The sequence below is a fragment of the Aestuariimicrobium sp. T2.26MG-19.2B genome (assembly GCF_950101875.1).
Classification (GTDB): Bacteria; Actinomycetota; Actinomycetes; order Propionibacteriales; family Propionibacteriaceae; genus Aestuariimicrobium; species Aestuariimicrobium kwangyangense.
In genome coordinates this window covers 336,898-393,218 of the sequence record NZ_CATNLW010000002.1, presented here as the reverse complement: position 1 = coordinate 393,218, position 56,321 = coordinate 336,898, and the positions used below count along the sequence as shown (strand labels likewise).

Annotated in this window: 54 protein-coding genes, 1 tRNA gene and 1 pseudogene (2 of these 56 only partly in view); 41 read left to right on the top strand and 15 right to left on the bottom strand. The window is 68.4% G+C overall.

Annotated elements, in window-relative coordinates; translation table 11 throughout:
- The 4 genes from QQZ11_RS11680 to QQZ11_RS11665 all read left to right on the top strand — a co-directional run.
- A protein-coding gene (locus QQZ11_RS11680) for a FadR/GntR family transcriptional regulator (protein ID WP_284550532.1) crosses the window boundary here: on the top strand, window positions 1-444 show its 3' portion. It extends 258 nt beyond the left edge of the window; only the last 444 of its 702 coding nucleotides appear in the window; the start codon falls outside the window, past its left edge; its stop codon occupies window positions 442-444.
- Window positions 445-528: 84 nt separating this feature from the next.
- Window positions 529-1,065, top strand: a complete 537-nt coding sequence (gene efp, locus QQZ11_RS11675; protein WP_040438193.1) for an elongation factor P — start codon at window positions 529-531, stop codon at window positions 1,063-1,065.
- Window positions 1,062-1,574, top strand: coding sequence for a transcription antitermination factor NusB (nusB, locus tag QQZ11_RS11670; protein ID WP_284550531.1), 513 nt, complete (start codon window positions 1,062-1,064; stop codon window positions 1,572-1,574). The genes efp and nusB overlap by 4 nt, the downstream gene beginning before the upstream one ends.
- Window positions 1,571-2,644 carry an ADP-ribosylglycohydrolase family protein gene (locus QQZ11_RS11665; RefSeq protein ID WP_284550530.1) on the top strand — a complete coding sequence of 358 codons (1,074 nt, stop codon included), beginning with the start codon at window positions 1,571-1,573 and terminating at the stop codon, window positions 2,642-2,644. The genes nusB and QQZ11_RS11665 overlap by 4 nt, the downstream gene beginning before the upstream one ends.
- Window positions 2,645-2,647: 3 nt before the next feature.
- Here QQZ11_RS11665 and QQZ11_RS11660 read toward each other — a convergent pair whose 3' ends face one another.
- Window positions 2,648-4,120, bottom strand: a complete 1,473-nt coding sequence (locus QQZ11_RS11660) for a hypothetical protein (RefSeq protein ID WP_284550529.1) — start codon at window positions 4,118-4,120, stop codon at window positions 2,648-2,650.
- A 143-nt stretch (window positions 4,121-4,263) separates the two neighbouring features.
- Here QQZ11_RS11660 and QQZ11_RS11655 point away from each other — a divergent pair, with 143 nt between their 5' ends.
- Window positions 4,264-5,097, top strand: a complete 834-nt coding sequence (locus QQZ11_RS11655; protein ID WP_284550528.1) for a class I SAM-dependent methyltransferase — start codon at window positions 4,264-4,266, stop codon at window positions 5,095-5,097.
- On the opposite strand, the gene QQZ11_RS11650 is transcribed toward QQZ11_RS11655, so the two are convergent.
- Complete coding sequence (locus QQZ11_RS11650) at window positions 5,067-6,806, bottom strand: heparinase II/III domain-containing protein (protein ID WP_284550527.1); 1,740 nt, start codon at window positions 6,804-6,806, stop codon at window positions 5,067-5,069. The two genes, QQZ11_RS11655 and QQZ11_RS11650, sit on opposite strands and share 31 nt — an antisense overlap.
- Before the next feature lie 117 nt (window positions 6,807-6,923).
- Here QQZ11_RS11650 and carA point away from each other — a divergent pair, with 117 nt between their 5' ends.
- The 12 genes from carA to rpe all read left to right on the top strand — a co-directional run bounded on the left by carA (window position 6,924) and on the right by rpe (window position 21,056).
- Window positions 6,924-8,036, top strand: coding sequence for a glutamine-hydrolyzing carbamoyl-phosphate synthase small subunit (gene carA, locus QQZ11_RS11645; protein ID WP_284550526.1), 1,113 nt, complete (start codon window positions 6,924-6,926; stop codon window positions 8,034-8,036).
- A complete protein-coding gene (gene carB / locus QQZ11_RS11640) occupies window positions 8,037-11,369 on the top strand; it encodes a carbamoyl-phosphate synthase large subunit (protein WP_284550525.1) in 3,333 nt (1,110 codons plus the stop codon).
- Entirely contained in the window at window positions 11,356-12,453 is a 1,098-nt protein-coding gene (locus QQZ11_RS11635) for a quinone-dependent dihydroorotate dehydrogenase (RefSeq protein WP_284550524.1), read from the top strand. Before carB ends, QQZ11_RS11635 begins: the two co-directional genes overlap by 14 nt.
- Entirely contained in the window at window positions 12,450-13,262 is an 813-nt protein-coding gene (gene pyrF, locus QQZ11_RS11630; RefSeq protein ID WP_284550523.1) for an orotidine-5'-phosphate decarboxylase, read from the top strand. Before QQZ11_RS11635 ends, pyrF begins: the two co-directional genes overlap by 4 nt.
- An 88-nt stretch (window positions 13,263-13,350) precedes the next feature.
- The gene (gene mihF / locus QQZ11_RS11625; protein ID WP_022910275.1) at window positions 13,351-13,662 is read left to right on the top strand and encodes an integration host factor, actinobacterial type; all 312 of its coding nucleotides are present in this window, start codon (window positions 13,351-13,353) and stop codon (window positions 13,660-13,662) included.
- Between the two features lie 42 nt (window positions 13,663-13,704).
- The gene (gene gmk, locus QQZ11_RS11620) at window positions 13,705-14,301 is read left to right on the top strand and encodes a guanylate kinase (RefSeq protein ID WP_051139724.1); all 597 of its coding nucleotides are present in this window, start codon (window positions 13,705-13,707) and stop codon (window positions 14,299-14,301) included.
- A gap of 9 nt (window positions 14,302-14,310) precedes the next feature.
- Window positions 14,311-14,655, top strand: a complete 345-nt coding sequence (gene rpoZ, locus QQZ11_RS11615) for a DNA-directed RNA polymerase subunit omega (protein WP_026377984.1) — start codon at window positions 14,311-14,313, stop codon at window positions 14,653-14,655.
- Window positions 14,656-14,799: 144 nt separating this feature from the next.
- Window positions 14,800-15,990 (top strand): methionine adenosyltransferase, encoded by a 1,191-nt coding sequence (gene metK, locus QQZ11_RS11610; protein WP_284550522.1) that lies wholly within the window; start codon window positions 14,800-14,802, stop codon window positions 15,988-15,990.
- A gap of 33 nt (window positions 15,991-16,023) precedes the next feature.
- Window positions 16,024-18,054: a primosomal protein N' gene (locus QQZ11_RS11605; RefSeq protein ID WP_284550521.1), complete on the top strand. Its 2,031-nt coding sequence runs from the start codon at window positions 16,024-16,026 to the stop codon at window positions 18,052-18,054.
- 6 nt (window positions 18,055-18,060) lie between these two features.
- A complete protein-coding gene (gene fmt, locus QQZ11_RS11600; protein ID WP_342395084.1) occupies window positions 18,061-19,002 on the top strand; it encodes a methionyl-tRNA formyltransferase in 942 nt (313 codons plus the stop codon).
- Window positions 18,999-20,372 carry an RsmB/NOP family class I SAM-dependent RNA methyltransferase gene (locus tag QQZ11_RS11595; RefSeq protein WP_284550520.1) on the top strand — a complete coding sequence of 458 codons (1,374 nt, stop codon included), beginning with the start codon at window positions 18,999-19,001 and terminating at the stop codon, window positions 20,370-20,372. Before fmt ends, QQZ11_RS11595 begins: the two co-directional genes overlap by 4 nt.
- Before the next feature lie 9 nt (window positions 20,373-20,381).
- Window positions 20,382-21,056 (top strand): ribulose-phosphate 3-epimerase, encoded by a 675-nt coding sequence (rpe, locus tag QQZ11_RS11590; protein ID WP_284550519.1) that lies wholly within the window; start codon window positions 20,382-20,384, stop codon window positions 21,054-21,056.
- 62 nt (window positions 21,057-21,118) lie between these two features.
- Here the strand turns inward: rpe and QQZ11_RS11585 are convergent, their stop codons facing one another.
- Window positions 21,119-21,991: a PAC2 family protein gene (locus QQZ11_RS11585; protein WP_022910268.1), complete on the bottom strand. Its 873-nt coding sequence runs from the start codon at window positions 21,989-21,991 to the stop codon at window positions 21,119-21,121.
- A 75-nt stretch (window positions 21,992-22,066) separates the two neighbouring features.
- On the opposite strand from QQZ11_RS11585, the gene metH reads away from it, so the two are divergent.
- The 5 genes and pseudogenes from metH to arc all read left to right on the top strand — a co-directional run bounded on the left by metH (window position 22,067) and on the right by arc (window position 30,572).
- Window positions 22,067-25,570: a methionine synthase gene (gene metH, locus QQZ11_RS11580; RefSeq protein WP_284550518.1), complete on the top strand. Its 3,504-nt coding sequence runs from the start codon at window positions 22,067-22,069 to the stop codon at window positions 25,568-25,570.
- A 15-nt stretch (window positions 25,571-25,585) separates the two neighbouring features.
- Window positions 25,586-26,281: a hypothetical protein gene (locus tag QQZ11_RS11575; protein ID WP_284550517.1), complete on the top strand. Its 696-nt coding sequence runs from the start codon at window positions 25,586-25,588 to the stop codon at window positions 26,279-26,281.
- Window positions 26,236-27,291, top strand: coding sequence for a hypothetical protein (locus QQZ11_RS11570; protein WP_284550516.1), 1,056 nt, complete (start codon window positions 26,236-26,238; stop codon window positions 27,289-27,291). The genes QQZ11_RS11575 and QQZ11_RS11570 overlap by 46 nt, the downstream gene beginning before the upstream one ends.
- 58 nt (window positions 27,292-27,349) lie before the next feature.
- Window positions 27,350-28,992, top strand: a pseudogene (locus QQZ11_RS13690) (HAD-IA family hydrolase).
- Window positions 28,992-30,572: a proteasome ATPase gene (gene arc, locus QQZ11_RS11555; RefSeq protein ID WP_284550515.1), complete on the top strand. Its 1,581-nt coding sequence runs from the start codon at window positions 28,992-28,994 to the stop codon at window positions 30,570-30,572. The pseudogene QQZ11_RS13690 and the gene arc overlap by 1 nt, the downstream one beginning before the upstream one ends.
- On the opposite strand, the gene QQZ11_RS11550 is transcribed toward arc, so the two are convergent.
- On the bottom strand, window positions 30,541-30,903 hold the full coding sequence (locus QQZ11_RS11550) for a DUF3054 domain-containing protein (protein WP_022910264.1): 363 nt from the start codon (window positions 30,901-30,903) through the stop codon (window positions 30,541-30,543). The genes arc and QQZ11_RS11550 overlap by 32 nt on opposite strands.
- A 37-nt stretch (window positions 30,904-30,940) precedes the next feature.
- On the opposite strand from QQZ11_RS11550, the gene dop reads away from it, so the two are divergent.
- The 7 genes from dop (at window position 30,941) to QQZ11_RS11515 (ending at window position 37,029) form a co-directional block, all read left to right on the top strand.
- Window positions 30,941-32,437 (top strand): depupylase/deamidase Dop, encoded by a 1,497-nt coding sequence (dop, locus tag QQZ11_RS11545; RefSeq protein WP_284550514.1) that lies wholly within the window; start codon window positions 30,941-30,943, stop codon window positions 32,435-32,437.
- Window positions 32,434-32,661 (top strand): ubiquitin-like protein Pup, encoded by a 228-nt coding sequence (locus tag QQZ11_RS11540; RefSeq protein ID WP_022910262.1) that lies wholly within the window; start codon window positions 32,434-32,436, stop codon window positions 32,659-32,661. Before dop ends, QQZ11_RS11540 begins: the two co-directional genes overlap by 4 nt.
- On the top strand, window positions 32,658-33,728 hold the full coding sequence (locus tag QQZ11_RS11535) for a prephenate dehydrogenase (protein WP_284550513.1): 1,071 nt from the start codon (window positions 32,658-32,660) through the stop codon (window positions 33,726-33,728). The genes QQZ11_RS11540 and QQZ11_RS11535 overlap by 4 nt, the downstream gene beginning before the upstream one ends.
- 109 nt (window positions 33,729-33,837) lie before the next feature.
- Window positions 33,838-34,560, top strand: a complete 723-nt coding sequence (cmk, locus tag QQZ11_RS11530) for a (d)CMP kinase (RefSeq protein ID WP_284550512.1) — start codon at window positions 33,838-33,840, stop codon at window positions 34,558-34,560.
- An 11-nt stretch (window positions 34,561-34,571) separates the two neighbouring features.
- Entirely contained in the window at window positions 34,572-35,291 is a 720-nt protein-coding gene (locus QQZ11_RS11525) for a lysophospholipid acyltransferase family protein (RefSeq protein ID WP_284550511.1), read from the top strand.
- 38 nt (window positions 35,292-35,329) lie between these two features.
- Entirely contained in the window at window positions 35,330-36,829 is a 1,500-nt protein-coding gene (gene der, locus QQZ11_RS11520) for a ribosome biogenesis GTPase Der (RefSeq protein WP_284550510.1), read from the top strand.
- Window positions 36,830-36,955: 126 nt separating this feature from the next.
- Window positions 36,956-37,029 (top strand) — tRNA-Pro (locus QQZ11_RS11515).
- A 149-nt stretch (window positions 37,030-37,178) separates the two neighbouring features.
- Here the strand turns inward: QQZ11_RS11515 and QQZ11_RS11510 are convergent.
- Entirely contained in the window at window positions 37,179-38,003 is an 825-nt protein-coding gene (locus QQZ11_RS11510) for an oxidoreductase (protein WP_284550509.1), read from the bottom strand.
- A gap of 157 nt (window positions 38,004-38,160) precedes the next feature.
- Between QQZ11_RS11510 and QQZ11_RS11505 the strand changes: the two genes are divergently transcribed.
- On the top strand, window positions 38,161-39,141 hold the full coding sequence (locus tag QQZ11_RS11505; protein ID WP_284550508.1) for an aldo/keto reductase: 981 nt from the start codon (window positions 38,161-38,163) through the stop codon (window positions 39,139-39,141).
- A 25-nt stretch (window positions 39,142-39,166) separates the two neighbouring features.
- On the opposite strand, the gene QQZ11_RS11500 is transcribed toward QQZ11_RS11505, so the two are convergent.
- Complete coding sequence (locus QQZ11_RS11500; RefSeq protein ID WP_284550507.1) at window positions 39,167-40,024, bottom strand: helix-turn-helix transcriptional regulator; 858 nt, start codon at window positions 40,022-40,024, stop codon at window positions 39,167-39,169.
- A gap of 135 nt (window positions 40,025-40,159) precedes the next feature.
- On the opposite strand from QQZ11_RS11500, the gene QQZ11_RS11495 reads away from it, so the two are divergent.
- From QQZ11_RS11495 to QQZ11_RS11480, 4 genes are all read left to right on the top strand, one after another.
- Window positions 40,160-41,011, top strand: a complete 852-nt coding sequence (locus QQZ11_RS11495) for an aldo/keto reductase (protein ID WP_022910254.1) — start codon at window positions 40,160-40,162, stop codon at window positions 41,009-41,011.
- 13 nt (window positions 41,012-41,024) lie between these two features.
- A complete protein-coding gene (locus tag QQZ11_RS11490) occupies window positions 41,025-42,002 on the top strand; it encodes an aldo/keto reductase (protein ID WP_284550506.1) in 978 nt (325 codons plus the stop codon).
- Window positions 42,003-42,160: 158 nt separating this feature from the next.
- A complete protein-coding gene (eda, locus tag QQZ11_RS11485) occupies window positions 42,161-42,790 on the top strand; it encodes a bifunctional 4-hydroxy-2-oxoglutarate aldolase/2-dehydro-3-deoxy-phosphogluconate aldolase (protein WP_284550505.1) in 630 nt (209 codons plus the stop codon).
- A 13-nt stretch (window positions 42,791-42,803) separates the two neighbouring features.
- The gene (locus tag QQZ11_RS11480) at window positions 42,804-43,907 is read left to right on the top strand and encodes a sugar kinase (RefSeq protein WP_284550504.1); all 1,104 of its coding nucleotides are present in this window, start codon (window positions 42,804-42,806) and stop codon (window positions 43,905-43,907) included.
- A gap of 9 nt (window positions 43,908-43,916) precedes the next feature.
- Here the strand turns inward: QQZ11_RS11480 and QQZ11_RS13685 are convergent, their stop codons facing one another.
- The gene (locus QQZ11_RS13685) at window positions 43,917-44,819 is read right to left on the bottom strand and encodes a GmrSD restriction endonuclease domain-containing protein (RefSeq protein WP_446698850.1); all 903 of its coding nucleotides are present in this window, start codon (window positions 44,817-44,819) and stop codon (window positions 43,917-43,919) included.
- A gap of 49 nt (window positions 44,820-44,868) precedes the next feature.
- Here QQZ11_RS13685 and QQZ11_RS11465 point away from each other — a divergent pair, with 49 nt between their 5' ends.
- Window positions 44,869-45,276, top strand: coding sequence for a hypothetical protein (locus tag QQZ11_RS11465; RefSeq protein WP_284550789.1), 408 nt, complete (start codon window positions 44,869-44,871; stop codon window positions 45,274-45,276).
- 128 nt (window positions 45,277-45,404) lie between these two features.
- Here the strand turns inward: QQZ11_RS11465 and QQZ11_RS11460 are convergent, their stop codons facing one another.
- Together QQZ11_RS11460 and QQZ11_RS11455 are read right to left on the bottom strand one after the other, a co-directional pair.
- The gene (locus QQZ11_RS11460; RefSeq protein WP_284550503.1) at window positions 45,405-45,881 is read right to left on the bottom strand and encodes a hypothetical protein; all 477 of its coding nucleotides are present in this window, start codon (window positions 45,879-45,881) and stop codon (window positions 45,405-45,407) included.
- Between the two features lie 232 nt (window positions 45,882-46,113).
- Window positions 46,114-46,728 (bottom strand): hypothetical protein, encoded by a 615-nt coding sequence (locus QQZ11_RS11455; RefSeq protein ID WP_284550502.1) that lies wholly within the window; start codon window positions 46,726-46,728, stop codon window positions 46,114-46,116.
- Between the two features lie 618 nt (window positions 46,729-47,346).
- Here QQZ11_RS11455 and QQZ11_RS11450 point away from each other — a divergent pair.
- Window positions 47,347-48,174 carry an ABC transporter ATP-binding protein gene (locus QQZ11_RS11450; protein WP_284550501.1) on the top strand — a complete coding sequence of 276 codons (828 nt, stop codon included), beginning with the start codon at window positions 47,347-47,349 and terminating at the stop codon, window positions 48,172-48,174.
- 1 nt (window position 48,175) lies between these two features.
- Window positions 48,176-50,776 carry an ABC transporter permease gene (locus QQZ11_RS11445; RefSeq protein WP_284550500.1) on the top strand — a complete coding sequence of 867 codons (2,601 nt, stop codon included), beginning with the start codon at window positions 48,176-48,178 and terminating at the stop codon, window positions 50,774-50,776.
- A gap of 52 nt (window positions 50,777-50,828) precedes the next feature.
- Here the strand turns inward: QQZ11_RS11445 and QQZ11_RS11440 are convergent, their stop codons facing one another.
- The 4 genes from QQZ11_RS11440 to QQZ11_RS11425 are packed head-to-tail and all read right to left on the bottom strand — an operon-like array spanning window position 50,829 to window position 52,689.
- Window positions 50,829-51,536 (bottom strand): Crp/Fnr family transcriptional regulator, encoded by a 708-nt coding sequence (locus QQZ11_RS11440; RefSeq protein ID WP_284550499.1) that lies wholly within the window; start codon window positions 51,534-51,536, stop codon window positions 50,829-50,831.
- A gap of 51 nt (window positions 51,537-51,587) precedes the next feature.
- A complete protein-coding gene (locus QQZ11_RS11435) occupies window positions 51,588-51,809 on the bottom strand; it encodes a hypothetical protein (RefSeq protein ID WP_284550498.1) in 222 nt (73 codons plus the stop codon).
- A complete protein-coding gene (locus tag QQZ11_RS11430; RefSeq protein WP_245558894.1) occupies window positions 51,806-52,441 on the bottom strand; it encodes an RNA polymerase sigma factor in 636 nt (211 codons plus the stop codon). Before QQZ11_RS11430 ends, QQZ11_RS11435 begins: the two co-directional genes overlap by 4 nt.
- Before the next feature lie 14 nt (window positions 52,442-52,455).
- Window positions 52,456-52,689 (bottom strand): hypothetical protein, encoded by a 234-nt coding sequence (locus QQZ11_RS11425; RefSeq protein ID WP_284550497.1) that lies wholly within the window; start codon window positions 52,687-52,689, stop codon window positions 52,456-52,458.
- Window positions 52,690-52,834: 145 nt separating this feature from the next.
- Here QQZ11_RS11425 and QQZ11_RS11420 point away from each other — a divergent pair, with 145 nt between their 5' ends.
- From QQZ11_RS11420 to lepB, 3 genes are all read left to right on the top strand, one after another.
- Window positions 52,835-53,287 carry a DoxX family membrane protein gene (locus QQZ11_RS11420; RefSeq protein WP_284550496.1) on the top strand — a complete coding sequence of 151 codons (453 nt, stop codon included), beginning with the start codon at window positions 52,835-52,837 and terminating at the stop codon, window positions 53,285-53,287.
- A 70-nt stretch (window positions 53,288-53,357) separates the two neighbouring features.
- Window positions 53,358-53,927, top strand: a complete 570-nt coding sequence (locus QQZ11_RS11415; protein WP_284550495.1) for a DUF6448 family protein — start codon at window positions 53,358-53,360, stop codon at window positions 53,925-53,927.
- Complete coding sequence (gene lepB, locus QQZ11_RS11410; RefSeq protein WP_284550494.1) at window positions 53,920-54,357, top strand: signal peptidase I; 438 nt, start codon at window positions 53,920-53,922, stop codon at window positions 54,355-54,357. Before QQZ11_RS11415 ends, lepB begins: the two co-directional genes overlap by 8 nt.
- On the opposite strand, the gene QQZ11_RS11405 is transcribed toward lepB, so the two are convergent.
- Both QQZ11_RS11405 and QQZ11_RS11400 read right to left on the bottom strand, forming a co-directional pair.
- Complete coding sequence (locus tag QQZ11_RS11405; RefSeq protein WP_284550493.1) at window positions 54,354-54,530, bottom strand: hypothetical protein; 177 nt, start codon at window positions 54,528-54,530, stop codon at window positions 54,354-54,356. The genes lepB and QQZ11_RS11405 overlap by 4 nt on opposite strands.
- A gap of 47 nt (window positions 54,531-54,577) precedes the next feature.
- Window positions 54,578-54,964, bottom strand: coding sequence for a YciI family protein (locus QQZ11_RS11400; RefSeq protein ID WP_284550492.1), 387 nt, complete (start codon window positions 54,962-54,964; stop codon window positions 54,578-54,580).
- 174 nt (window positions 54,965-55,138) lie between these two features.
- On the opposite strand from QQZ11_RS11400, the gene QQZ11_RS11395 reads away from it, so the two are divergent.
- Window positions 55,139-56,321 carry the 5' portion of an FAD-dependent oxidoreductase gene (locus QQZ11_RS11395; RefSeq protein ID WP_284550491.1) on the top strand. It continues 194 nt past the right edge of the window, so only the first 1,183 of its 1,377 coding nucleotides appear in the window; it begins with the start codon at window positions 55,139-55,141; its stop codon lies beyond the right edge, outside the window.

Sequence of the window (56,321 nt, the reverse complement as noted above, 5' to 3'; positions counted from 1 at the left end):
GACGCCACCGTGCTGCAGTACATGCAGCTGAGGCGGCTGCTCGAGCCCGAGGTGACGGCGCTGGCCGCCCAGACGATGACCGCGGACGAGGCCCGTGCCCTCGGAGACCTGTTGGACGAGCTGCCGTCTGATCCCGACATCGAGTCACTGGTTGCCAACGACGCCGCCTTCCACTCCCGGATCGCCGAGGCTGCGGACAATCCGTTGATCAGTTCGCTGTTGCACGCCGTCTCGGGACGAACCCAACGCGCCCGGGTCTGGAGGGGGCTGACCCAGTCGGGGGCGGTGCACCGGACGATCGACGAGCACCGCGCGATCCAGCAGGCGATCGCCCGGGGTGACAGTCAGGCGGCCAGGGCATGGGCCACCGTGCACATCTGCGGGGTGGAGGACTGGCTGCGGGCCTCGCTGGTCGATTCTGCCGCGGAGGGTGCGCGCGGCTAGAATCTTCCGCGGTGCGGGCCCTGGTGCCCGCTGACAACTTCGAAAGGCGATGACGTGGCTTCAACCAACGATCTGAAGAACGGCATGGTGCTCGACCTCGATGGTCAGCTCTGGCAGGTGCTGTGGTTCCAGCACCACAAGCCGGGCAAGGGCAACACCGTCGTCCGCACCAAGCTGAAGCACGTGCTGTCGGGCAAGGTCGTCGACAAGACCTTCAACTCCGACACCAAGGTCGACACCGCGACGGTCGATCGTCGCGACATGCAGTACCTGTACCACGATGGCGACGCGTTCGTCTTCATGGACACCACCACCTATGACCAGGTGGCCATTCCCGACGCGACCGTCGGCGAGGCCAGCGACTACATGCTCGAGAACCAGATGGCCACCGTGGCACTGCACGAGGGCAACCCCCTCTACATCGACCTGCCCGCCTCGGTCGAGCTCGAGATCACCTACACCGAGCCCGGCCTGCAGGGCGATCGTTCGACCGGTGGCACCAAGCCCGCCACCCTCGAGACCGGCAAGCAGATCCAGGTGCCGCTGTTCATCACCACCGGCGAGAAGGTCAAGGTGGACACCCGTGACGGTTCCTACCTGGGCCGCATCACCGACAAGTGACCGGTACCGGGGGCCGTCCGCACTTCTCGGCGCGGACGAAGGCGCGCAAAGCCGCCCTTGACGTGCTGTTCGAGGCCGACCTGCGTGGCGAGCCGGCGCTGGCCATCCTGCACGACCACGTGCTGCTGGCCGACCCGCCGTTGCGGGAGTACACGGCCGAACTCGTCGAGGGCGTGATGGCGAACCTCCGTTCCATCGACGCGCGGCTCAGTCAGGCGCTGGACGAGGGATGGTCGCTGCCGCGCATGCCGCGGGTCGACCGTGCACTGGCCCGGATCGCCGTCTATGAGATCGACCACGGCGGCATCGACCACCGGGTCGCCATCGCGGAGGCCCTCGTGCTGGCCGGCGAGTTGTCGACCGACGAGTCACCCAGCTTTCTCAACGGGGTGCTGTCGGGTGTCGTCCGGGCACCCATGATGGACGAGGACCAGGTCGCCCAGGTGCATGCCGAAGTGGTGGCCGAGGCCGAGCACACCGGCGAACCCACGACCGACGAGTTGGAATGACCCCCAGCCGCTCCGACCTGGAGACCTACCGATCACGCGTTCGGGGTTCCCTGCTCGGAGGGGCCATCGGGGACGCCCTGGGTGGGCCGGTGGAGTTCTGGAAGACCGAGAAGATCCTCGCCAGATGCGGCGAGGGTGGAGTGCGGGAGTACGTCCCGTGGCGGGTCGACGGACGAGACGGCCACGGCTGGGTCACCGACGACACGCAGATGACGTTGTTCGCGGTCGAGGGCATGATCCGGTGGCTCGACACCCAGGACATGGCCGGCCCCGACGGGGAGTCTGATGGCTGGCTGGCCCAAGAGGGGTGGCTGTACTCACGGCGCGCACCCGGGAACACCTGCCTGACGGCCCTGCGATCGGCCCGGGCCGGTGCTCGTCGACCCAGGCAGTTCGGTGCCGCGGCCGACAACGACTCCAAGGGGTGCGGGGGAGTGATGCGCAGCGCCCCGTTGGGGTTGCTGCCGCCGTGGGGGTGGGCGGGGCTCGACTTCTGCTACTCCGGGGCCGCCGAGGCTGCCGGTCACACCCACGGCCATCCCACGGGTCAGATCGCATCCGGCGCCTTGGCGGTGCTGGTGGGCGCCATCGTCCGCGGTCAGGGTCTGCGTGAGGCGACCCGGACCATGATCGAGGTTCTGCGGGAGCGCGACAGCAACGGCGAGACGCTGCGAGCGGTGCAGGCGGCGATCGATCTGGGCGAGTCCGTCGGGGGAGTGGCTTCGACGACCACGATGGAGTCGCTGGGGGGCGGCTGGATCGCCGAGGAGGCGTTGGCCATGGCGCTGCACGCAGCGCTGGTGTTCCCGGAGCCCGACCAGATGCTCGCCCTGGCCTACGCGGTGACCCACTCGGGGGACAGCGATTCGACCGGCGCCATCTGCGGCAACATCCTGGGCGCCCTGCACGGGGAGACGGCGTTGCCACCCTCGCTCGTCTTCGAGGTCGAGGGCCGGGGGACGATCCTCGAACTGGCCGACGACTTCGTCCTCGAGTTCACGGGTGGGGAGCACCTGCACGGGGACTGGGGTCCGCACACCCGGTGGACGGACCGCTATCCGGGCTGGTGAGGCTCAGGCGACGTCGGGCAGTGCGATGAAGTCCTCGTGGTCGAGCACCACAGTGCAGGACGGCGTCACCAGATAGCGATGGTTCCGTGGTGAGGTCCACAGGAAGCATCCCGGAATGGGTTGATCCAGCTTCCAGCCACCGCGGGTCTTCGCGCGATGGGCTCGTCGATCGAGCGGTCCGAGATTGTTGGTTGCCGTTTGACCCGGGGGACCATTCCTCGCGAACGACAACGTGTGGTCGACGTCGCAGGATTCGCTCTGCTTCTTGCTGAAGGGAAAGACCGAAAGCGGATTCCTGACCTGAATCGCTTCGCGCAAATGGGTTGGCACTTCGTAGCTGTCGGAGGGCCGCAGGGAGTCGACCGTGAGAACCGGACGAAGAGCGATCCGGGTGTGACCGACGAGATCGGCCAACCACGACACGAGTTGGGGCCCCAGCGCCTCGACCCTGACGAGGGCATCGGGCTCGATGTCGGCGTCGCGCAGGGTGGCATCGGACAGATGCACCCGGATCTCAGCCTTGGGGAGCAGCCGGTCGGGGTGGACCGTGATGGTGCCGCACGTGTGTCCGCGCTGCCCCAGCGCTGGGCAATCAAGGTCGAGCCCGCCCTCGTCGACCAGGGCGGGCAGTTCGTCCAGGAGCGAGGCCTGGATCAGTTGCAGGGCTCGGGCAGGTGTACCCAGGACGCCGAGGGCCTTGGCCCGCCGCACCTCGAGGGTGTCGCTGTCGCCGGCCCGCTTGAAGATCTCTGCCAGCCGGTCCACCTGGGCGTCGAGGCCGATGGCGTCGGCGGCATCGAGCGTGGCCATGAGGCCAGTGGTGTGACCGTTCTCTGACGAGGTGAACTCGACGCGCCGCCTGGCCCGGTCTCGATCACGCTCATCGTTGGCCTCGTCCGACCGCAGTTGGCGGACCAGCGCACGGGCGTGGGCCTCGAGCCGGGTCGGGCTCATTCCAGCAGCGCGGGGCGAGAGCTCTGAGTCGAGCCAGGCTGCTTGTTCGGCGTCAAGCCCCCGGACGAGATCGGCCAGTGTGCGGGCCTGCCACACCTCGAGACGATCCGCCTTGAGCAACGCCCAGATGCCCGGCAGGCGGTACTTCGCCGCAAGGGCGTCGCGCATCAGGGCCCACGCGGCGTCGGGAGTGAGGCGCAGGCGAGGACCCAGTTCGAGGGAGGCGAACTCCGCGACCAGAGGGGTTCCGTCGCCGGCCATGCGCGACAGTCGTTCTCCGTGCATCACGGGCGCCATGCCCGAGGCGGCGCGGGCGCCCTCGCGGATCATGGCCTCGCGGCCGGACAGTTCGGCGTACTCGGCGGCCAACTGGAACTCAGCGAGAGTGGCACGACGGCGAAGGGCGCGCATCTTCGTGATCTCCTCGAGAGCATCGGAGGCACTGGACGAGAAGACGGCATCGGGGCGCGAGACATCGGGCAGCTGGTGCCACCAGTCGCGGGTCGACGTCGATTCGTACATGTGTATCATTCTACGTCACCCGACTGACAATTCCAGAGTGCTGCAGAGCATTTCTCCGGGATTCCGAGGAGTACCCACAAACGTCTTCAGCACTGTGCGTCAGGGACCCGTGACAAGCCTTCCGCCCGGTGCCACCATGACTCATGACCTCCGAACACGTGGCCGCCGTCGCGAAGGTCTTCGACAGCCTTGCCGGGGACTACGACCGCATGGGCTTCGACTTCTTCGTCCCGCTGGCGCAGGGGCTGGTCGACGCTCTCGACCCACGACCCGGAGAAGTCTGTGCCGATCTCGGCTGTGGGCCGGGCACCGCCTCGGTGCTGCTCGCCCGCCGCGTCGTCCCCGACGGGAAGGTGGTCGGTCTCGACGTCAGCGCCGCCATGATCGATCGCGCCAGATCCGAGTGCGGCGCCGGTGAGGCCAGCCACGACACGCTCACCTTCGTGCAGGGCGATGCCCAGCAACCCGACCTTCCTGAGCGCAGTCACGACCTCGTCGCCTCGGCCCTCGTCCTGTTCTTCCTGCCCGACCCGCAAGCCGCTCTCTCCCACTGGGTGCGACTGTTGAAACCCGGCGGACGACTAGGCGTCTCCACCTTCGGCCCGGCCGGCGAAGGATGGAACGCCTTGAGCGCCCTGCTCCACCGGTGGATGCCGGCTGCCGACCCGAAAGCTGCCGAGGTGTCGTCCCTGTTCGGGAGCGACGAGCAACTCGAGCGAGCACTCCAACACGCCGGCGCCACCACGGTCTCGACCAGCCACCGACGTATCTCGCTGCCCTTCGACGGAGTGCCCGCCTGGGAACGGTTCAGTCGGTCCGTCGGGCAACGGGCGGCCTGGATGCGGCTCAGCCGTGACGACCTCAGCGAGGTTCGGTCAGCGGCGGAGCAGGTGTTGGCCCAGCACGGCCCCGACGCCTACTGGCAGGACGTCCGCTACACCATCGGTCACCGACCACCTGCATCCACCGACAACTGACAGGTCCACACCAGCGAACCGTCGATGTCGGCTGTCACTTGGGCGATCCACAGGGTCCGTGGTGCCCCGTGGTGCGATCGCGTGTCGAGCCGACGCACCTCCACCCGTCCGGTCGACAGCGCCGCGGTCAGCGTCCCTTGGGACGCCTGCCAGCGCAACCCACGCGCCAGCACCTCCGGTTCGAACTCACTGATCAAATGCCATTCGACGGTGCTCCCGTCCGCCACGACGGTGTCGGTCGAGGTGACGCTGGCCCCGGCATGCGCCCACTCCACCCGCCGCTCGACCCGCCCCTGATTTCGGAGCCCATCGGGCAGGGCACTGGAGAGGTCGAGTGAGATCCAACCCCGTTCGAGCCCCAGTTCGTGGCCCGTGACGACGGCTCGTGCCTCGGTGCCAAGTCGTTGTTGTCGTCCGTCGACCAGCGGGGCGTTGTGGGCGAAGCTCGAGGGTTCGAAGAAGCCGTAGCGGGTCTCGTCCGCGAAATATTCGCGGGTGTAGACCCCCGACCCCGGGTCGAGCAGCACCTGTTCTGACCCCACCCACACGCTCAGCTGCCCGAGATCGCGCTGGTTGTGGGACTCCCCGTTGTCGCCGGCCTTCACCGCCAACGCCCGGTCGTCGTTCGAGACCACCAGCCACCCGGTGTCGTCCAACAGGTCGACGTGCGGACGACCCGGCGTCTCGGGCGGCAGCCACACCGGTGCCCGAGATATCGACAGCCAACGCGCGCAGGGGTCCTGTCCGATCACCTCGACCGGAACCGTGGGCAGTTCGATGCCGCGGCCGTGCCACCAGCCGACAGCGCTCGAGGCGACCGGGTCGTCGGTGGTGTCCGAGAAGGTGATGCCCGCGCCACCGGGCAACGAGACCTTGGCCGGGAACTCCGCAGCGGCCCGGGCCCTCGGATCGTCCCCCAGTCTCACGGCACCCGAGGTGAGCCGCTCCGCCAGGTCGGCGAACCCGATGAAGTGCACCATGCCGTACGACCAGTAGCCCAGCCCTTCGGCGCAGCCACCGTCGGAGCCGAAGCCCGACAGATACCAGTCCAGCGCCGACAGCACGCGGGCGAGGATGCGTACCAGTCGCTCGCGGTCATGCTCCAGCAGCAGCAGCGCCGCCGATCCGACCGCACCCGCGCAGACCGCCGACCAGTTGTTCTCGGCCGTCTCCCACCAGAACGAGGTGTCCGGGTCGACCAACGGGTCGAGCACCCGCCTGCCGACCTGCTCGGTCACCAGGTCGTGCACCCGCGGGTCGAGTTCGCCCGACAGCAGGGTCACCAGCTCGGCGAGGGTGTTGGCGGTCTCCGCAGCGAACAGGTCCACCTGTCGCTGCCCACCTGGTTCCCAGCCGCCGTGGGCCGGCAATGCCCAACTCGGCTCCTCGCAGACGGCCGCGATCCGATCGGGCAGCGCCTGCAGGGCGTCGCGGCGTCCGGCCAACGATGACAGCCCGATCGCCGCCAACCGGCGACGACGGGCGAAGTAGGCGTCCTCGTAGGGGAGCCGTGCACCCGTGTCGAGGTACTCCCAGACGGCCGTCCGCGGCAGGGTCGGTTCGGGAGTGGCCAGCGCCTCGTCGGTGGCCTTGGCCAGGGTTCGCCAGAAGTCGTCGAGCCGGGGCTCATCGCGCACCGGCTCCCAAACGAGGGTGACCTCGTCGGGCAGTGCGGCCACCAGATCGTCGGCGGTGAAGGTCCACGTCATGGGTCCAGCCTGTCATCCGTCCAGCGTCCGCAGTGTGGGCGGTGGGCGTCGGGCTCGCTGCTAAAGTTCTGCAGACACTTCCACGCTTGACCTGCCCTGGGCAGGGGAAGGACGGCCATGCCCGAAGCAATCCTGGTTCTGGAGGATGGCCGCCGTTTCCGCGGTGAGGCCTACGGTGCGATCGGTGAGACGTTCGGGGAGGCCGTGTTCGCCACCGCGATGACCGGCTACCAGGAGACGCTCACCGACCCGAGCTACCACCGGCAGGTCGTCGTGATGACGGCACCCCACGTCGGCAACACCGGCTGGAACGACGAGGACGACGAGTCCAGCCGCATCTGGGTGGCTGGCTACGTCGTCCGTGACCCCGCCCGGCTCGCCTCGAACTGGAGGGCCCGGCGCAGCCTCGACGACGAACTCAAGGCCCAGGGCATCGTGGGCATCTCGGGCATCGACACCCGTGCCCTCACCCGCCACCTGCGCGACAAGGGTGCGATGAGGGTCGGCATCAGCTCCGAGGGCACCGACCCCGAAGCGCTGCTCGCCAAGGTGCTCGAGCAGCCCTCGATGGCGGGCGCCAACCTGGTCGACGACGTCACCACCGACCACCCCTACGTGGTGCCGGCCGAAGGCGAGAAACTCTTCACCGTCGCCGCCGTCGATCTCGGCATCAAGGCGATGACCCCCCAGCGGATGGCCCAGCGGGGCATCGAGGTGCACGTGCTGCCGGCCTCGTCCACCCTCGACGACATTCGCGCCACCGGCGCAGACGGCGTGTTCTTCTCCAACGGCCCGGGCGACCCGGCTGCGGCCGAGCATTCGGTCCAGTTGCTCCAGCAGGTGCTCACCGCGGGCATGCCCTACTTCGGCATCTGCTTCGGCAACCAGATCTTCGGACGAGCCCTCGGCCTGGGCACCTACAAGCTGCCGTTCGGCCACCGCGGGGTGAACCAGCCCGTGATGGACCTGGGCACCCGCAAGGTCGAGATCACCAGCCAGAACCACGGGTTCGCGGTCGACGCCCCCGTCGGGGAAACCCTCGACACCCCCTATGGCACCGCGCGGGTGAGCCACATCGGACTCAACGACCACGTGGTCGAGGGACTGGAACTGCGCAAGGACGGCAAGCTGATCGCCTTCTCGGTGCAGTACCACCCCGAGGCCGCCGCCGGACCGCACGACGCCGCCTACCTCTTCGACCGCTTCGTCGACCTGCTGAAGGACAACTGAATGCCCAAGCGCACCGACATCTCGTCGATCCTGGTGATCGGCTCCGGACCCATCGTCATCGGCCAGGCGGCCGAGTTCGACTACTCGGGCACCCAGGCCTGCCGTGTGCTGCGCGAGGAGGGGTTCCGGGTCATCCTGGTCAACTCCAACCCGGCCACGATCATGACCGACCCCGAGTTCGCCGACGCCACCTACGTCGAGCCGATCACCCCGGAGTTCGTCGAGCGAGTGATCGCCAAGGAGCGTCCCGACGCCGTGCTGGCCACCCTCGGCGGCCAGACCGCGCTGAACACCGCCATCGCGCTGCACGACAACGGTGTGCTCGAGAAGTACGGTGCCGAACTGATCGGCGCCTCGGTGGACGCGATCCAGCGCGGTGAGGACCGTGAGCAGTTCAAGCAGATCGTGCTGGCGCTGACCGGGATCACCGGAGGCACCGCCGAGGTGGCCAAGTCGGCCATCTGTCACACCATGGACGAGGTGGTCGCCGCCGCCGACGACCTCGGCTACCCCGTCGTGGTGCGCCCCAGCTTCACCATGGGCGGGCTCGGCTCGGGGTTCGCCCACGACGAGACCGAACTGCGCCGCATCGCCGGCACCGGTCTCGACGCCAGCCCCACCACCGAGGTGCTGATCGAGGAGTCGATCACGGGCTGGAAGGAGTACGAACTCGAGGTGATGCGCGACAAGGCCGACAACGTCGTCATCATCTGCTCGATCGAGAACTTCGACCCGATGGGTGTCCACACCGGTGACTCGATCACCGTCGCCCCGGCGATGACCCTGACCGACCGCGAGTACCAGCGGATGCGCGACATCGCCATCGGCGTCATCCGCGCCGTCGGCGTCGACACCGGCGGCTGCAACATCCAGTTCGCGGTCAATCCTGCCGACGGTCGCATGATCGTGATCGAGATGAACCCGCGCGTCTCCCGGTCCTCGGCGCTGGCCTCGAAGGCCACCGGCTTCCCGATCGCCAAGATCGCTGCCAAGGTCGCCGTCGGGTACACCCTGGATGAGATCGACAACGACATCACCCTGAAGACCCCGGCGAGCTTCGAGCCGACCCTCGACTACGTCGTGGTGAAGGTGCCACGGTTCGCCTTCGAGAAGTTCCCCTCGGCCGACAAGACCCTCACCACCCACATGAAGTCGGTGGGCGAGTCGATGGCCATCGGGCGCAACTTCACCGAGGCCCTGAACAAGGCACTGCGCTCCCTCGAGGCCGGACACCACGGGTTCTGGACCGACACGGAGGACGCGGAACCGTTCGGCGAGTACGACGGCGGAGACGTCGACGAGATCCTCGAGCGGCTGCGCCAGCCCCACGACGGACGCATCCTGTTGATGGAGCGGGCCTTGCGCTGGGGCGCCACCCCCGAGCAGGTGATCGAGGCCACCGGACTCGACCCGTGGTTCATGGACCAACTGGTGCTGATCCACGAGATCGGCAAGCAGGTGCACGAGGCACCGGAACTGACCCCCGAACTGCTCCGCCGGGCCAAGCGGCACGGGCTGGGTGACGCCCAGGTCGCGAAGCTGCGCGGTATGCCCGAGGACGTCGTCCGTGGTCTGCGCTGGGCGCTGGGGATTCGTCCGGTCTACAAGACCGTCGACACCTGCGCCGCCGAGTTCGAGGCGCACACGCCGTACCACTACTCCTCCTACGACGAGGAGACCGAGGTCGAGCCCCGCGAGAAGCCGGCCGTGCTCATCCTCGGGTCGGGACCCAACCGCATCGGCCAGGGCATTGAGTTCGACTACTCCTGTGTGCATGCCGCCATGGCGCTGTCGGAGGCCGGCTACGAGTCGGTGATGGTCAACTGCAACCCCGAGACGGTCTCGACCGACTACGACACCGCCGACCGGCTCTACTTCGAACCGCTCACCCTCGAGGACGTGCTCGAGGTCTATCACGCCGAACTCGGAGCGGGCCCGGTGGCCGGGGTGATGGTGCAGTTGGGTGGGCAGACCCCGCTCAAGCTGGCCGCCGCCCTGAAGGCCGCCGGGGTGCCGATCGTGGGCACCAGCCCGGAGGCGATCCATCTGGCCGAGGAGCGCGGCGCCTTCGGGGCCGTGCTCGCCCGGGCCGACCTGCCCGCACCCAAGCACGGCATGGCGGAGTCGTTCGAACAGGCCCGCGCCGTGGCCGCCGAGATCGGCTACCCGGTGCTGGTTCGTCCGAGCTACGTGCTGGGTGGGCGCGGCATGGAGATCGTCTACGACGAGACCTCCCTGGCTCGCTACATCGAACAGTCGACCCTGATCTCGTCGGCCTCGCCGGTGCTGGTCGATCGGTTCCTGGACGACGCCGTCGAGATCGACGTCGACGCCCTCTACGACGGCCGAGAGCTCTACCTGGGTGGCGTCATGGAGCACATCGAGGAGGCCGGGATCCACTCCGGTGACTCGGCCTGCGCCCTGCCGCCGATCACGCTCGGTGAGGAGGTCGTCGACCGGATCCGCACCTCGACCGAGGCGATCGCCCGCGGAGTGGGGGTGCGCGGACTGATCAACATTCAGTTCGCCCTCGCCAGCGACACCCTCTATGTGCTCGAGGCCAACCCGCGCGCCTCTCGCACCGTGCCGTTCGTCTCGAAGGCCACCGGCACCCAGCTCGCCAAGGCTGCCGCCCTGGTGATGGTCGGTCGGACGATCGCCGAACTGCGTGAGCAGGGCATGCTCCGCGCCGAGGGTGACGGCGCGATCGTCCGCGAGGGGGCGCCGCTGGCCGTCAAGGAGGCGGTGATGCCGTTCAACCGGTTCCGCACTCCCGAGGGTTTCGGTGTCGACACCGTGCTCGGACCCGAGATGCGCTCCACCGGCGAGGTGATGGGGCTCGACACCACCTTCGGTACGGCCTTCGCGAAGTCCCAGGCCGGGGTCGGGCAGGGACTGCCCACCTCGGGCACCGCCTTCGTCGCTGTCGCCAACCGTGACAAGCGGCACGCGATCTTCCCGGTGAAGAGGCTCGCCGACCTCGGCTTCACCCTGTACGCCACGGCCGGCACCGCCACGGTGCTGCGCCGCCACGGGGTGCAGGTGACGACGGTGCGCAAGTTCTCCGAGGGACGCGGCCCCGAGGGTGAACCCACCATCGTCGACCTGATCCACGACGACAAGATCGACCTGATCTTCAACACCCCCCAGGGCCAGACCCCCGGCGGGTCGCCGCGCGCCGACGGCTACGAGATCAGGACGGCCGCCATCCGTCAGGGAATTCCCTGCGTCACGACCGTGCAGGGGCTGTCGGCTGCGGTGCAGGGGATCGAGGCGATCCGCGCGGGTGCGGTGGAAGTGAAGAGCCTGCAGGAGTGGAATGATCCGTCCTGACCCCGCCAAACTGGCCGACGGCTGGACCCATGTGTTGGGGGCCGGCTACCAGCGGGTGGCTCGTCCGGTGCTGTTCACCCGCGACCCCGAAGAGATCCACGAGGCGATGATCACCGGACTCGAGTGGAGTCCCCGAGTGTTCGACCGGGTGCTGCGGTCGACGGTGGCGGGGGAGCGGTCACCGCTCACCGTGGCGGGCGTCAGGTTCCCCGGCAGGGTCGGCCTCGCAGCAGGGCTCGACAAGGACGGTCGCGCAGCCCACGCGTGGGCCGGTTTCGGGTTCGGTTTCGCCGAATTGGGCACCGTCACCCCGGTGGCCCAACCGGGCAACGACCGTCCGCGGCTGTTCCGGCTGCCGGAGTCGAAGGCGATCATCAACCGGATGGGGTTCAACAACTCCGGCTCGGGTGCCTTGGCCGCCCGGTTGCGTCGGGCCGGAGTCCATCGCGGAAACCAGGCCCTCAGACTGGCGGTGGGCGTCAGTCTCGGCAAGAACAAGATCACCCCCAACGAGCGGGCCAACGACGACTACCGGGCCGCCCTGGCCGACGTGGTCGACGTGGCCGACTACGTCGCCATCAACGTCTCCAGCCCCAACACCCCGGGGTTGCGGGCGCTGCAGACCGGCCGTGACCTCGAGGCGTTGGTGGGCGCCGTCGTGAGGGCCGCCCATGAGCACGACGCGGCTCGTCCCCTGCCCGTCTTCGTCAAACTCGCCCCCGATCTCGACGCGGACGACCTGGCCGCCGCTGTCTCGGCTGCCGACCTGGCCGGCGCCGCCGCCCTGGTGGCGACCAACACCACGCTGGCTCGCGACGGGCTCGCCGCCTCGGACCGCGCCACCGGCGAACAGGCGGGCGGACTCTCCGGTGCCCCGCTGAGCGCCCGGGCCCTCGCCGTCGTCGAGCAGGTCGTCGCGCGCACCCAGCTCCCCGTCGTCGGGGTCGGCGGGTTGATGGACGAGGGCGACGTGCGCCGCATGTTCGCCGCGGGCGCCCAACTGGTGCAGCTCTACACCGGATTCATCTACTCGGGCCCGGCGCTGGTGCGATCGGCCAACCGGGTCTCGAAGGAGTGTCGATGACAGCCCCTGCCTACGCCGAACGACTGCGTGCGGCCATCGACCTGCGCGGGGGATTGGCCCTGTGCGTCGGCATCGACCCCCACCCGGCCCTGCTCGACGCATGGGGGCTACCCCTCGACGGCGACGGCGCCGAGCGGTTCGGTCGTCGGGTGGTCGAGTCGCTGGCCGACCGGGTGCCGGTCTTCAAGCCCCAGTCGGGACTGTTCGAACCCTTCGGGTCACGGGGGGTGCTGGCGCTCGAGCGCATCCTGGCCGACCTGCGTGAGGCGAATGCGCTCAGCATCATGGACGCCAAGCGAGGCGACATCGGCTCGACCATGGACGGCTACGCCCGCGCCTACCTGTCGGACGAGTCGCCGCTTCGCTCCGACGCCCTCACCGTCTCCCCGTACCTGGGTTACGAGTCATTGCGTCCGGCCATCGACCTGGCCGCCGCCACCGGGCGTGGTCTTCACGTGCTCTGCCGCACCAGCAATCCCGAGGGTCATGAGGTGCAACTGGCAGCCACCGGCGACGGCTCGGTGGCCCAGACAATCGTGCGCCACGCCCAGCGGGACAATTCGTCCGAGGGCCGAAACCATGTCGGTCTCGTGGTCGGTGGCACGCATGCTGACCTGGGGATCGACCTGACCGGGTTCTCGGGCGTCGTGCTGGTACCCGGGATCGGTGCGCAGGGGGGCACCCTTTCGGGTGTGGCGAGCCAATTCGGCAACACCGAGGGGATAGTTTTGCCGAGTGCGTCCCGAGAAGTGCTGGCGGGTGGACCCTCACTGGCCGGGATGCAGGAACGGGTCGAAGGGCTGCGCTGAACCGGCGTGCCGGAACGCCTGATCCACTACGTTGTTTGACTGTCGCGGACGCCCTCACGCCGCGAGTTCGAGATGGAAAGAAGGGGACATGGCCATTCCGACGCTGACGCCGGAGCAGCTGCAGGCTGCCCGCGCCGCCGCCACGAAGGCACGCCGCGAGCGGGCCGACCTGAAGGAGAGGATCCGCACCGGCCAGCTGTCGTTGTCCGACGCCCTCGACCAGGCCGCCTCGAACGAGGTGCTGGCCCATCTCAAGGTGGTCGACCTGCTGAAGTCGCTGCCGCGCGTCGGCGAGAAGCGTGCCGCAGAGATCATGGAACGCCTCGAGATCGCCCAGAACCGTCGCCTGCGTGGTCTCGGTCGCCACCAGATCGCCGGCCTCAAGGCCGAGTTCAACTGACCGGTGCCCCACGACGTCGCCCATTCTGTGTCACCGCCCGAGATGCCGCACAGCAGCTCGTTCGACTCACTCCCCGAGAACCATTCCGGGGTGATGGTCGTCTCGGGGCCTACGGCAGTGGGCAAGGGCACCGTCGTCGCCCGACTGCGGCACGCCCACCCCGAGGTCTTCGTCTCGGTGAGCGCCACCACCCGTCCACCCCGACCGGGTGAGGTCGACGGCCGCCACTACCACTTCGTCAGCGAGGCCGAGTTCGACCGGCTCGTCGCCGAGGACGGCCTGCTCGAGTGGGCGGTCGTGCACGGCAGGCATCGCTACGGAACCCCGCGTCGGCCCGTGGTCGAGGCCGTGGCGGCACGTCGTCCGGTGATCCTGGAGATCGACCTGCAGGGTGCCCGACAGGTCAGGACCACCTACCCGGACGCCCGTCAGGTCTTCCTGTCACCCCCCAGTTGGGACGAGTTGGTGCGCCGCCTGATCGGGCGTGGCACCGAGTCCCCGGAGCAACAGCAACGACGTCTCGCGACCGCCGTGGACGAGTTGGCGGCCGCCGACGAGTTCGACTGCGTGGTGGTCAACGGCCAGATCGATGAAACCGTGGCCCGTTTGGTAGAGTTGCTCAGTCTGACCAGCCAGTGAGAGGTATCCGTGAGCGTCAACGAAGCCCAAGGCATCATCAACCCACCGATCGACGACCTGCTCGACAAGGTGGACTCGAAGTACCGTCTGGTGCTTTTCGCCGCCAAGCGGGCCCGTCAGATCAACGCGTACTACAGCCAGCTCGGTGAGGGCCTGCTCGAGAACGTCGGGCCGCTCGTCGACTCCGGCGTGACCGAGAAGCCCCTGTCGATCGCCATGCGCGAGATCCAGGCGGGCGTGCTCGAGTGCAACCCGATCGACCCTGAGGCCGAGGCCGCCGCGCGTGCGGAAGCCGCTGCCGAGACCCCCGACCTGAACTTCGGCGACCCGTTCGCCGACCTGGACCCCGCCTGATCGCTGGGTCCTCCCTCGAGGGGCAAGCTTTTTGCCCCGCTCCGGCCTGATCGCTGTACGGGTCAGGTCGGAACCGAGGTCCCGACCCGCAGAGTGCCGGTCGGAGAGAGCTGGGCTCGTTGCCCGGCAGACAAGGAATGACACGTGACTCGTCTGTTCACGTCAGAGTCCGTCACCGAGGGCCACCCCGACAAGATCGCGGACGCCATCTCGGACGGAGTGCTCGATGCCCTCCTGACCGACGACCCCAGCAGCAGGGTGGCGGTCGAGACCCTCGTCACCACGGGCTTGGTCGTGGTGGCCGGTGAGGTCACCACGGAGGCCTATGCCGATGTCGCCCGCATCGCTCGCGACACCATCCTCAGGATCGGCTACGACTCGTCCCGCAAGGGTTTCGACGGTGCCTCCTGTGGTGTCTCGGTGGCGCTCGGCGCCCAGTCGCCCGACATCGCCCAAGGGGTCAACGCGGCCGTGGAGGCCCGCGGTGGCTCGGTCGATGCGTTCGACCTGCAGGGCGCCGGCGACCAGGGACTGATGTTCGGCTATGCCTGCACCGAGACCCCCTCGCTGATGCCGCTGCCGATCGACCTGGCCCACCGCCTCGCCGAGCGGCTGACCGCGGTACGCAAGGACGGCACCCTCGACTACCTGCGACCCGACGGCAAGACCCAGGTGACCATCGAGTACGACGAGGACTTCCGCCCCGTCGGCCTCGACACCGTGGTGCTGTCGACCCAGCACGCCGAAGGGGTCGATCTGGCGGCGACGCTGGAGCCCGACGTGGTCAGGCACGTGATCGAGCCGGTGCTCGAGCGCTACGAGCTGAGGCACTCCGACTACCGCGTGCACGTGAACCCGACCGGCAAGTTCGTGATCGGCGGCCCGATGGGTGACGCGGGAGTCACCGGCCGCAAGATCATCGTCGACACCTACGGCGGGATGGCTCGCCACGGCGGTGGCGCGTTCTCGGGCAAGGACCCCTCGAAGGTCGACCGGTCGGCTGCGTACGCCATGCGCTGGGTCGCCAAGAACGTGGTGGCCGCGGGGCTCGCGACCCGCTGTGAGGTGCAGGTGGCCTACGCCATCGGCAAGGCACAGCCCGTGGGCTTCTACGTCGACACCTACGGCACCTCGGTGGTGCCCGAGGAGCAGATCAAGGCCGCGGTGCGTGAGGTGTTCGACCTGCGTCCGGCGGCGATCGTCCGCGACCTCGACCTGCTGCGACCGATCTACTCGCAGCTGACCGCCTACGGTCACTTCGGACGAGAACTCGAGTCGATGACCTGGGAGCGCACGGATCGGGCCGAGGCCCTGGCGAGGGCGGTCAAGGGCTGAGGGACTGTCTGTGGGTGTCCCTAGAGTGGCGACGTGGACCAGGACCAACTGATCGAGGCACCCGGGGTGACCGCGCCGCAGGCGGGGATCGCCTCGGTCATGCTCGATGTGCCGTTGGCCAACGTCGATCGTCCCTTCGACTACGCCGTGCCCGCCGACCTGGACGAGACCGCGGTCGTCGGCGCTCGGGTGCGGGCCAGGTTCGCGGGTCGGCTGGTCGACGGGTTCGTGGTGGGACGGCCCACCTCGTCCAGCTTCTCGGGCCAGTTGGCGCGCCTCGACAAGGTGGTCTCGGGCGAGCCGGTGATCACGCCCGCCCAGGTGCAGCTGATCCGCGCCACCGCCGACCACTACGCAGGGACGTTCGCCGATGTCATGAGGATGGCCGTCCCGCCCCGGCACGCGGCCACCGAACGGGCAGACCAGGCGACGTGGCCAGTGCCCGACCCCACCGGTGCGCCCCCCTCCGGCGGGTTGTCCGACACCACGACCGGCGCGCGTTTCCTCGCCGCCCTCGAGCGCGGCGAGGCGGTGCGCGGATTCTGGCAGGTGCCGACCGTTCACCATCCCGCGGGCGACATCGCCCGCGGTGTCGCCCAGGCGGTGGCGGCCGCGCTGCGGGCCGGACGGGGAGCGTTGGTGCTCGTCCCCGACCTGAAGGACATCGCCCGGGTGCAGCCGGCGCTCGAGGCGGCGCTGGGCGCCCGGACCGTCGCGGTGCTGCAGTCCGAATCGGGTCCCGCGGCCCGCTACCGCAACTATCTGTCCGTGGTGCGGGGACAGGCCCGGGTGGTGCTGGGGACCCGTTCGGCGATGTTCGCCCCGGTGCGTGACCTGGGTCTGGTGGTGGTGCTCGACGACGGGGACGACCTTCATGCCGAACCTCGCACCCCGTACCCGCACACGCGACAGGTGGCCGCCATGCGGGTGCCCATCGACGGCTGCGCGCTGCTGCTGGCATCCCGGGCCCGCAGCTGTGAAGCGCAGGCGTGGGTCGAGGCAGGCTGGATGCACCCCCTGGAGCTGCCCCGGGGCGAACTTCGACGGATGCTCCCGCTGGTCAAGGTCGCGGCCGACTCCGATCGCGCCATCGCCCGTGACCCGTTGGCGGCACAGGTACGGCTGCCCCAGGTGGTCTTCGAGACGATCAGGGTCGGGCTCACCCAGGGACCCGTGCTCGTCCAGGTGCCCAGGGGCGGCCATCTGCTGGCGCTGCGCTGCGAGCGGTGCCGGGAACCGGCCCGCTGCCAGTACTGCCACGGACCCCTGCAGACCAGGCGGGAACCGGGCGCCGCGGAGCAGCAGGTGTCGTGCCAGTGGTGTGCTCGGCCGGTGGGTCAGTGGCGCTGCCTCGTGTGCGGAGGCGACCACCTGCGGGCGCCCCTGGTGGGGGCCTCCCAGACGGCGGCCGACTTCGCGCGTGCCTTCCCTGGTGCGGCCGTCGTCGACTCCTCACGGGACCACGTCGTCGACGAGGTCGGTGACAAGCCCGTCCTGGTGGTGGCCACACCCGGGGCCGAGCCCCGGGCATCGTCGGGGTACGCAGCCGCGGTGCTGCTGGATGCCCCCCAACTCCTGGCCCGCCCCGACCTGCGTGCCGGTGAGGAGGCGCTCAGACGCTGGCAGGTGGTGGCCGGGCAGGTTCGTCCGGGCGCGGAAGGCGGCACCGTGTGCATGGTGGGACCCATCGACGACTTGGCCGTGCAGGCCTTCGTCCGGCAGGACCCGGCAGCCTACGCGGCTCGTCTGCTGGGTGAACGTCTCGAGGCGGGGTTCCCTCCCGCCGTCAGCTTCGTCACCCTCGAGGGCACCGCTCAGGCGGTCGATGAACTGATCGTCTGGGCGGCGCTGGCGGAACTGGAGTCGGTCGAACTGCTGGGGCCCGTGCCGATCGAGGGCCCCGGTGTGGGCGGTGAGGTCGACGGGCTGGTGCGGATGATCGTGCGTGCCCCGCGGGCGCAGGGACGACAGGTGGTGGGGGCGATCGCGGCGGGGCTGGACCAGCGTGCCGCCCGCAAGGCGACACCGGTGCGGGTGCGCGTCGATCCCCAACAGTTAGGGTGAACAGTTGTGACAGCACTGAAGATCGGATTCGCCGGCACTCCCGAGGTGGCCCTGCCCGCGCTGGCCGCCCTGGCCGAGTCCGAGCATGAGGTCGCCGTGGTGATCACCCGCCCCGACGCCCCCGCCGGACGAGGGAAGAAGCTCACCGCCTCACCGGTCGCGCAACTGGCCGCGGAGTTGGGCATCCCGGTGCTGAAGCCCTCTCACCCGCGCGACCCCGAGTTCAAGGCCGCGCTGGTCGCGTTCGGGCTCGATGCCGTCGCGGTCGTGGCCTACGGTGCGTTGCTGCCGCAGTCAGCGCTCGACCTGGTGCCGCACGGGTGGGTGAACCTGCACTTCTCGTTGCTGCCTCGATGGCGTGGAGCGGCCCCGGTGCAGCGGGCCATCTGGGAGGGCGACCAGGTCACCGGCGCCACCACGTTCCGCATCGTCAGGGCCCTCGACGCCGGTCCTGTGTTCGGCACGATCGAGACGCCCGTCAGGTCTGGGCAGACAGCTGGGGAGTTGCTGGACGAGCTTTCCCAGTCCGGAGCCCAGTTGCTGGTCGAGACAATGTCGGCCATCGCTGACGGTGCTGAGCCGACCGAACAGTCCGACGAGGGCCTCACCGTTGCCGCGAAGATCACCGTGGACGACGCCCACGTCGACTTCGGCGTGCCGACTGACGCGGTGGACCGTCAGATCAGGGCCGTGACCCCCGCGCCCGGTGCGTGGGCCCAGTTCACGAGCAATGGGGTCGAGGAGAGGTTCAAGATCGTCTCGGCGACGCCGGTTCACCTCGACGAACCCTTGGGACCCGGTGAGTTGCGCGCCACCAAGCGGGCACTGCTGGTCGGCACCGTCGATGGTGGGCTGGAGTTGGTTCGGGTGCAGCCGCACGGCAAGAAGCAGATGGCGGGTGCCGACTGGGCCAGGGGCGTACAGGTGGCGGGAGCGCGGCTGTCATGAGTGATGTGTTGTGGTTGGCGACCCAGGTGATGACCCGGGTGACCCGCGACCAGGCCTATGCGAATCTGGCGCTGGACGAGGTGCTGCGCCAACACCCCGATCACCGCCGCAGTGTGGCCGAGGTGACCGAACTGGTCTACGGCACCTGCCGCCTGATGGGCACCCACGACCGCGTCATCGAAGCGGCCTCGCGTCGCCGCCTGACGGATCTGCAGCCCCAGGTGGTCGACCTGCTCCGGCTCACCAGTCACCGCATGCTGGCCATGCGCACGCCCAACCACGTCGCCGCCCAACAGGCCGTCGACCAGGCCCGCACGCGCATTCACCCGAAGGTGGCGGGCCTGGTCAATGCCGTCTCGCGGCGAATCAGCGAGAGGAGCCTCGACGAGTGGGTGCGGACGCTGTCGAGTGGGCTCGACTCGATCGACGCTCTCGCGCTGCGTACCCATCACCCCCGGTGGATCGCCGAGTCGTACCGTGACCTGCTCGGTGACGAGGCCGAAGCCGCGCTGCTTGCCAACAACCTGCCGGCCCAGCCCGTGCTTGTCGTGCGGCCGGGGCTGATGCGGCTCGACGACTTGCCGGGCGACGACATCACTCCCACGCGGTGGTCGCCGTTCGGCTTCACCTCCCGACAGCGTCCCGCCGACATTGCCGCCGTGCGTGACGGACGGGCCGGCGTGCAGGACGAAGGATCACAACTTGTGGCGACCGCGCTGGCCACGGCCGTAGACGCCACCGGCCCGTGGCTCGACCTGTGTGCTGGGCCCGGCGGCAAGGCCGCCCTGCTGGTGGGTCTCGCCCGCCGCAGACACACGTGGCTGCTGGCCAACGAGGTCGCCCCCCACCGTGCCGACCTGGTGGCCCAGGGAACGAGGGCTTATCCGGACGGTGTGCACGTGATCTGCGCCGACGGTCGAGCACCCGCGTGGCTTCCCGATGAGTTCGCGGCCGTCATGGCCGATGTTCCGTGCTCGGGGCTGGGGGCGCTGCGTCGTCGACCCGACGCCCGCTGGCGCAAGGACACCGCCGACGTGGCTGGGTTGACCGGCCTGCAACTCGACCTCGCCCACATGGGCGCCGATTCGCTGGCCGGCGGGGGAGTGATGGCCTACGTCACCTGCTCGCCGGATCGACGCGAGACGACCGACGTGATCGACGCGCTGCTCGCCGAGCGCGACGACCTTGACCTGCTGGACGCCCCCGCTGTGCTCCAAGCAGTCGCGGGGGGCGCGACGTCGGGTGAAGCGCTGCCCGATGTCTCGGTGCCCGGGTATCCGTTGGTGGCTCAGTTGTGGCCCCATCGCCACGGCACCGACGCCATGTTCCTGGCGCTCATTCGGCGATCCGGTGCCGCCGGCCGTCGCTAGTCTGGCCCCATGTCGCACCCCGCCATGCAGATCACCCCGAGCGTCCTCAACGCCAACTTCGCCGAGCTGGGCGCCGAGATCGCGCGGATTCCGTCGGCGGACATGGTCCACGTCGACGTGATGGACGGGCACTTCGTCCCCAATCTGACCATCGGTCTGCCCGTCGTGGAGTCGATCCGCAAGGCGACCGACAAGCTTCTCGACATCCACCTGATGATCGAGGACCCCGATCGCTGGGCCCCCGATTACGCGGCCGCGGGCGCTGACTCGGTCACCTTCCACGTCGAGGCTGCCCGCGCGCCCATCCGGCTCGCCCGCGAACTCCGCAAACTCGGCGCGCGCGCGTCCATGGCCCTGAAGCCGGCCACACCCATCGACGGCTTCGCCGACATGCTCACCGAGGTCGACATGGTGTTGCTGATGACCGTCGAGCCGGGTTTTGGCGGGCAGAGCTTCCTCGACCTGGTGTTGCCCAAGATCCGGCGCACCCGAGAACTGGTGCGCCGGACGGGTGCGCAGATCCTCGTCCAGGTCGACGGGGGAGTGTCGGTCGACACCATCGGACGAGCCGCCGAGGCGGGTGCGGACGTGTTCGTGGCGGGGTCGGCTGTCTATCGAGCGGACGACCCCGACGCCATGGTCAACGAACTGCGCGACGCTGCGGTCAAGGGGTGCCAACACTGAGATCTCGACACGTCACTGGTGCCTCGCTCCTGCTGGAATGACGCCGAAGGCGGTCTTGTCCGTCAGCCGCGTCGCTCGGGCCCGGGGTGGTCGCGACCGGGGCGCGAGCGTCCCAGCCAGCGCTGGAACTGGGCCGCGATGTCGTCGCCGGTGGTCTCCTTGAGGTCGGCGTCCTGGGCCGCTTCGAGCTCGGCGATGTAGCGGGCCACGTCGGGATCGTTCTCGGCCAGCTGGTTGATCGTCTGCTCCCACTCGGCCACCTCGTCGTCGAGGTCACCCTCATCGATGTCGAGATCGAGCACGTCGCTGAGTCGGCGCAGCAGGGCCTGTTTGGCCTTCGGGCACTCGCGCTGGGGTGAGTAGTGCGGGCTGGACCCCCACAGTGACGCGGTGGGGATGCCCAGGTCGGAACAGGCCCGGTGCACCAACCCGGTCATCCCGGTGGGACCCACATAGGTCTCGGGATCGACCCCCAACGCGGAGGCCAACTCGGGGGTGCTGGCGTGACCCGAGACCGGCAGCGGTCGTGAGTGCGGGTCGTCGGTGACCATGCAGCCGACCGTGATCACCATCGCCGGTTCGAATCCCTTGATCAGGCCCGTCAGTTCGGCGAGGAAACTGCGCCACCTCAGCGCCGGCTCCGGGCCGAGCACGCAGATGACGTCCCGTTCGGGATGTTCAACCCTCCATACCTTCACCTGTGGCCAGTCGATGAACCGTTCGCCCGATTCCTCCTTGCGGATCTCGGGACGTTGTTCGGTGTAGTCCCAGTAGGCCTCGTCGTCCAGGATGGCGACCTCCTCGGCCGGGTCATACATGTCGACGAACTGTCCCACTGCCCCGGTCGCGGCCTCGCCGGCGTCGTTCCACCCCGAGAAGGCGACCAACACCACCGGGGTGGAGGGCCGTGGATCGGCGGGTGTGAGACGCGACATGGATCGAGACTAGCGTCGTCCGCCGAGACTGAACACCGTCGTCGCCGCGCGTGTGCCACGCCTAGAGTGGCCCCCATGACATCTGCCATTCGTGACGTCCTGGGCCGCCGTGTGCTGATCGCAGACGGAGCCATGGGCACGATGCTGCAGACCTACGACCTCGACATCGAGGCCGACTTCCAAGGCCATGAGGGCTGCAACGAGGTGTTGTCGGTCACCCGCCCCGACATCATCGCCGACATCCACCGCGCCTATTTCGACGCCGGTGTCGACATGGTCGAGACCAACACCTTCGGGACGAACCTGGCGGCCCTGGCCGAGTACGGCATCACCGATCGCCTCGACGAGTTGGCCGAGGCGGCCGCCCGGATCGCCCGTGAGGTCGCCGACGAGGTCACGGCCCTGACCCCCGGGAAGCCACGCTTCGTGCTGGGCTCCATCGGCCCCGGCACGAAGCTGCCCACCTTGGGGCACATCGGCTTCCGTGAGATCCGTGACGCCTACCAGGCCCAGACCACCGCGATGATCCGTGGCGGCATCGACGCCGTGCAGATCGAGACCGCCCAGGACCTGCTGCAGGCCAAGGCCGCCGTGATCGGTGCCAAGCGGGCCCGCGCCGAGGCCGGCGTCGACCTGCCCATCTTCGTCAACGTCACCGTCGAGACCACGGGCACCATGCTGCTCGGTTCCGAGATCGGGGCGGCGTTGACCGCCTTGGAGCCCTTGGGGATCGATGTGATCGGGCTCAACTGTGCGACCGGTCCCGCCGAGATGACCGAACACCTGCGCCACCTCTCCCAGCACGCCCGCATCGGCATCGGGACGATGCCCAACGCCGGCCTCCCCGAGCTGACCACAGACGGTGCGCGCTACCCGCTCACCCCCGAGCAGTTGGCCGAGGCCGCCACCCGTTTCGTCCGCGACTACGGGTTGAGCGTGTTCGGCGGATGCTGTGGGACCACCCCTGAGCATCTGCGCCACGTCGTCGAGGCCCTCGGGGAGCACCCGGTCGAGCCCCGCAGCCCGCGTCACCAGAACTCCGTCAGCTCGCTGTACCACGAGGTCCCGTTCGCCCAGGACGCCAGCTACCTCGCCATCGGTGAGCGCACCAACGCCAACGGGTCGAAGGCATTCCGGGAGGCGATGCTGGCCGACAACATCTCCGAATGTGTCGACATCGCGCGCGCGCAGACCCGCGACGGGGCCCACGTGCTCGACCTGTGTGTCGACTACGTGGGACGCGCCGGGGCCGACGACATGCGGCGGATCGGCCGCGAGTTCGCGACCGCCGTGACGTTGCCCGTCGTGCTCGACTCGACCGAACCCGAGGTGGTCGAGGCAGGGCTCGAGACCTTCGCCGGTCGCTCGATCATCAACTCGGTGAACTTCGAGGACGGTGACGGTCCCGGGTCACGGTTCGCCCGGGTGATGCCCGTCGTCGCCGAACACGGGGCCGCCGTCGTCGCCCTCACCATCGACGAGGAGGGCCAGGCGCGCACCGCGGAGTGGAAGGTGAGGGTGGCCAGCCGGCTGATCGATGACCTCACCCAGACGTGGGGCATGGAGGTCGGCGACATCCTGGTGGACTGCCTCACCTTCCCCATCGGCACCGGCCAGGAGGAGACCCGTAAGGACGGCCTCGAGACGATCCAGGCCATCCGCGACCTGAAGGCCAAGTACCCCGGCGTGCACACGACGTTGGGCGTGTCGAACATCAGCTTCGGCCTCAACCCGGCCGCCCGTATCGTCCTCAACTCCGTCTTCCTGCACGAGTGCGTGGAGGCGGGCCTCGACTCGGCCATCGTGCACGCCGCCAAGATCGTGCCGATGGACCGGATCCCCGAGGAGCAGCGACAGGTCGCGCTCGACATGGTCTATGACCGTCGTCGTGAGGGATATGACCCGCTGACCCGCTTCCTGGAACTGTTCGAGGGTGTCACCACCGCCTCGATGAAGGCCGAGCGCGAGGCCGAGCTGGCCAGCCTGCCGCTGAACGAGCGGCTGCAGCGGCGCATCGTCGACGGCAACTCCAAGGGGCTCACCGTCGACCTCGACGAGGCCCTTGCCACCAAACCGGCCCTCGAGATCATCAACGAAGACCTGCTCGCCGGCATGAAGACGGTGGGCGAGTTGTTCGGTTCGGGGCAGATGCAGCTGCCCTTCGTGCTGCAGTCCGCCGAGACGATGAAGGCGGCCGTGGCCCACCTCGAACCGCACATCGAGAAGGTCGAGGGTGACGAAGGGGGCAAGGGCACCATCGTGCTCGCCACCGTCAAGGGTGATGTGCACGACATCGGCAAGAATCTGGTCGACATCATCGTGTCGAACAACGGCTACACGGTGGTCAACCTCGGCATCAAGCAGTCGATCACCGACATCATCGCCGCCGCCGAGGCCGCACGCGCCGACGCCATCGGCATGTCGGGGCTGTTGGTGAAGTCGACGATGGTGATGAAGGACAACCTGGCCGAACTCAACGCCCGCGGTCTCGCCTCGCGGTACCCGGTGCTGCTGGGCGGCGCTGCCCTGACCCGCGCCTACGTCGAGCACGACCTCAACGAGATGTTCGAGGGAGAGGTGCGCTACGCCAAGGATGCCTTCGAAGGGCTGACCCTGATGGACTCCGTGATGGCCGTCAAGCGTGGCGTCCCCGGTGCCACGCTTCCCCCGATCCGCGAACGTCGGGTGGCCCCGAAGGTCACCGTCGAGATCCTGGAGCCGGAGCTCGGGGTGCGCTCCGAGGTCGCCCGCCCGACACCCGTGGGTGGTGTGGACGTGCCGACCCCACCGTTCTGGGGTTCGCGGGTCACCAAGGGCATCGCGCTCAACGAGATCATCGGCTGGTTGGACGAGCGCGCCACCCTGATGGGCCGCTGGGGTCTGCGCGGCTCCCGCGACGGGGCGTCCTACGAGGAACTCGCTGCCACCGAGGGCCGCCCGCGGTTGCGGGCCTGGTTCGAACGCATCCGCTCCGAGGGGCTGGGGGAGTTCGGAGTGGTGCACGGCTACTGGCCGGTGGTCAGCCGTGACGAGACCCTGATCGTGCTCGACCCCGACGACCACTCCCGCGAACTCACCTCGTTCACCTTCCCGAGGCAGCGTCGAGACCGTCGCCTGTGCCTGGCGGACTTCTTCAGGGACGAGACGGAGGCGGCCGAACTCGGGCCGGACGTGCTCGGCATGCAGCTGGTCACCATGGGTGGCGCCGTGGCGCGTGCGACGTCGCAGCTGTTCGCCGCCAACTCCTACCGGGACTACCTCGAGCTGCACGGACTGTCGGTACAGCTCACCGAGGCCTTGGCGGAGTACTGGCACCACCGGGTGCGCGGCGAGTTGGGGTTCGTGGCCGAGGACGGTGACATCGAGTCCGCCATCGCCGACCAGGCCTATCGCGGTTCGCGGTACTCCTTCGGGTACGCCGCGTGCCCTGACCTGACCGACCGCATCAAGCTGGTGGAGTTGCTCGACCCGAGCCGGATCGGCGTCGAGTTGTCGGAGGAACTGCAGTTGCACCCGGAGCAGTCGACCGACGCGATCGTCGTCCACCACCCGGAGGCGAAGTACTTCAACGCCCGCTGAGGTACGTTTCCTGTCGTGAACGAGGGTTTCACCGATGAGCGGGTGCGGAAATGGCTCGCCGCGCGCCCTCGTAGGTGGCTGCGGTGGGTGCTGACAGGGCTGTGGCTGGCTGCCTTTGTCGTCTCGGCGGCAAGCGAACCCACCGTCTGCACGCTCGATCAACCGTGTGGCCCTGACCTGACCTTCTCGGTCGCGATGGTGTTGTGTTTCGTCACCGTGGTGCTGGTGTGGTGGCGTCCGCTCGTGGCGGCCGTGAGCGCCGTCGGCTTCGCCCTCACCGACCTGACTTGGGACCCCCTGTGGCAGGCCAATCTTGCGTGGACACTGGTGGCCTTCCCGTTCGTGGGTTACGCCGGTCACGTGCTCCTTTGCGCACGACGACAGCGCGAGGTCGCCAGCGAGGGTGCCGTGGCCTCGTGGCGGCACTTGTCCTCCGCTCGCGTAGGGGAGACCGTCGACCCCGATCGCCGGGTCGTCGTCGGACTTGTCGTGGTGCTGTGCCTGATCGCCGGTGGTGGGTGGTTCGCGTACGAGCGGGCCGTGCATCGCGATGCCATGCACGAAGCGCGCAGCATCGTCGTAGGGGGACTGGTGACCAGCGCAGCGGATGAAGACGACAGACAGACGATCCGGCTCGAGCAGGTTCCAAGGGTGTTCCGGAGGAGGTGCGTGTCGTCTTCATCGATGTTCCCCAAGTGGGGGACGAGGTGAGGCTTCCGCTAGATCCTCAGGACTCCTCGTGGGTACATCCGGTCGCCGAGCCCCCTGATCGCACGTGGTGGGTGACCATCTCCGGCGGAGCGGCCCTGCTGGCTGCGCTCCTGATGGTGGGTCGTGCCGAGAGGTTGCTGAGGCTGCGGCGTCTGGAGCGCGACCCGCCGAAACGGGGCGTGCTCGTGCGAGCCGTGAGCAATCCCTGGGAGCACAGGACCCACCTGATGGCGCTCAACAGCACCCGCGGGTTGGCCAGTTTGGTGCACGACGAGTCAAACCACGACGCTCCGGACGATCAGCCCCGCGAACCGATGTCGGGGTATCTGGCCGGTGACGTCCGCGTGGGCGGATGGGTGAACCTTCACTACGTCGACGGCTCGGTGGCTTCCTACGGTCGCTTGGTCGATCTGCCCCAGGGAACGACGATCGACACCCTCGCGCTCGACGAGAACGACGAGGACGAACTTCTGGCCGATTCCGATCCCGTACCGTCCAGTGCCGTCCCCGCGCAGTTGCCCGTTGTGGTCGCCGAGCCGTGGACCCTACGGGTGCTCGGACTGCTGGTGGCCATGGCCGCATCGGCGCTGCCGGTTTGGTTGGTGCCCGGCTCAGGCCTGCGCTGGGGTGTGATCGTGGTCCCACTGTGGGTGGGCATGGCTCTGAACTGGGGCATCGGGCGGGTCCTCGACCGCGTTCGGGTCACCGACACGGAGTTCGTGGAGATGTCGGGTTTCTCCGTCGTGCGAACTCCGATGGGCATGGTCGATGACGTGCGGGTGTTGGGCGACACCGTCCTCGTCGTCCTTGCTGACGGACGGATCCTTGGCATCAAGCCTCGGGGCGTCAACGCCCAGAGTGTGGGGGCGGCCATTCACAGAGCGGTCGAGGTCGTGTCCGAGTCGGACGACGGGACAGCCGGGTCATTCCGACTTCGCTGGACTGCGCTGATCCTGGTGGTCGGCATGATCCCTACGGTCGTCACGGTGATCACCCATCTGTTCCACTGACCACCTGATCCGCTGAAGGGTTTGCCATGCGTCCCGTGCGGACGAGACTCTAGAGAACATGAGTGCTGAGTCGTCCTACCCCGTGACCGAGGCGAATACGGTCGAGGCCGTGCTGTGGGACTTCGACGGCACCCTCGTCGACTCCGAACCCTTCTGGATCGAGGCCGAGTTCGCGCTGGTGGCCGAGCACGGCGGCACCTGGACGATGGAACAGGCGCTCAGCTGCGTCGGCGAGTCCCTGCCGTCCTCGGCCGACAAGATGCTCGCCGTGATCGAGCCGGGGCACGGCTACACCACGTGGGACTGGGTGGGCCTGTTGGTCGAGCGTGCCGGGGGAGTGATGGCCCAGCACGAGATCAACTGGCGTCCCGGTGCCGAGCGGCTGCTGCGTGAACTGTCCGCCACCGGCGTCCGGCAGGCGCTGGTCACCTCGTCGCCCAACGACTTCATCCGCGGCGTCATCGAGCGGCTCGACCCGATGCCCTTCGAGACCATCGTCACCGCCGAGACGGTGTCGCGGCACAAGCCCGACCCCGAGCCCTACCTGCACGCCGCCAGTGCACTGGGGGTCGACGTGACCCGCTGCGTGGTGCTCGAGGACTCCCGCGCCGGCACCGCCGCCGCCCTGGCCGCCGGTGCCCGCGTGGTGACTGCGCCCAGCGTCGACGGAACCACCTACGAACAGACCGACATCCTGTTGGACTCCCTGGCCGACGTCACCGCCGACCACCTGCTCGACACCTTCTGGAAGTGAGTCCCGTGACCGACATCTCCCCCGAACCCAACTGGTCGGGCGTCCGCACCGGGCCGCTGCGAGCCGGTGAGCGGGTCACCCTCACCGACCCCAAGGGACGACGCCACAGTCTGCTGCTGGGTGAGGGCAAGGAGTTCCACACCACCAAGGGGGCCATCAGCCATGACGAGCTGATCGGCGGCCCCGAGGGAGTGGTGGTCACCTCCACCGGGGGCATGAAGTTCCTGGCCCTTCGTCCGATCATGAACGAGTTCATGGTGTCGATGCCCCGCGAGGCTGCCGTGATCTACCCCAAGGACGCTGGCCAGATCCTGATGTGGGCCGACATCTTCCCCGGCGCCCGGGTGATCGAGGCCGGGGTGGGGTCCGGTGCGCTCAGCATCGCCCTGCTGCGCGCCATCGGCCCGACCGGACGACTGAACTCCTACGAGCGTCGCGCCGACTTCGCCGAGGTGGCCCGCAAGAACGTGGAGTGGTTCATCCAGGGCAAGCACCCCGGTTGGACGCTGACCGTCGGCGACCTGCAGGACACGATCCGCGACGAACCCGTCGACCGGGTCGTGCTCGACATGTTGGCCCCCTGGGAGTGCGTGGACGCGGTCGCGAACGTGCTCGTCGCCGGCGGGGTGCTGTGCTGCTACGTGGCCACGGCCACCCAGTTGGGTCGCACGATGGACACCATCCGCGCCCATGGCGAGTTCACCGAACCCAAGGCCTCCGAGACCACGGTGCGCGACTGGCACGCCGAGGGGCTGGCGATCCGTCCCGGCCACGGCACCACCGGCCACACCGGGTTCCTGGTGTTCGCCCGTCGGCTCGCCCCGGGTGTGCAGGCACCCATGCGCAAGCGGCGACCGGCCCCGGGTGCCTACGGTCCCGACTACTCCGGCCCGAGGCCCGCGAACGTGCCGATGGAGAACCAGCAGGTTCCCGAGGCAGGTGCCTGATGGTCGACGAACTCGAACTGGCTCAGCGTCGGCTCGCCGACGCCCGCACCGACGCCCGCCAACTGGCTGCCCAGAACGAGACGTTGAACCGCACCCTCAAGGAGGCGCGCGGCCAGTTGGTGTCGCTGCGCTCCCAGCTCGATGCGTTGCAGCAGCCCCCGCTCGGCCGCGCCCGGGTGGTGGGTCGCGCGGGTGACCTGCTCGACGTGCTCCACCTGGGGCGTGCCCTGCGCGTTGCGACCGCCCCCGAGGTGGGCGCCGAGAACTTCGAGTTGGGTGACCTGGTTCTGCTCAACGACGCCATGATCGTCGTCGGCAGCCTGGACGACCCGATCGCCGCCGAGTTGGGCGAACTGGCCAACGTGATCGAGGTGAGAGGCGAGTTCGCCGTCGTCTCGGCCGGCAACGACGAAGCCAGGGTGCGGCTGGTCCCCCGGCTTCTCGCCGCCGCCGTGGAGGCCGGCGACTCGGTGCTGGTCGACCGGTCGGCCCTGCTGGCGCTGAGTGTGGTGGCCCGTCGTCCGGTCGACGAACTGGTGCTGGGCGAGGTGCCCGACATCAGCTACTCCGACATCGGCGGACTGTCCGACCAGATCGAGCGGATCCGTGACGCGGTCGAACTGCCCTTCCTGCACCAGTCGCTGTTCGCCACCTACCAGTTGAAGGCTCCCAAGGGGGTGCTGCTCTACGGGCCGCCCGGGTGCGGCAAGACGATGATCGCCAAAGCCGTCGCCAAGTCGCTCACCGACCAGCTGGGCGTGGCCACCGCCACCTCGGAGAGCTGCTTCATTTCCGTCAAGGGTCCCGAACTGTTGTCGAAGTACGTCGGCGAGACCGAGCGGCAACTGCGGCGGGTGTTCGAACGGGCCCGCGAGCAGGCGACCATGGGTCTGCCGGTGATCGTCTTCTTCGACGAGATGGACTCGCTGTTCCGTACCCGCGGGTCGGGTGTCTCCTCGGATGTGGAGTCGACGATCGTGCCCCAGTTGCTGGCCGAGATCGACGGGGTGCAGGAACTCGAGAACGTCATCATCATCGGCGCCTCGAACCGTGAGGACATGATCGACCCGGCCATCCTTCGTCCGGGTCGTCTCGACGTGAAGATCAAGCTCGACCGGCCCTCGCGCGCCGGGGCAGACGAGATCATGGCCAAGTACCTGGTGCCCACGGTGCCGCTGCACGCCGACGATGTGCGGCTCGCGGGCGGGCAACCCGAGCGGGCCGCCTCGGAGTTGATCGACGCGGCGGTCACCCGCATCTACGACCGTGGCCCCGACAGCGAGTACATCCGGGTCACCTACGCCTCGGGTGACACGGAGGTGTTGCACTACGCCGACTTCGTCTCCGGAGCCATGTTGCGCAACATCGTCGACCGCGCCAAGAAGTATGCGATCAAGGAGGAACTCGCCGGACGAGCCGGTGGCGTGAGCCGCGGCGGTCTGTTGCGGGCCGTCAACGACGAGTTCCGCGAGAACGAGGAACTGCCGAACACGTCGAACCCCGACGACTGGGCCCGCATCTCGGGCCGGAAGGGCGAGCGGATCGTGTTCATCCAGCCGTTGACCGGCGATCGAGCCTGACCCACAGCAGGCGCCAGCCGATCAGGAACACCGCCAGCACCACCGTGGCGACCACGATGAAAGGGACTGCGGTGCCCTCGCCGGTCCAGCGGCGCAGCAGCATGCCCCCGACCACCGTCACCAGCCACACGAAGACCCCGGCACCCAGGGTGGTGGTCGGCCGCTTGCGCACCAGCAGCACCACCCACGCCACCAGCAGGGCCGTCATGAACGGCCAAGCGGTGTGCACGATGCCGGCGGGCACCAGCGACTCGCCGTGACTGACCCGGCCGATGGTCGCGAAGATCGCGACCAGGATCAGGTCGATGATGATGAAGTGCTGCTTCTGCATGGTTCCCTGAGCCTATCGGCCCGATAGCGTCTCGTTCGTGAGCGTGGTGGGCATCGAGAACGAGTACGGCGTGGCCGTCGAGGGCGTGCACGGCGACCGCGTCGACCCGATCACGCTGTCGGCCGCCGTGGTCACGGCCGGCACCTCGTTGGCCTCCCGCTGGGACTACGCCACCGAGTCCCCGTTGCGCGATGCCCGCGGCTACCACCTGCCCCGGCACGAGGCGCTGCCCGACCAACTCACCGACGAGGCCCGTTACGCCAACCGGTTGCTGGGCAACGGCGCCCGGTTCTACGTCGACCACGCCCATCCGGAGTACTCCGGGCCTGAGGTCACCTCGGCCCGTGACGCCGTCGCCTGGGACCGGGCCGGTGACCTGATCGTGCAGGCCGCCGCCGAGCAGGCCTCAGCGACGCTGGGGGAGCGGGTGCGGGTGTTCAAGAACACCACCGACGGCAAGGGCTCGTCCTACGGCTGCCACGAGAACCACCTGGTGCCGCGAGGGGTCCCGTTCGACGCGATCGTCGAGGGATTCACGACCCACCTGGTCAGCCGGGTGCCGTTCACCGGTGCCGGACGGGTCGGGATCGGCCAACACGGAGAGGTGACGGGGTTCCAGATCGCCCAACGTCCCGACTTCTTCGAGGCCCGGGTGGGACTCGAGACCACCGTCCGCCGGCCGTTGATCAACACCCGGGACGAACCCCACGCCGACGTGCTGCGCTGGCGACGGCTGCACGTCATCACCGGCGACGCGCTGGTGGGGCAGTGGGGCACCTGGCTCAAGGTGGGGGCGGCGTCATTGGTGTTGCAGGCCATCGCCGCCGGCCTCACCTGGCCGAGTGTGCTCAACCCGGTCGCGGCCTTCCGCGCCTACTCCCATGACCCGTCGCTGCAGCAGCGCTGGACCTGCAGCGACGGCGTCGACCGCACCGCCGTCGAGGTGCAGCGGATGCTGTGGGAACGGGTGTCGCCCGTGGTCGCCGGCGCGGTCGGCGAGTGGTGGCTGGACGATGCCGGCGCTGTGCATGCCGCCTGGGGTCAGGCGCTGGACGATGCCTCCCGTGGGGCCGACGCTCTGGCCGACAGACTCGACTGGGCCGCGAAGTACCGGCTGTTGCAGGGCCTGTCGCAGCGCGGCGGGCTGGACTGGTCGAGCCCCAGACTGGCGGCGCTCGACCTGCAGTGGGCCGACCTCGACCCCGACAAGGGCATCGGGTTGACCCTGGAGCGGCAGGGGGCGCTGCGCACCGTGGTCACCCCCGCCGAGGTCGAGCACGCCCGTACCGAACCCCCGGCCACCACCCGCGCCTGGCTGCGCGGGTGGGTGCTGCACCACTTCGCCGGGCACGTGGTGCAGGCCACCTGGGACCAGTTCACCGTGCAGGTCGGCGGACGAGTGGTCACCGTGCGCCTGCCCGAACCCCTTGACCACACGGCCGCCCGCTGGGACCACGCCCTCGACGAGGTCACCGACGCCGCTGAAATGTTGAGGGTGCTCGAGACCGGCGGCGCTAGGCTGGAGCGATCATGAGCGAGCAGGAGCGGTCCCAGGAACGGGCGCAGCAGCAGTCCCAGAACACGGGCCGAGGATTCGGCAGCGGTGCCGGAGGCCCCCACGCCGGTCAGGAACAGGTGCAGCGCCAGACCCAGGAGTCCGACGCAGCCTTCGATGCGCTGCTCGACCAGATCGACGCGGTGCTCGAGACCAACGCCGAGGAGTACGTGCGCTCGTTCGTCCAGAAGGGTGGGCAGTGACCGCCCCCGAGGCGGATCACGCAGTCGTCGTCATCATCGGCGCCGGGCTCGTGGGCGCCAGCATCGGACGAGCCCTCGTGACCGCCGGCCGCACGGTGCACGTCGAGGACCGGGTGCCCAGCCACGCCATGGTCGCCGCCTCCCGCGGTTCGGGCAGCGTCGAGCCCGCCTCCGCCGACGAGGTGGGGCTGGTGGTCGTGGCCGTGCCGCCCGATGCCACCCCCGCGGCCGTCGCCGACGCACTCGAACGCTTCCCCCACGCCGTGGTCACCGATGTGGCCAGCGTGAAGACCCGGGTGCTGAGCGAACTCATCGCCGCCGGGGTCGACGTCTCGCGTTACTGCGGCTCGCACCCGATGGCAGGCTCCCAGCACACCGGGCCGCTGACCGCCGACGGCGACCTGTTCGTCGACCGCACCTGGGTCGTCACCCCGCACCGGCGGATGGACCCCCGCGCCCAGACCGTCGTCGAGCAGTTGGTCGCCGACTGCCGCGCCCGCGCGGTCGAGATGCTGTGCGAGAACCACGACGAGGCCGTCGCCCAGGTCTCGCACCTGCCCCAGCTGATGAGCAGCCTGACCGCCGGGCACCTGCGCAGCGTGCCCGCCACCCACCTGGCGCTCGCCGGGCAGGGGATCCGCGACGTCACCCGCATCGCGGGGTCGGACCCGGTGCTGTGGCGACAAATCATCGCCGCCAACCGGGAGGCCGTGCAGCACGAACTGCGGGCCGTCCGCGACGACCTCGACGCGCTGATCGAGCACTTCGACGACCCCCAGGCGGTCGAGGACTTCATCGCCCGCGGCCGGATCGGGGCGCTGTCGCTGCCGGGCAAGCACGGCGCACCTTCACGTGCGACGGTGCCCGTCGTCATGGTCATCCCGGACGAGCCCGGTGCCCTGGCCCGGCTGTTCAGCGACATCGAGGCGGCCGGCGTCAACGTCGAGGACTTGCAGATCGAGCACGACCCCGAACGCCAGATCGGTTACCTCGCGGTGCAGGTGGTGCCCGAGTTGGCGGAGCAGTTGACCGCCCAGATGGTGGCCGCGGGACGACAGTTGCGCTGAGCACCGCTCGGTAGTGTTCGTGCAAAGTTCACCGGGACGCCCGCAGATGTCGGGTGTCGGCAAGGTGTCGTTCGGCAAGCCGAAAGATGGGAAACCTAACGTGACCAGTGTGACCGCAACGTCCGTCGAAGTCCTGCCGCCGCTGGTGGTTGCCATCGATGGACCCTCGGGATCGGGCAAGTCGTCGACGGCGAGGGGTGTGGCCCAACGTCTGGGGCTCGCCTACCTCGACACCGGGTCGATGTACCGCGCCGTGGCCGTGGCCTTCCTCGACGACCACGTGGACGCCGACGACGAGGCCGCCATCGAGGCCCTCGTCGACGCCCATGACTACAGCGTGGGCACCGACCCGACCGCACCCACCATCGCTGTCGACGGACGCGACGTCACCGACGCCATCCGTGACCCGCGAGTGACGGCCCAGGTGTCGACGATCGCCACGAACCTCGGGGTGCGTCGCGCCCTGAGCCAGCGGATGCGAGACCTGGTCGTCGAGCACGCCGAGCGCATGGTTGTCGAGGGACGAGACATCACCACCAAGGTCTGCCCCGATGCCCACGTGCGGGTGCTGCTGGTGGCCGATCCGCAGGCTCGCATCCAGCGACGTGAGGCCGAGCTGGCGGGACTGGCCGACACCGCCACCGTCACCGACCAGATCGTCCGCCGTGACCGCGACGACGCCACCGTCAGCGAGTTCGAGCAGCCCGCCGACGGGGTCACCCTGATCGACTCGACGCACCTGACCCTGGCCGAGGTGATCGACCGGATCGTCGCCTTGGTGCCCCTGTCGGAGTCGCCCGAGCAGCCCCACCACCAGAACAGTCCCACCTGAGCAGGAGCACCATGACCCTCGAACTCTCCGGCGCGGCCCCCCTCGAGACCCAGCTCGACCTGATCCGCACCGATGTGTTGCCGCCCCTGAGGACGAGGACCATCGACACCCTGCGCGGGTCCTTCGCGGCCGCCCTGCGCCGGCTCTACTCCATCCACGTGCATGGTGCGTCCAACGTTCCCGCGAGCGGACCCGCCATCCTGGCCGCGAACCACATCGGCACCCTCGACGGGCCGCTGTTGGTGGCGTTGAACCGACGCTCGCTGGCGTTGGCGAAGTCGGAACTGTTCGAGTCGAGGGTGGGGCCACTGCTGCGCCTGGCCGGGCAGATCCCCGTCACCCGCACCCACCACGACGTGAGGGCCGTCCGTCGGTGCGTGCAGGTGCTGCAGCAGGGTCGTCCGTTGGCGATCTTCCCCGAGGGGCTGCGGGGCACCGGTGACCTGACCCGGATCAGGCCGGGGGTGGCGTACCTCGCGATGGTGACCGGGGCGCCCATCGTGCCGGTGGCGATCCTCGGCACCCGGCTGCCGGGGGCGGGTGTGAAGGCCAGCCCTCCGGTGGGATCGCCGATCCACATCGTGTACGGTGACAAGGTTCACATTCCCGCACGGGAGTGGCCTCGACGCAAGACGGACGTTGCGCGGGCGACCCACGAACTGTCGGCCATCCTGGCCGACCACGTGCGCTGGGCCGAACTCAAGACGGGGATGCGCCTGCCAGCAGTGTGAGCGCGGCCCCGGCCCAATTTCACACACAGGAGACACTGATGAGCGAATCCACCCCGGGTTCGGAACTCAACGATCAGGTGCCCACCGCGAACGACCACGAGTCGTTCGACGACAGCGCCATCGAACTGAACGGCTTCGGCGACACCGACCTCGACCTGGACGAGTTCGACGTTGACGCCGGTGAGCTGGAGTTCACCGAGTACGAACGAGAACAACTCAAGCCACGCCCGGTGCTGGCCGTGGTCGGACGCCCCAACGTGGGCAAGTCGACGCTGGTCAACCGCATTCTCGGGCGCCGTGAGGCCGTCGTGCAGGACGTGCCCGGCGTCACCCGTGACCGGGTCAGCTATGACGCCGACTGGAACGGCCGCGACTTCGTGATCGTCGACACCGGCGGCTGGATGTCGGACGCCAAGGGCATGTCGCAGCAGATCGCCGAGCAGGCCGAGATGGCCATCTCGCTGGCCGATGCCGTGTTGTTCGTGGTCGACGCGACCGTCGGCACTCTCGACGAGGACGAGGCCGTCGTGCAGGTGCTGCGCCGCTCGAAGAAGCCCGTCATCCTGGCCGCCAACAAGGTGGACGACCAGCGTCGCGAGGCCGAGGCCGCCTCGATGTGGAACCTCGGGCTCGGCATGCCATGGCCCGTCTCGGGCATGCACGGACGAGGCACCGGTGACCTGCTCGACGCCATCCTCGAAGTGCTGCCCCAGGAGCCCGCCAACGGCGAGGTGCGCCCCACCGGACCCCGCCGCGTGGCCATCGTCGGCAAGCCCAACGTCGGCAAGTCATCGCTGCTGAACAAGCTGTCGAACAGCAACCGCGCCGTCGTCTCCGATGTGTCGGGCACCACCGTCGACCCGGTCGACGAGCTGGTCGACGTGGCCGGGACGAACTACCGGTTCATCGACACCGCCGGCATCCGGCGACGCGTCAAGGAGGCCTCGGGGCACGAGTACTACGCCTCGCTGCGCACGCAGACCGCCATCGAGCGCGCCGAGGTGTGTGTGGTGGTGGTCGACGCCCACGAGGAGATCACCGAGCAGGACCTCAGGATCTTGTCGATGGTCGAGGAGACCGGCCGCGCCCTGGTGATCGCCTACAACAAGTGGGACCTCACCGACGAGGAGCGTCGCCACTACCTCAGCCGCGAGATCGAGCGCGACGTGTACGCGTTCCAGTGGGCCCCGCACGTCAACATCTCGGCGTTGACCGGACGAAACGTCGACCGCCTCGGCAAGGCCATCGAGGCCGCCCTGGAGGGCTGGGAGACCCGGATCTCGACCGGGAAGCTCAATGCCTTCCTGGGACGGATCACGGCCTCGCACCCCCACCCGGTGCGCTCGGGCAAGCAGCCCCGCATCCTGTTCGGGACGCAGGCCCAGAACTGCCCGCCCACCTTCGTGCTGTTCACCTCGGGGCAGTTGGACGCCCAGTACGAGCGTTTCGTGCAGCGTCGGCTGCGTGAGGAGTTCGGGTTCATGGGGACGCCGGTGCACGTGTCGGTGCGGGCGCGCGCCAAGCGCAAGGATCGCTGAGGTCACGGCCCGTCCATCGAGTGGGGGGCGCAGCGACCGTGTCGAGATGCCTCGATTGGCACCCGCGGCTCGGGTTGGGCTAGAGTTCATCGTCGGATCGAGGGGCAAGTTTGGCCCTGGATCTGGCGGGCTGTAGCGCAGCTTGGTAGCGCACTTGACTGGGGGTCAAGGGGTCGCAGGTTCAAATCCTGTCAGCCCGACGTTGGTGAAGTACGTTGTCAGGGCCGGTCTGAGAGCTTCGCGAGAAGCCCCGCTCCGGCCCTGATCCAATTCGCGCCTGGTCAAGGTCGTCACGTTCCGCGATCGCAGAGCTGGCTGAGAAGACCCACGGATGAACCTTGGCGAAGGCCTACACGCTCGTGCTGCTGCTGACTTCGGCCCAAGCGTCCAACTCGGCGCGCCGCGCGTCGAGCTCAACACGGAACATGTCGACCGTGGGTGAGCCGAGGACGAGGATCGCCGGCGGGTTGTGGCTCTCGACAGCCGCGATCATCGCTTGGGCAGCCTTGGCGGGGTCGCCGCCGCGGTTCGGGTTGGACGTATCGTTCTCCTTGCGCCTCTTGCCGGCCGTCTCGGCGTAGTCGTCGATGGGCTCCGGCGACTGCTTGAGGGAACGTCCGCCGAAGTCCGTACGGAAACCTCCGGGCTCGACGACGATGACGGAGATCCCGAGCGGCTCGAGCTCCTTGCGCAGCGAGCCGGACAGGCCTTCGAGTGCACCCTTGACGGCCGCGTAGTAACCGGAACCGGCGGGCGTGATCCGCACCGCGATGGACGAGATGTTCACGATCGTGCCGGCTCGGCGCGCCCGCATTCCCGGCAGGACGGCCTTGATGAGGTTGACCGGCCCGAAGAAGTGGGCCGCGAACAGCGCGGCCACGTCGGCGGTCGGCGCCTCCTCGACGGCGGACCGGTAGCCGTACCCGGCGTTGTTCACGAGGACGTCGATCTGGCCGAACCGCTCCATGCCCGACTGGACCGCGGAGTCGATCTGTGCCACCTCGGTGACGTCCAGGGAGATGCCGAAGGCGTTGCCCGGGTAGCGGCTGAGCAGGTCGTCGACATCGGCGAGGTTGCGTGCGGTGACGACGACCTGTCGGCCGGCGACGAGGACAGCCTCGGCGAGTTGGCGCCCGAGACCTGTGGAGCACCCGGTGATGAACCAAGTGGACATGCGAGGGGTCCTGTCCATGGGAGATTCGACTGCGCGCGGGCCGGCCGCGACGACTCGAACCTAGCCGTGCTCTGATGCGGCTGGCAGGTACTGACAGTGCCTTCCCCGTCCGCGGCCAGCGGCGTTGGATGGTGGCAGTTCAGCGAAGGGAACGGTCATGGAACAGGTTCGTCTGGGGTCTTCGGGGCTTCGGGTCAGCCGGATCGCGTTGGGGTGCATGAGCTTCGGCGACGGTACACGGGCGACGTGGGCGCTGGGGGACGAGGCGGCCGAACCGATCTTCCGTCAGGCTCTCGAGCTGGGGATCACGTTCTGGGACACGGCCAACATCTACGGGATCGGCACCTCTGAGGAGATCGTCGGACGCGCGCTCAGGAAGTACACCTCGCGTGACGACATCGTGCTGGCGACGAAGCTGTTCCAGCCGATGTACGAGGGCCCGGGTGGGCGAGGCCTGTCCCGGCGGGCCGTCATGGAGCAGGTGGATGCATCGCTGCGGCGACTCGGCACTGACTACATCGACCTCTACCAGATCCACCGCTTCGATCCCGAGACTCCGATCGAGGAGACGATGGAGGCCCTGCACGACGTGGTCAAGGCGGGCAAGGTGCGCTACCTCGGCGCTTCATCGATGTGGGCCTGGCAGTTCGCGACCATGCAGCACGCGGCCGACCTGCACGGCTGGACGCGGTTCATCTCGATGCAGGACCAGTACAGCCTCCTCCACCGCGAGGAGGAGCGGGAAATGCTGCCGCTGCTCGCATACCAAGGCGTCGGCAGCATCCCGTGGAGCCCGCTGGCCGGCGGCAAGGTGGCTCGCCCCTGGGGGGACGTCTCCACCCGACGCTCCTCGGAGAACCGCCAGACCGACCAGCACGGCAACCTGCTCCACCTCGACAGCGACAAGGACATCGTCGACGCCGTCGAGAAGGTCGCCCAGGCCCGTGGCGTGTCCATGGCGCAGATCGGGCTGGCATGGGTGCTCAAGCACCCGGTCGTCAGCGCCCCGATTGTCGGCGCGACGAAGCCCCAGCACCTCGCCGACGCGGTCGCCGCCCTCGACATAGCTCTGACCGACGACGAGATCAGCGCTCTCGAGGAGCACTATGTGACGCGCCGACCCACGTACTACCGGTGAGTCACTTCGGCATGAGGGTGGACCACTAGACGCTGGACGCAGCCGTGGTTCCCCGCCAGCTGGCAAGCAACCCGAGCTGCTCCTCGGCAGCGCTGCGCGCGGCGGCGGTGTAGGCGACGATCGTCAGACCCTCGCCGGGCAGGTCGAGTGCGTCGCCGGTGAGTTCGATGTCCCCGACGACCGAGTTGTGCAGGTGTTTGGTGGCCGTGCGGTGCAGGCGGACGTTGTGTTGAGCCCACTTCGTGGCGAAGGGGTGGCTACGCGCAATGAGTTCGCCGATCAGGTCGGTGAGGGGCTTGTCCATGGGGTTGCGTCCGGCCTCGGTGCGCAGCGCACCGACGGTGCCGTCGGCGACGTCGTCCCAGTCGAGGAAGAAGCCATGCGCCCGGCCGTCGAGGAACACGAATCGCGCGAGGTTGAGCGGCAGCTCGTCCAGGATCCCGTCGTACAGCGCCAAGCAGAGGTCGTTTGCGGCCAGGATGTCGGACCGCTGGTTGCGTACGTAGGCAGGTACTTTCGTCATCCCGCTCAGCAGCGCGCGGATGCTGGGCCGCAGCGTGGGGGACTTGGGGACGCGGGTGCGCAGCCTGCGTTCGGGTTCGGCGGCCGCGGCGGCCAGGTCGCGCAGGTGCTGACGCTCCGCCTCGTCGAGCTTCAGGGCGTCGGAGATCCCGTCCAGCACGGACATGGAAACACCGCTGAGCAGGCCGCGCTCGAGGCGCGCGTAATAGTCGACACTGACCCCGGCAAGCAGAGACACCTCTTCGCGCTTGAGCCCCGGGACTCGGCGTCGGTCGTCATGCGCCGGAAGACCTGAGTCCTCCGGGCGCACCCGCGCCCGGCGGCTGGTCAGGAACTCGCTGATCTCGCGACGGTTGTCCACTCCTCGAGGCTAATCGCGAAGGGTTGCGTGGAACAGGTACTGCTGGTGCGTGGTGTGCCAGACCCTTCCCCGCACGCGCGGGGAAGGGTCGAATGGGAGTTGCATCCATTCCGTACAGGACGAAGGACACCCAGCATGCGCACTGTCACCCTCAACAACGGCGTCGAGATGCCGATCCTCGGCTTCGGCGTCTTCCAGATCGCCGACCCGGCTGACTGCGAGAAGGCAGTCACCGATGCCCTCGCCGCGGGCTACCGGTCCCTGGACACGGCGGCGTCGTACCTGAACGAGGAGGCCGTCGGCCGCGCGATCGCCGCGAGCGGCATCCCGCGCGAGGAGTTGTTCATCACCACCAAGCTCTGGATCCAGGACGCTGGCGAGACCAAGACCCGCGCCGCCTTCGAGCGGTCACTCGCGCGGCTCGGCTTGGACTACGTCGACCTCTACCTCATCCACCAGCCCTACGGCGACGTGTACGGGGCGTGGCGTGACATGGAGAAGATCAACGCAGAGAAGTTGTCGCGCGCGATCGGCGTCTCCAATTTCCACCCCGACCGGCTCGTCGACCTCATCTCGCACAACGAGGTCGTACCCGCCGTCGATCAGGTCGAGACCCACCCGTTCCACCAGCGGGTCGCCGACCAAGAGCTGATGGCGTCCGTGGGCGTACAGATCGAGTCCTGGGGCCCGTTCGCCGAGGGCAAGAACGACCTGTTCACCAATCCGACGCTGGCCGCGATCGCCGAGGGGCACGGCAAGTCGGTCGGCCAGGTCGTGCTGCGCTGGCTCATCCAGCGAGGGGTCGTCGTGATCCCCAAGACAGTGCGTCCCGAACGCATGGCGGAGAACTTCGACGTGTTCGACTTCGAGCTCACCACCGACGAGATGGCCTCGATCGCCGCCCTCGACACCGGTGCGAGCCAGTTCTTCGACCACCGCGACCCGGCCATGGTCACGTGGTTGTCCGGCCGCACGCTCGACGTCTGAGAAGGGCATACACGTGAAGACACGCAGGCTGGGCCGCGTCGAGGTCTCCGCCATCGGCCTCGGCTGCATGGGGATGAGTACGAATTACGGCCCGTCGCCGGAGCGGACGGAGCTGATCGCTTTCACGCGGAAAGCGCACGAGTTGGGTGTCACGCTCTTCGACACCGCGCAGGTGTACGGAGCGTTCGCCAACGAGGACCTCGTTGGTGAGGCGCTCGAACCAATTCGCGACCAGGTCGTGATCGCGACCAAGTTCGGCTTTGACATCGACCCTGACGACCCGCGGCAACGGTCGATCAGCAGTAGCCCCGAACTCATCCGCAGCTCGACCGAGGGGTCCTTGCGTCGGCTTCGTACCGACCACATCGACCTGCTGTACCAGCACCGGGTAGACCCGAACGTACCGATCGAAGAGGTGGCCGGCACCGTCAAGGAGCTCATCGACGAGGGCAAGGTGCTCGCGTTCGGGCTCTCCGAGGCCGGAGCAGAGACCATCCGCCGCGCCCACAGCGTGCAGCCGGTCGCCGCGGTCCAGAACGAGTACTCGTTGTGGGCCCGCGACCCGGAGCCGGAGGTGCTGCCGACCTGCATCGAGCTCGGCATCGGCTTCGTACCGTGGAGCCCTCTTGGCCAGGGCTTTCTCACCGGTACGGTCGCTTCGACCGCGACCTTCGGGGCCGACGACATCCGCAGCCGGTTCCCCCGGTTCACCCCGGAAGCCTTGGTGGCCAACCAGCCGATCGTCGATCTGGTCAACGAGGTCGCACGTGACGCCAAGGCGACTCCCGCACAGGTCGCGCTCGCTTGGCTCATGGCCCAGCACGAGTCGATCGTGCCGATCCCCGGGACCCGCAGGCTGCATCGTCTCGAGGAGAACCTCGCCGCTGCCGACGTCGTGCTGGGTGCGGACGCCGTCCGTCGGCTCGATGAGGCGACGGCGGGCTTCAGCGTCTTGGGTGCGCGGGGAAGCGGTCACGAGAACTACGGGTGACCGGTGTGAGCTCGGGCCGAACGGCTTCCCTTGCCCTGTCGGGCCGTCACTCCGCAGTCGGAGCGGTCATTGGCGACGACCATCTCCACCATGAGCCCACGGAGCTCCCGTAGGGTCTCAGTGATCGTCCACGCGCTTCACTGAGGAAGAGACACTTCATGCCCGATCTGGTCACCTTCCCCCAACGACTCGTACCGGTGGTCGTCCTCGAGGACGCCGCGCACGCGGAGCCACTGGCGGAGGCCCTCATCGCCGGAGGCCTCCCCGTCGCCGAAGTGACCCTGCGCACGAGCGCCGCCCTCGAAGCACTTCGCATGATGGCCCGCCGTGACGTCATGCTCGTGGGCGCTGGCACCGTCGTCACCCCAGACCAAGTCGACGCCGCCGCCGATGCGGGCGCTAGCTACCTCGTCTCACCCGGACTCCTCGAATCGGTGGTCGTCCGGGCGCGAGAACGTGGATTGCCCATCTTCCCCGGCGTCGTGACCCCGTCGGAAGTGATGGCGGCGCTGGCTCTCGGTCTCACCACGCTCAAGTTCTTCCCCGCCGGCCAGTTCGGCGGCGTCGCCACGCTCAAGTCGTTCGCCTCGCCGTTCGGGGGCGTCCGGTTCGTCCCGACCGGGGGAGTCGACCAACACAATCTCCCCGACTACCTCGCCCTGCCGAACGTCGCGGCCGTCGGAGGCTCCTGGATGGTGAGCCCCAAGCTGATCGCCGCCGGTGACTTCGAGGCCATCTCACGCCTGACGGCAGAGGCCGTCGCCATCGCATCCCCCGCCACGACCTGAGAGCCGAGCCACCATGAGCACGCTGACCCTTCGTCCCGCCGAGGACTGCCGCTACGACGCAGTCTCCCTCGGCGAGATCATGCTGCGACTCGACCCCGGTGAGGGCCGCATCCGCACCGCCCGCACCTTCACCGCGTGGGAGGGGGGCGGCGAGTACAACGTCGCCCGCGGGCTGTCGCGCGTGTTCGGCCTCCGCTCCGCCGCGCTCACCGCCCTGGTGGACGATGAGGTGGGCCACCTCGTCGAAGGACTCATGCTCGCCGGCGGGGTGGACACCTCCTTCATCCACTGGGTGCCCAGCGACGGCATTGGACGCCGCTCCCGCAACGGCCTCAACTTCACCGAACGCGGCTACGGCGTCCGCGCGGCCAAGGGTGTGTCCGACCGGGGCAACACCGCCGTCTCCCAGCTGAAGGCGTCCGATCTCGACCTCGACGAGTTGTTCGGACGCAGCGGCGTCCGATGGCTGCACACCGGTGGCATCTTCGCCGCCCTGAGCGAGCAGAGCGCCGAGACCGCCGCAGCCGTACTCGCAGCCGCCAAGAAACACGGCACGATCGTCTCCTACGACCTGAACTACCGGCCCAGCCTGTGGAGCAGCATCGGCGGCCAGGACCGCGCGCGGTCGGTGAACCGGGAACTCGCGACGTATGTCGACGTCATGATCGGCAACGAGGAGGACTTCACTGCCTCCCTGGGATTCGAGATCGAGGGCGTCGACGAGCACCTCACCGAGCTGCCCATCGAGGGGTTCGCGACGATGATCGAGGCCGCGGCCGCCGAGTACCCCAACTTCCAGGTGATCGCCACGACGCTTCGCAGCGTCACCAGCGCGTCCCGCAACGACTGGAGCGCCATCGCCTGGTCGCGCGACTCGGGTCTGGTGCAGGCCGCCGACCGCAAGGACCTGGAGATCCTTGACCGGGTGGGCGGTGGGGACTCGTTCGCGTCCGGGCTGGTCTATGGACTGCTCACGGGTGAGCCGCTGCAGACGTGCGTGGAGTACGGCGCCGCCCATGGCGCGCTGGCCATGACGACGCCGGGGGACACCTCGATGGCGACCAAGGCGGAGGTCATCAAGCTCGCCGGTGGGGGCAGCGCGCGCGTCGACCGCTGAGGTCGATCCTCACTCGCAGGCGACGCCGTCGTGGTCGCGGTCCAAGCCGGACCGGTAGCCCGGCTGGCCGACGTAGATCGGTGCCACCCCCGCCTCGCGGGCAGCGCTGCAGTTCTTGTAGTAGACGTCTGCCTTGGGCTCGGTGCTGGTCGGAGCCGGCTTGGGGGCCTGGGTGGTCGCCTTCACCGTGGGCTTGGGGGCCGTGGGCTTCGGGGTCATACTCGCCGTGACCCTCACCAAGGGTCGCAGTGTCGCGTTCGGGATGGGCTGGTTCGGGCAACCAGCCAGGATCCGTGCGACCGCATCGTGTTCGGCCTGGGTCATCCACAGCCCGTACTTGGCCTTGACCACCGTCTGCCGCGCCACGTAGGCACACCGGAACGACTTGTTCGGCGGCAGCCACGTCGCAGCGTCCCCATCACCCTTGGACTGGTTGGTCGGACCGTAGACCGCCAGCAAGTTGAGCGGATCGTTGGCCAACGACACCCGCTTCTCGATGCTGAGGTGCTGGGCACCCTTCTGCCAGGCGTCAGCCAGGGCGACGACGTGGTCGATCTGGACGATGGTGGAGGTTCCCTGCCCCCGCACGAAGGGGATCGAGGTCGCCGTGTACGGGTCGGACAGGGTTCCGGTCAGGACGACACAACCGCGGGTGCCGTCCTTGAGCGTGACCTTGACGAGGTCGCGGCGCAGCATGTCGTTGCGGGTGTCACAGCCGTTGCGGTCGAGGTCGTACCAGGCCTGCCCGAAAAGGTCCCGGTCGTAGTTGGTCCTGGGGGCCCGGCCCTTGATCGGGACGGTCGCGAGCAACGCCAGGGCGGTGCTCTGGTCCTTGACCGTGGTGGGCGCCGCCGTTGGTGTCGGCGTGGCTGAGGGGATCGGGGCGGGGGAGTCGCTGGGGGTGGGCGACAAGGAGCCACTCTCGGATGGGCCCGAGGACGAGGAATGACTCGGGGTTGGCGTGGACCCTGTCACCGAGGTCGAGTTCTGTGGGCTCGACGCCGTGGACGATGTCCGGGTGGTTGTCGGGACGCCGAGAGTGGTCTCACTTGCGGGCGCGGAAGCCATGCCCACCGCCATCAGCACCACGCTGATCGGGATCCCGATGAGGGCCTGCTTCCTCCGCAGCGGAAACAGGGCAGACAGCCAGGACTTCCCGACCACGAAGTGCCACAGGAGGGTCAGAGCAAGGAACGCGCTGGCGAACCCGACCGATCCGCCGACGCCGTCGATCAGTCCGAGCAAGGACACCAGCACCAAGACCCCGAGACCTATCCAGAAGCCAGTGCCGAAGCGTGGCCTCGTCGTGGTCGTGTCGCGATCCCGCCGCTTCATGGTTCCCCTTGCGATGGGCGGACCCGCCCCCTGAATGTGATGGATCACACGCTAGGCCCGGACGCTCCGGCGCTCGAAAGCGGGTGGGCCTATCAGCACGACACTGTGGTCGCACGATGTGCACCCCTGGGCGCGATGGGAGCCGGAGTCCTTTCTCGGGCGCTAAGCGCAAGCAATGGCGCGGAACTCGTCCTCGCCACTGATGGTCGTGAGGTCCTCGGTCGTGGAGGCGTTGGTGCCGCCCTCGTACATGACTTGACCGGGCTTGAGACGCGCCAGGTCCGCGGTGGTGAAGGTCACCCCAGACGCGGACGACGTGTTGTCGGTGGTCCAACCATAGAAGGTGTAGTCCACACCAGGCTTGAGCCCGCCCAAGGCCCGATCGATCGTCCAACCGGGCCCTGGCGCGGACAGAGACCACCTGACGAAGTCCGTCACGGGAGATGAGGCCTGCCAACTCCCTGTCTGGTCCTCGTCGCTGACGTACAGCGTGGCGCCGTCGACGTGATTCTCACACACCTGCAGGTAGCCGACCGGTGACCCATGGGCATCCACACCGATACCGGCAAGACCCACCGAGCGCACATTGCAGCCACCCAGCAACGAGGTCAGACCGACGACGAACGCAACCGTCAGCATCTTCGGGAGAGGCTGCGGCCGACGGCACGATGGTGCGGGCATACGACAGAGAGCCATCCGACCTCATTGGGTGTGTGGAGGCCCCAGTCTATTCGGCACGGTCCAACTGGGCCAGATGCGAGCCTGCCGCGTGTTCCTCATGATTCGATGGGCGTCTGCCCTCAGGCCCTCTTGATGGAGTTGAAATCCATCAGGAACTCGGGCCGAAGCACCGAGCCAGCCTCAGTGATGTTCATCGTTCGCAGCGTGGCGTCATCGTCCCTGAAGAGGGTCCGCTGAAGGTGACCTTGTCACCCGGAGCGAGCGCCACCAGATCCTCGAAGAAGGGGCTTGATGTTGGGATCAGGGTCCCGTCAGAGGCGTCCGAAAACGCGTTGTTCCACGTGCCCATGACGACATCGTCTGCGATCTCGATGTCGACGTAAGCCTTGCCCTCGCCATTTGCGCCGACCCGCTTGATCGTCCCTGACCAGCGAGTCACCTCGCGTCCGCCAAGTGTCTTCACCAGGTTCTTGTTGCGTGTACGCATGGCCTGGGAACGCTGCAGATCCGTGGCCGCATCGGCATAGCGTTGCTTGGCGGCCTCGATCTCAGCGATGAAGGCTTGCTCGCCGGCTGGCAGCGCCGTGGCCGGCTTCTTCGTGGTTGCAGGCGCCTTCTCCGCTGCAGGCTTGGTCGTGGCCACCTTGGCAGCGCTGGTCGGGGCGCTGACGCTACTTGCGCTCGATGATGCAGTTTGGGTGACAGTGCTTGTCACCACGACAGTCTCGCCAGTCGCGGGGGTGCTCCCGCCCCCGTTGATGGCTTGGCCCATGATGACGAGGGCGACGAGGGCACCGGGGATCACGAACCTCTTCTTCTTGAACCACTGCCGCGGCGTCGGGGGCTGGAGCACGGGCGCTTGGGGCGCATATGGCCCGGGATGCATCCCCATATTCGGCTGCTGGGGGAAATTCTGTTGCGGGCGAGGGAGGCCCGCGGCCGGCGGGTAGGTGGGGAACTGTTGCTGCGTTTGTCCCAGGGGGTTTGGCGCGTAACCCTGTGGCGGGCGCGGGGGCAATCCTCCCTGCGGCTGCTGGGGGGATTGCGGCGGCTGGCCACTGTGGGGAGTAGAGGGGCTCAAGGCCACTCCTTCACTGTCGGCATGGCACTCTGGCCACGTCAGGAATCGAACTGCCGAGTAAGTGCTCGGCAGTGTCGGATCAGTATCACGAAGAACTATGAATGGTGAAACTTCGTGGTCCAAACTGCGGACGGTTCCGCCACCCCTTGAACTGCTTTCGATGGTCATGTGTGTGGCACATTGCCTCGTGCAGGCGCGCACTGCCTCATCCGGTGCCCGGTACATGACCCTGCGGTGGTTCAGGGCGTTTGATGAGGGGTTCCTCACAACGTGAGCGGTGACGGTTGAGCGCATCGCTCAATGGGCATGGACGCACATTCGAACGCCGACGAGATTTGCGCCATGAGATCCAACGTCCCTGCCCCGCGGGGTACCACAGCCGCACCGGCCGCCTCCGTCGAACATCTCAGCAAGATCTATGGAACAGGCGACGCACAAGTGGTCGCGCTGAACGACATCACCGTCGAGATCATGCCGGGCCAGCTGACCGCAGTCATGGGCCCTTCCGGCTCGGGGAAGTCAACACTGATGCACTGCATCGCTGGCCTCGATCGACCCACTTCAGGACGGGCACTCATCGGCCAGACCGACGTCGCCACCCTCAAGGACCGCGACCTCACCCGCCTGCGTCGCGAGCGGATCGGTTTCGTCTTCCAGCAGTTCAATCTCGTCCCCACCCTCACGGCCCGGGAGAACATCCTGTTGCCCCTCGCCATCGCGGGCCGTAAGCCCGACCCGGACTGGTACGACGAGGTTCTGCGAGCGGTCGACCTCGCCGATCGACTGACGCACAAGCCGTCACAACTGTCCGGTGGCCAACAACAACGTGTCGCCTGCGCCCGAGCGTTGGTGGGTCGTCCCGACATCATCTTCGCCGACGAGCCCACCGGCAACCTGGACTCCGTCAGCGCGGTCGAGATCCTGCAGTTCCTACGCCGCGCGGTCGACGACCTGGGGCGAACCGTCGTGATGGTCACCCACGATCCCTACTCGGCCTCCTATGCCGACCGGGCGCTCTTCCTCGCCGACGGTCGCATCGTTGACGACGTCTCGCACCCGACCCACGAGATCGTCATGACGACCATGGCTCACCTTGACCCCCGCAGGATCGACCGGGCGAGCATTCCGCAGTCGCCCTCCGACCTCGATCCCACGCCGGTGAGTGTCTGACATGTGGAAGGCAAGCTTCACCTCGTTGTGGGCCCGGAAATTGCGGCTCGCAATGTCGACCCTGGCCATCATTCTGGGAGTCGCGTTCGTGTCGGGCTCGTTCGTCTTCTCCGACATGATCATGAACTCGTTCAAGGGCATCATCTCGTCGACCATCTCCGACGTTGACGTCGCCAAGGATCCCGGTGCTTCGGTGCAAGGCGGAAATGCCGCCACCAGCGGCATCACCCCGGCTGTGATTGAGCGCGTCAAGCAGGTGGAGGGTGTCCAGGAGGCCCAAGGGTCGATCTACGGCACCGGTGTGATCGTGATCGCGACCTCCGGCAAGGCACTCGTCAGCGTGGGGCCACCGCAGATGGGTTTCAACTGGGGAACCCTCCCGGCCCTGGGCGGCCAGCCCGGCATCACCCTGCTCAGCGGCCGTGAGCCGCGGTCCGACGACGAGATCACCATGGATCCTGACACCCTGGCGAGGTCGGGCCACGGCCTCGGCGACGCGGTCAAGGTGATCACGCCCAATGCGGGCACCATCGAGGTCACGGTCGTGGGCACCGCCACCTTCGGCAATGGCTCGACGGCTGGAGCGACCTACGTCTTCTTCACCGGTCACCGCGCGCAACAGATCTTCCTGGACGGAGCCGACACCTATACCGGTATCTGGGTCGTCACCGCCCAGGACGCCGACCGCGCAGCCACCGCGGGACGGATCCAGAAGTTGCTGCCGACCGGGTACCTGGCCCGCGACGGTCAGGTGGCCGCCGACGCCCAGGAGTCGTCCATCCAAGCGGCCATGGGCTTCATCGGACCCTTCCTGCTGATCTTCGCCGGCGTAGCCCTGCTGGTGGCCAGCTTCCTGATCGTCAACACGTTCACCATCCTCGTCGCGCAGCGGTCCAAGGAGCTCGCTCTCTTCCGGGCCATGGGAGCCAGCAAGCGCCAGATCATGGGCACCGTCCTGGCGGAGGCGCTCGTCCTCGGGGTGATCGGCTCAGGCATCGGCCTGTTCGCCGGCGTGGGCCTCGCAATGGTCATCAAACAGGGCATGAAGGTGATGTGGGACATCGGTCCCGCCCGGGCCTCGCTGAGCACCACCGCGATCGTGGCGGCGCTGGCGACCGGAATCGTCGTGACGCTGCTGGCGTCACTGATACCCGCCCGGCGGGCCACCCACATCGCACCGATCGAGGCGATGTCGGCCGCACAGACCGAGCCCGACAAGGGCCTGGGACGACGGGCCCTGGTGGGGGTCGTGCTCGCCGGTGTCGGAGCCGTCCTCATCGTCCTCGCCCTGACGGTGAAACTGCCGGAACCGATGGTCTGGGCCGGCGCAGGCATGGCCGCAGAGATGGTCGGCGTGGCCATCGCGTCCCCGCTGCTGGGCAAGCCGCTGGTGTGGCTGGTCGGCAAGCTCTACCGCTCCGCGTTCGGTGAGGTGGGCAAGCTGGCGGCACTGAACTCGCTGCGTCAGCCCCGCCGCACGGCCGCCACAGCCTCGGCGTTGATGGTCGGACTCACCCTGGTCTCGATGATCGCGATCTTCGGCCAGTCCGCCCGTGCATCTGTCGTCGACCAGGTGAGGAACACGGTTCGCGGCGACTACATCATCGGCCAACAGGGCTTCAAGGAGTTCCCCGCGCAGGTTGCGGAAAAGGTCGCCGCCGTGGACGAGGTCCAGGCCGTCCACCAGATGAAGCTCGGGTTGTTCTACCACGTGCCACCGGGCCAACAAGTCCCGCCAGCGGACGTGCTCGGGGACAAGGCCGGCCGCTACGTACAGCCCGTCGGCGGTATGCAGCCCACGTCCTTCAACAAGGTCTTCACCCAGACGATCACCAGCGGCCGCATGTTCAGCGCCCCCCGAGAGATCATCGTTGAGGAGGAGACCGCGACGAAGGAGAAGCTACGGGTCGGCTCCACGGTGACCCTGTACTCACGCGACGCGCAGGCGACGGTGGAGATGACGGTGGTGGGCATCTATTCCAAGGGCACCGGAACCACCATCGTCGACACGTGGGTCTCGACCTCGACGCTGGAGGAGTTGGGCCTGGGCCGCAATGACGTGTACCTGGGCATCTACCTCAAACCAGGGGCCGATGCGGCAGCCGCTCGCACGGCGCTCGACCGTGCCGTGGCAGACATGCCGCTGGTGAGCGTGATGGACCTGCAGGAGTACACCGACCAGATGCTGGCGAACCTGTCCCAGACGATGGCGCTGCTCTACGGCCTGCTCGCCTTGAGCATCGTGATTGCGGTGCTGGGCATCGTGAACACCTTGGGGCTCAGCATCGTCGAACGCACCCGGGAGATCGGGCTGCTGCGGGCGATTGCCCTGACCAGGGCGCAGGTGCGACGCATGGTCGCGTTGGAGTCGGTCGTGATCGCCCTGCTGGGCGCCGTGATCGGGATCGTGCTGGGCACCATCTTCGGGATCGTCCTGCAACGGGTTCTCCCCGAGGACCAGGGCATCACCCTGCTCAGGATTCCCGCCGGACAGCTGACCTGGTTCCTGGTCGCTGCCGTGGTGGTCGGGGTGCTGGCCGCGCTGTGGCCGGCCCACCAAGCCGCGCGAACGAACGTGCTGGAGGCCATTGCGGCGGAGTGACGATGGGCACGAGACGCACCTGACCCGGACAGCTTGGGGCGGCCGATGCTCGCTAGGACTGGGGGTCCACCAGAGCTTCCAAGGCGTCCGCATCCATGATTTCGACCGCAGCGCCCTCCACTCGGATCGCCCCATCTCGCTGCAGACGATCCAGCGCCCGACTCAACGATTCCGGAGTCGTGCCCAAGTAGGAGGCGACGTCCTTCTTGGGCCAAGGCAGCACCACACCGACCCCACCGCCAGAGGGGACGGTTGGCAGGTCGAGCAGGAAGGCAGCCAATCGCACCGGCACGTCCACCGACGTCTGGGTCAACCGGCGCTCCGCGTCCTGCAACCGCTGGCTGAGTGAGCGCAACATGCCCGCCGCGATCGCGGGGTACCGCGCGACCAGTCCGGCCAGGTCCGATGCCCCGAACGCGCAGACCCGTGCCGCTGACAGGGCCTCGACCTCGTACCCGGGCGGCTCGCCGGTCAGGAACGCGTGTTCGCCCACCACGTCACCCGGTCCAGCCACCCGCAGCACCCGTTGGTGGCCACTCGCCGCGACATGGGTCACCTTGAGTTTCCCCCGGTGGACGACGAACAGCGCCCGGCTGGCCTCACCGGCCCGGTGCAACAGCGCTCCTCGTGGCACGTCGACCGAGTGGGCGAAGGCGGCCACCGCGTCCTGCTGGGGGGTCGTCAGCTGCGCGAAGATCGGCACCCGGCGCACACAGGGGCCGTGGGACGGGTCGTCCACGATCGGCAGCAGTGTGGCCATGGGCCTCATCCTTCCACCGGGCCCGGTCTGGCGAATCGCCCGGTGGGTCAGTCAGCCGCGCAGCAACTCCTCCAGGGCGGCGGCCTCCTCGGCGCACACCCCGCACCCGGCCAAGTGCGTCTCCAGTCGATCGTCGCGGAAACCGCGGTCGGACACCCTCCGCTCGACGTACTCGTCGATGCGGGCGAAGCACTCGTCGCAGGACAGATAGGGCTCGGTGTCCGCCAGCAACGCGCGGACGGCTTCTGGGGTGAGGTCTGCGGCGGCGGTCATCGCGTGCTCCGGCGGGGAAGTTGGTCGAGGAATCCACGCTCGGTGAGCGAGGCGCGCAGGCGCTGGCGGGCGTCGTGCAGGGTCTTGTAGAGGGCATTGCGGGTCGTGCCGAGGCGGTCGGCGAGCACATCGATGGGCACGTCGTCGACCAGCAGCGCGAGCGTCACGTGGCGCTGATGGGGGGTGAGGTCCCGGGCGATCGCCGACGACAGCGCCCGCGCCAGGTCGTGGCCCTCGGCCTCGGAGGCCGGAGTCGCAGTTCCTGTCACCAGCACCAGAGTGTCGGGCAGCCCCACCTCACGGTGACGCCACGCCTGTCGGCGAACCGCGACACCGGCGTGGAGCAGGCCGAACTTGAACACCCAGGTGCTGAAGCGGCTGCGTCCCTCGAAGGTTCCGAGCTTGCCGAGCACGGCGACCATCGCGTCGTCCGCGGCCTGCTGCGAGAGGTCCTCGAGATCCTGGATGCCGGCGCCGGGAAGCTGGTCGCGCAGTCTACACACCTGGTGGCGGGTGGCGCGCAGCAGCAGCTCATGGAGATGCTGTCTGGCCGCATGCCCCTGCGGGCCGGGGTCGTCGAGGGCCTCCACCCACGACTCGCCAGCGTCCAGCAGGGTCGCCTCACCGTTCATGGGCTTCACGAGCGTCATTGTGTCACCGGGTCCGGGACGGGGGAGAGGATGCGAGCCGCCAGTTCCGGGGGACACCCCTTGTCGACCAGCCCCAGCAGCGCATGCAGGTCCACCCGCGCGTCGCCCGCAAGCTCGCTTGCGACGCCCTCGGGGAACCGCGCCCCGAGAAGCTGCTGGCCCCGCCAGGCCACCACCTCGGGCGGCAACCGGAGCTCGGGCTTCGCCGGTGTCATGGGGATCGGGTTCATGACTTCTTGGTGTCACGGCGCCGGCCGTTCTTACTCCACGACTGCCGGGTAAGACCTCACCCACCCCACGACACCAACGCTGCGAGGCCCATCGGGATGCACCCGCACCCGCCAGTCGTCGGCCTGTTCGAGGAGAGGACATCCCATGACCACCACCACCCCCGTCGCGAGCGTCAGAAGGTCGGCCGCGACCATGCCTCGGCTCGCCGGCGCCGACCGGGCGTTCTGGCTGCTGCGCACCGTGTTCACGGTCGCCCCGATCGTGTTCGGGCTCGACAAGTTCTTCAACGTGTTGACCGACTGGGACCGCTACCTCGCCCCGTGGATCAACAACCTCGTGCCGGGCACCGCCCACCAGGCCATGCTCGCCGTCGGCGTGATCGAGATCGTCGCGGGCATCTGCGTGGCGGTCCTGCCTCGCTGGGGTGCCCTGCTGGTCGCGGCCTGGCTGGTCGGCATCATCTTCAACCTGGTCAGCATGGGTTCCTACTACGACGTCGCCCTGCGCGACTTCGGGCTGTTCGTCGGTGCGCTCGCGCTCGCGGCGCTGGCCTTCGACCGGCCCCGCGCCGGGGGGGAATCGACCGGGAGGGCTTGACGTACGTCAAGGCGCCGTGAGCAGCGCGGATCTAGCGTCGAATCAGCAACCACAACCATGGAGGACTGACATGTTCCAGCTGATCAAGCGCTTGTTCGCACTCATCCCGCAGGTCGAGGCGCACTGCGACACGGCCGATGGCCCGGCGGTCACTGACGGCCGCCGCGCACTCGAGAGCGGCAACCTCAACCACGCGCTCAAGTGGATCCCCGCCGATGGCGAGACCGAACTGAGGCACGTCTTCGAGCAAGCGGTGGTCGTCCGCTCGCTCGGTGCGGAGGCCAAGGAGGTGGCCGACCGCCTCTTCCTCGAGACCTTGGTGCGGATCCACCGGATGGCCGAAGGTGTCGGCTTCACCGGTATCCAGGGCCACGGTGCCGCCGTCGAGCCGGTGGTCACGGCGGCCGATCGTGCCCTGGAGACCGGCGACCTCGAACCGCTTCGGCCGCTGGTGCCGGCCGATCGGTTCGACGAGTTGGCACACCGGTTCGAGCACGCCCGCGAGAAGAAGAACTTCGCGGTCGACGACGTGATGGCCGGACGCGACTACATCGCCGCGTACGTCTCCTACTTCAAGTACGCGGAAGGCGAGGACCACCACCACGCCCAACACGCGCACGCCCACGGGCACCATGCCTAGTACGCCCTGGCCCGCCGTCGTGAGGGTGGCGGGACGATCGATGCAGCCCACCCTCGAGCCCGGCGACCTGCTGCTCACGCTGCCGGTCGCCGGGAGGCGGGGTGACCTCGTCGTCCTGCGCCACGAGTCCGGTGCCCGCTATGTGAAGCGCGTGGTGGCCGCCGCGGGGGACGTCGTCGAGCTGGAGGCGGGACGACTGAGGGTCAACGGTCGGGCGATGGACGGACGACCTCCGGGGGCCGGCGCTGTTGTGGCGCGGTGGGAGGTGCCGCCGGGAACCGTCTTCGTCGTCGGTGACAACCAGCTGGTCTCCGACGACTCGAGGACGTGGACGGAGCCGTTCGTGCCCGTGGGGGCGACTCGGCGGGCGGTGCGGCTTCCCACGGGGTGCATGGCGCGTGCGGGCCTCAGGCCTGTTGGCGACGCCTAGCCGGGGGTCTGGCTGGAGGAGTGCCGTGTGCCCTCGGGGTCCTCGGTTCGCTCCAGGGACTCCTCGAGGATGGCCTCCGCCTGGTCCCGGGCTGATTCGCTCCCGACGGCTTGTTCCTCGGGCAGCAGTCCCGCCCGCGTCTCGACATCGCGCTCGTCCGGCTTCTGAGTCATGGTCATTGACGTTAGCCGCTCGGATGGGTGCCAGTGGCTGAACTGGTTCAGCCCTCGAGCATTTCCCTCATCGACTCCTCGGTCTGGAACGGGCGCACCTCGACTGCGCCACCGCATGCCTTCGACCCCTCCGCGGCGAGCGCCAAGGCTTCGTCCAGATCAGCGGCCTCGATCACCCAGAACCCGCCCAGGTACTCCTTCGCCTCGAGGTAGGGACCATCGGTGAACACGGGCGCCTCGCCCCGGCCGTCGACGGTGGTGGCGGTGCTGACCTCGGCGAGGCCGTCAGCGAAGACGAAGTGACCCTCGGCCTGCAACTTGTCGTTGAAGACGCCGGTGTCGGCGAACGACTGCAGCATCTGCTCCTTGGACGGGTAGCCGCCGAACTTGGGACGCTCCGCTGGACCGTAGACCGACAACAGATACCTGGGCATGGTGTTCTCCTCAGTGAGTGGGGTCGTGGCCCCGGGATGTGACGGCCAGGACGACCGTTCACCTCGTCCACGAACGAGGTTGCCCGATTTCGACGAGCTCGGTGGTCCGCAGTGATGGCACCTTGCTTCCCCACCCTGCACCCTGGCCTCGGACCATGGGGCAACAATGGCCGCATGGAGCAGATCAAGGTCGAGGTGTTGGTCATCGGCTGGGGGAAGGGTGGCAAGACCCTGGCCGGGGTTCTCGGCCGGGGCGGCCGCCGGGTTGCGGTGGTGGAACGCTCGCAGCACATGTACGGGGGCGGCTGCATCAACATCGCCTGCGTTCCCACCAAGGCGCTCGTCCACAGCGCCGAGAACCGACGCGAGACCGACGACGCTCAGCGGTGGTTCGACCGATCCGTGGCCAGTCGCGACGCATTGACCGCCAAACTGCGGGCCCGCAACCACGCCATGCTGGCCGAGGTCGACACCGTCACCCTGATCGATGGCGAAGCCCGGTTCGTCGGCCCGAACCAGGTGGAGGTGACCGCGGGCGCCGACCGGCTCGCCGTCCGCGCCGAGACCATCATCATCAACACCGGAAGCGTGCCCGGCCGACCATCGCTGCCGGGGGCCACCGGGCCCAAGGTGCACGACTCCGAGACCTTGCAGCACGTCCGCCCGCTCCCGCGACGGTTGCTGGTCGTCGGAGCCGGCTACGTCGGGCTCGAGTTCGCCGGTATGTTCGCCCACTTCGGTTCGCACGTGACCGTCGTGGCCCGCGGGGAGCGCGTCCTGCCCCCCGAAGAGCCCGAGGTGGCGACCGCCGTGCAGGCCATGTTGGGCGAGTCCTCCGTGGACTTCCTGGTGGCAACCGAGGTCGAGCGCATCGACGACACCGGCGACGAGGCGGTGGTGACCCTCACCACAGCAGACGGCTCGCGACAGGTGGGCGTCGATGCGGTCCTGTTCGCCACCGGACGACGACCCGCCACCGATGCGCTCGACCTGGCAGCCGCTGGCATCGAGTCGGACGACCGCGGGTTCGTCGTCGTGGACGAGCACCTGCGCACGTCGGTGCCCGGAGTGTTCGCCGTCGGCGACGTCAACGGTGGTCCGCAGTTCACCTACATCTCCTTGGACGACCACCGCATCGTCCTCGACCAGCTGACGGGCACCGGCACCCGCGCAACCTCTGATCGGGTGGCGGTGCCATCGACCATGTTCCTCACCCCGCCCGTCTCACGCGTCGGCATGACGTTGGCCCAGGCCAAGGCCGAGGGTCGGGACGTGCTGGTCGCCACGAAGAACATCGCCGACATTGCGGCGATGCCGCGACCGAAGATCGTGGGGGAGACCCACGGTCTGATCACGG

What these genes read in the sequence shown, in the direction of transcription:
- arc (WP_284550515.1), top strand. Translation starts at nt 28,992, where the DNA reads ATGGTCGACGAACTCGAACTGGCTCAGCGTCGGCTCGCCGACGCCCGC.
- QQZ11_RS11440 (WP_284550499.1), bottom strand. Translation starts at nt 51,536, where the DNA reads ATGGCCACACTGCTGCCGATCGTGGACGACCCGTCCCACGGCCCCTGT.
- QQZ11_RS11435 (WP_284550498.1), bottom strand. Translation starts at nt 51,809, where the DNA reads ATGACCGCCGCCGCAGACCTCACCCCAGAAGCCGTCCGCGCGTTGCTG.
- QQZ11_RS11550 (WP_022910264.1), bottom strand. Translation starts at nt 30,903, where the DNA reads ATGCAGAAGCAGCACTTCATCATCATCGACCTGATCCTGGTCGCGATC.
- QQZ11_RS11495 (WP_022910254.1), top strand. Translation starts at nt 40,160, where the DNA reads ATGCGCACTGTCACCCTCAACAACGGCGTCGAGATGCCGATCCTCGGC.
- gmk (WP_051139724.1), top strand. Translation starts at nt 13,705, where the DNA reads ATGCCGCACAGCAGCTCGTTCGACTCACTCCCCGAGAACCATTCCGGG.
- QQZ11_RS11480 (WP_284550504.1), top strand. Translation starts at nt 42,804, where the DNA reads ATGAGCACGCTGACCCTTCGTCCCGCCGAGGACTGCCGCTACGACGCA.
- QQZ11_RS11505 (WP_284550508.1), top strand. Translation starts at nt 38,161, where the DNA reads ATGGAACAGGTTCGTCTGGGGTCTTCGGGGCTTCGGGTCAGCCGGATC.
- QQZ11_RS11445 (WP_284550500.1), top strand. Translation starts at nt 48,176, where the DNA reads ATGTGGAAGGCAAGCTTCACCTCGTTGTGGGCCCGGAAATTGCGGCTC.
- mihF (WP_022910275.1), top strand. Translation starts at nt 13,351, where the DNA reads ATGGCCATTCCGACGCTGACGCCGGAGCAGCTGCAGGCTGCCCGCGCC.
- QQZ11_RS11460 (WP_284550503.1), bottom strand. Translation starts at nt 45,881, where the DNA reads ATGCTGACGGTTGCGTTCGTCGTCGGTCTGACCTCGTTGCTGGGTGGC.
- QQZ11_RS11415 (WP_284550495.1), top strand. Translation starts at nt 53,358, where the DNA reads ATGTTCCAGCTGATCAAGCGCTTGTTCGCACTCATCCCGCAGGTCGAG.
- QQZ11_RS11650 (WP_284550527.1), bottom strand. Translation starts at nt 6,806, where the DNA reads ATGACGTGGACCTTCACCGCCGACGATCTGGTGGCCGCACTGCCCGAC.
- QQZ11_RS11510 (WP_284550509.1), bottom strand. Translation starts at nt 38,003, where the DNA reads ATGTCCACTTGGTTCATCACCGGGTGCTCCACAGGTCTCGGGCGCCAA.
- der (WP_284550510.1), top strand. Translation starts at nt 35,330, where the DNA reads ATGAGCGAATCCACCCCGGGTTCGGAACTCAACGATCAGGTGCCCACC.
- QQZ11_RS11585 (WP_022910268.1), bottom strand. Translation starts at nt 21,991, where the DNA reads ATGTCGCGTCTCACACCCGCCGATCCACGGCCCTCCACCCCGGTGGTG.
- QQZ11_RS11595 (WP_284550520.1), top strand. Translation starts at nt 18,999, where the DNA reads ATGAGTGATGTGTTGTGGTTGGCGACCCAGGTGATGACCCGGGTGACC.
- lepB (WP_284550494.1), top strand. Translation starts at nt 53,920, where the DNA reads ATGCCTAGTACGCCCTGGCCCGCCGTCGTGAGGGTGGCGGGACGATCG.
- QQZ11_RS11430 (WP_245558894.1), bottom strand. Translation starts at nt 52,441, where the DNA reads ATGAACGGTGAGGCGACCCTGCTGGACGCTGGCGAGTCGTGGGTGGAG.
- carB (WP_284550525.1), top strand. Translation starts at nt 8,037, where the DNA reads ATGCCCAAGCGCACCGACATCTCGTCGATCCTGGTGATCGGCTCCGGA.
- pyrF (WP_284550523.1), top strand. Translation starts at nt 12,450, where the DNA reads ATGACAGCCCCTGCCTACGCCGAACGACTGCGTGCGGCCATCGACCTG.
- QQZ11_RS11400 (WP_284550492.1), bottom strand. Translation starts at nt 54,964, where the DNA reads ATGCCCAGGTATCTGTTGTCGGTCTACGGTCCAGCGGAGCGTCCCAAG.
- QQZ11_RS11450 (WP_284550501.1), top strand. Translation starts at nt 47,347, where the DNA reads ATGAGATCCAACGTCCCTGCCCCGCGGGGTACCACAGCCGCACCGGCC.
- QQZ11_RS11405 (WP_284550493.1), bottom strand. Translation starts at nt 54,530, where the DNA reads ATGACTCAGAAGCCGGACGAGCGCGATGTCGAGACGCGGGCGGGACTG.
- QQZ11_RS11425 (WP_284550497.1), bottom strand. Translation starts at nt 52,689, where the DNA reads ATGAACCCGATCCCCATGACACCGGCGAAGCCCGAGCTCCGGTTGCCG.
- carA (WP_284550526.1), top strand. Translation starts at nt 6,924, where the DNA reads ATGCCCGAAGCAATCCTGGTTCTGGAGGATGGCCGCCGTTTCCGCGGT.
- QQZ11_RS11525 (WP_284550511.1), top strand. Translation starts at nt 34,572, where the DNA reads ATGACCCTCGAACTCTCCGGCGCGGCCCCCCTCGAGACCCAGCTCGAC.
- QQZ11_RS11635 (WP_284550524.1), top strand. Translation starts at nt 11,356, where the DNA reads ATGATCCGTCCTGACCCCGCCAAACTGGCCGACGGCTGGACCCATGTG.
- QQZ11_RS11420 (WP_284550496.1), top strand. Translation starts at nt 52,835, where the DNA reads ATGACCACCACCACCCCCGTCGCGAGCGTCAGAAGGTCGGCCGCGACC.
- metH (WP_284550518.1), top strand. Translation starts at nt 22,067, where the DNA reads ATGACATCTGCCATTCGTGACGTCCTGGGCCGCCGTGTGCTGATCGCA.
- QQZ11_RS11540 (WP_022910262.1), top strand. Translation starts at nt 32,434, where the DNA reads ATGAGCGAGCAGGAGCGGTCCCAGGAACGGGCGCAGCAGCAGTCCCAG.
- rpe (WP_284550519.1), top strand. Translation starts at nt 20,382, where the DNA reads ATGTCGCACCCCGCCATGCAGATCACCCCGAGCGTCCTCAACGCCAAC.
- eda (WP_284550505.1), top strand. Translation starts at nt 42,161, where the DNA reads ATGCCCGATCTGGTCACCTTCCCCCAACGACTCGTACCGGTGGTCGTC.
- efp (WP_040438193.1), top strand. Translation starts at nt 529, where the DNA reads ATGGTGCTCGACCTCGATGGTCAGCTCTGGCAGGTGCTGTGGTTCCAG.
- QQZ11_RS11665 (WP_284550530.1), top strand. Translation starts at nt 1,571, where the DNA reads ATGACCCCCAGCCGCTCCGACCTGGAGACCTACCGATCACGCGTTCGG.
- QQZ11_RS11660 (WP_284550529.1), bottom strand. Translation starts at nt 4,120, where the DNA reads ATGTACGAATCGACGTCGACCCGCGACTGGTGGCACCAGCTGCCCGAT.
- QQZ11_RS11655 (WP_284550528.1), top strand. Translation starts at nt 4,264, where the DNA reads ATGACCTCCGAACACGTGGCCGCCGTCGCGAAGGTCTTCGACAGCCTT.